This window comes from Citrobacter sp. Cpo221, from assembly GCF_030332345.1.
Lineage (GTDB): Bacteria > Pseudomonadota > Gammaproteobacteria > Enterobacterales > Enterobacteriaceae > Citrobacter > Citrobacter portucalensis.
The window spans coordinates 1-56,012 of the sequence record NZ_JAOWIA010000063.1 but is presented as its reverse complement, the minus strand read 5'-3'; the positions used below and the strand labels follow the sequence as shown (position 1 = coordinate 56,012).

The following is a 56,012-nucleotide window of genomic DNA, read 5'->3' as shown; positions in this document are numbered from 1 at the left end:
CAGTGACTGCTGCTCCATAGCGAGCGGCGTTTTGGAACGCGCGGCAATCGCGGCGAAAGACGTGACGCCAGGAACGATTTCCAGCCAGTCAGGACAACCAATACGCTGAAGTAAAAAGACCCAGGTGCTGAACAGCATCGCATCGCCGAGAGTGATAAACCCCACCTGCTTACCGGCCTCGACTTCCTGAACCAGCGCGGCAGCAACTTCATCCCAGACGGCCTCTTTTTCAACGCTATCGGCACTCATAGGAAAATGACAGCAGCGGACTTCGGTCTGTTCACCGATATACTCACGTACAATCGACAATGCCAGACTGTCACCGCCTTTACGCCCGGCAGGCGCATAGAGAATATCCAGCGCGCCCAGCGTGCGTGCGGCACGCACGGTAATCAAGTCGGAAGCACCTGGCCCGGTGCTCAGTGCATACAGTTTTCCGCTCATGCTGCTTCCTCCAGCGCCACATTAAGCGCCTGCTGTAAATGTGCCACGAACATTGCGCGAACCGCCGGGTTCTCACCCAGACCACTAAGCCACGGCGTAGCCGGTATCCCTGCTGCATTGAACAACGTTTTCCAGGAATCATCTTCGTCGGAGGCCATATCGTTGATGGCATGGTCGCCAGCGACTAACATCAGCGGCATCAGATGCACCGCCGTCACCCCTTCCTGAGATAAACTTTCAATCAACACATCCACTTCCGGATAGCTTTCCACCGCCCCAACCCGCGCGGGAAAGCGCTGCGCCGTCATCATGTGGTCAAGACAGGCATAGGCGGCAAAAGCATGGTGGCTGGCGCCGTGTCCCATAAACACCACTTTTTCACTTTCGCCAAGCGCCGGCATCTGCTGTTGCAGCGCCAGCATCAACTGGGTGTAATCTTCATGGCTGCTGAGCAGCGGTACACCCAGCGTCAGGCGTGAAAACAGCGGACGCATACTTTGCACTTCGCGGACAATTTTTTCGTATTCGTCGCCATTGATAATGTGCAGTGACTGAATAGCCACATCCTGATACCCCTGCTCCGCCAGTTTTTGCAGCGCCTGCAGCGGCGTGTCGATTTCAATGCCGTCGCGCTGCTTGAGCTTGCGGATAATCATCCCGGAGGTAAACGCCCGGAACAGGTCGCGGTCGGGGCAACTGGCTGCGAGATCGCGCTCACAGGCCACAATATTTTTCTCGCAGGTGTCGTGATAGCTGGTGCCAAAGCTGACCACCAGAAGCGCCTTTTTCATCTCTAACTCCTTAAGCAGCGGCCAGCCAGCGCGTTAAACGCGCCCCAAAGGCGGCCTGACTTTCCAGTAACTCTTCTCCCGTCACCAACGGTGCCGGACGTGTAATCACGATGCAGGGGATACCGGCATCCAGACAGGGTTGAACCTTTTCCTGATAACCACCTTCAGCGCCTGAAGCCTTAGTGATCACCACATCAGCCTGACACTGGCGATAAAACGCGGCGTTGAACTCGGCGCTGAACGGTCCGCACAGTGCGAAGATTTCACCGACACCAAATCCCAGATCCGCGCATTGCTGAATGACCTCAGGAACAGGCAGAACGCGCGCCAGCAGCGTTTTTTCAGGCAACCCTTCGCGCCAGATGGCCAGATCTTTACTGCCGGTCGTCAGCAGCACGCGATCGCCAAAGCGTCGCGCCACCTCACAGGCTTGCGGAATACTTTGTACGGTATACAGGTGCGGGTGAGTTAATCCGCTCAACTGCTCAGGGCGCTGGTAGCGGCTCAGCAGTACGCCCGCCGCTTCGCAGGCGCTCATGATGTTGCGGCTCACTACCTCGGCGTACGGATGCGAGGCATCGATCACCCAGCGCGTCCGGTTTTCCTGTAGCCAGGCAATCATTTGTTCACGTTCCAGACGCCCGCATCGCACCTGGCCTTTGATGTCTCCCGCCAGCTGTTTCCCCGTTGGGGTGGCAACTGACAGGGTGTAGGCCACGTTTGCCGCATCCAGTTGCTGGCACAGCATGCGCGCATCGCTGGTGCCGCCCATGACCAGCACATCACCGTAATTCACAGCACATAACCTCGTGGCGTGATCATCAGGCCGTCCTGAACATAGGTTGTTTTGTTACCCACGATCACAAGGCTGGTCATATCAACTGGTTCGAAATCCATTTCACCGAGCGTGGTTAACCATTTTTCCTGCTTTTTACGTCCGGCAGACTTCACAATACCAACCGGCGTTTGTGCGCTTTTACTGGCGGAAAGCAATTCAAATGCGCGCGCCAGATGGCCTTCGCGACCCCGGCTGCGCGGGTTGTAGAAACAGATAACAAAGTCTGCCTCACCGGCGGCAACGATACGTTTTTCGATAACCGGCCACGGCGTTAACAGATCGCTTAAGCTGATGTGGCAGAAGTCGTGCATCAGCGGCGCGCCCAGCAAAGAGGCCGCGGCAATACTGGCGGTCATGCCAGGTATTAGCCTGACCTCAACATCCAGCTTTTGCTTGCTGACCAGTTCGAGCACCAGCCCGGCCATACCGTAAATCCCCGCGTCACCGCTACTGATCAGCGCCACGTTATGACCCGCCTGTGCCAGTTCGATCGCCGCCTGGCAGCGTTCAATCTCTTTGCACATTCCGGTTTTGATCACCTGCTTGTCACCCGTGAACGCTTTTACCAGATGGGTGTAGGTTTTATAGCCAACGATGATTTCCGCTGCCTGCAGTGCTTCAACGGCTTCCATGGTCATCATTGCCTGCGAGCCAGGGCCAATTCCAATTACGCTTAACATCAGTGTGAAACTCCCAAAGTGATGGTGACGCCCTGTTCTCGCAGGGTCTCGCCTAACAGTTTTCCGTGGCTCAACAGCCAGGCTGCAGGACCGGAAACGCTTCCTGTACCTACCGTTTTGCGAACAAACGATGAGGCCGGAAAACGGTGCTCATGCTCACGCAGCGCGTCAGCGGTAAAGGTTTCGAAAGGAACGCGACAGCACGAAGCCAGTTGGATAAGTCCCTGTTCATCTTTTTTCAGCGTGATGCTGCCAATCGCTTTTAGCGCCAACGGATCGAGCTGTTGAGCTTCAAGTTGCCGGGCAAGCAGCGCAGCCAGCAGAGGGAACGGCGTATCACGGCGACAGCCAATTCCGGCCACAACCCGCTGCGGCACCAGTTTCCAGTGCGGAACAGGCAGGTCAGGTAAATTGGTGCGTAAGGTGATGCACACCAACGCATCCAGTTCGGGGAGCTGGTTAAGATCGGTAACCGTAATAAATCCGCGCCGGTCGCAATGGCTGACATCCTGCGTCAGTTCGTCATCCCACCACAGACCAACCCGTTTATTGCTGACCAGCATCTGATTCACGATCTTCACCGCCGAACGGAAATCACTCATCCGGGCATTCAGTTGAAATGCCAGCGTATCCAGTGCCGCCATATCGTTCACATCCGTCGCGGTAGTGATAACCGGGTCAGCGCCCAACATGCCCGCCAGATAACGCGCCAACGCATTGGCACCGCCCGCGTGGCCGGAGAGCAGGCTGATGACATGCTGGGCACGTTCATCAATGACCACCACTGCCGGATCGCAGAATTTGTCATTGACCAGCGGGGCCAGTACGCGCACCGCAATGCCGGTCGCACCGATAAAAATCAGCGCCGAGTAATTCGTAAACGCTTCGCGGGCGGTATTCGCAAAACCGTTTTCAAAGGGAATAAACCCCTCCTCCAGCAGCTTTTCACTGGTAAAACAGGTAACCGGCAGCATGGCTGCCAGACGTTTCGCCAGCACAACGCCACCAGGAGTCAGGCAAAAAAGCGCAATTGACTCAGGCTTTACGGTATTCATGGCTAAAGTCCGCCGCGTAGAGTTTGGAGTAGTGATACTCCGAGCCCAGGAAATTACCGACCAGAATAAGGGCCGTTTTACGGATGCCCGCATCGCGAACCTTGTCGCCAATATCCGCCAGGGTCCCGCGCACAGTCTGGCTTTCCGGCCAGGTCGCTTTATAGATCACCGCCACGGGCGTGGTCGCCGGATAGCCGCCTTCAATCAGACGCTCAGCCACCCGATGAATGCGCTGGACGGAAAGATAAATCGCCATAGATGTCTGGTGACTGGCAAAAGACTCCAACTGTTCACGTTCCGGTACCGGGGTGCGGCCTTCCAGGCGCGTAATGATCAGACTCTGTGAAACTTCAGGTACGGTGTACTCCACACCCAGCTCCGCCGCCGCGCCGAGGAACGCGCTGACGCCAGGCACCACCTGCCAGTCAATCCCGCGTTTGGTCAGCTCCTCACCCTGCTCGCGTACGGAACCGTACAACGAGACATCGCCGGTTTGCAGGCGCACAACGGTCTTGCCCGCTTTCACTCCAGCTTCCATCAGATCAAGGATCTGCTCCAGATGCAGTTCAGCGCTGTCGTGACATTCAGCACCGGCAGGGCAATACTCCAGCAGTTCAGTGTTAATCAGCGATCCGGCGTAGATAACAACCTGCGCCTGCTGCAGCAACCGGTAACCTTTGAGGGTAATCAGCTCGCGATCGCCAGGACCTGCGCCAACAAACCACACGCTACGGGGATCAAAAATCTCAGACATGGTTTCCTTCCTTCTGACAGGCGATAACAAATACGGGGTTATTCGGTTTGAAATAGTGACCACTGCCAAGCGTGGCAAGCGAGGAAACCTGTAACTGCAGGCAATCCACTCCCTGTACGCCAAGATGGTCCAGATGTGCCAGCGCGGTGTTGAGGTTTTCCTGGAGGATAAACGTCATCACCAAACGCCCTGCGGGATGCAATTGGCGCATCGACCAGTCAATCAGTTCGGTCAAATGGCCGCCGCTGCCGCCCATGAAGATGGCATCGGCTTTTTCCGTGATGGTCATGGGTGCAACACCGGGAAAAATATCGATATTTGCGCAGGCAAAATGCTGGCGGTTTTCATCCAGCAACCTAAGCGCCGCCGGGTTACGTTCGATGGCCGTTACACGTAATCCGGGATATTGCAACGCGGCTTCTATCGACACGCTGCCGGTTCCGGCGCCAATATCAATCAGGTGACTGGCGCGGTGTAATTCAAGTTTTGAGAGGGCAAGTGCGCGTACCGCTTCTTTAGTCATCGGCACTTTCTCTCCACGCAGAAACAGCTCATCTTTCATCAAGGATCACCACTGCATTCATGTCATAGTCAGCGTTAACTTCACGCACAGGCAGGAAATGGATCTGTTCGTTTTCCATCGCCAGGTTTTCGCCAATCACCATCCAGCGATGCCCCTTGCCTCGGGCAATGAGCTGCTGTGCGATTTCACGCGGGCCACACAGCGCATCAGTCACCATCGCCACCTTGTTATGCCGCGCCAGCTCGTCGAAACAGACGCTGCGGCCATGGCTACTGGTCAGCCACATATCGTTCATATCAATACCGGACTGCGCGCACAGGTACTGCACCGCGCTAATACCGGGAATTATCCGCACATTCTCAATGCCAAAATGCGCCACCATGCGCGTCCCGATGCCGTAAAACAGCGGGTCGCCAGACGCCAGTACCACAACATGCTTCTCCTGGTGCGCACTAATCCAGCTCAGGAGTTCCGGGATATTGGCGCCAAGAGCAAACTGTTCACCGGCAAAATCCGGGAATTGCTGCAAATGCCGCTTTCCACCGACCAGAACATCCGCCGTCGCGACCGCTTCACGCGCCGCAGGCGTCATCAAATGCAAACCGGCTGGCCCCATCCCTACAACGGTTAACATTGCATCTCCTCAGCAATCTCTGCGACCGGGCGATTACTGCCAAGCACCTGATTATCAAAAGAAAACATGATAGCGTCGCAGGTCGGGGGATTTTTGGTAAAGCGCAGCGTTTGCAGGACACGCATACAGATGCGCTTAGCCAGGTGGTTATAAATGTGCTGAAAACCGTATGCGTCGATGTGTTCCATCGCCGCCTCGGTGGTATCGCAGTCGCTGACCAGCGTCAGCAGTTCCAGCGGTGCGCCAAGTAGCGCGAGGTGGGCCACCAGCGTTTCCATGCGGGCATCGGCAATATGGCTATGAGTGTGGAAGATCCCCGCCGCGATTTTGACGAGCTTACCGGGGTGCCCCACCAGCACGATTTGCCGGAACCCCAGACGTACGGCTTCTTCAATCATGTAACCGACAAAGTTGCTCATGGTGACCACAACCTGGGTGTCGATACCCATCTGCTCGCGAACAAAACGCTCGCCGTGGTTTCCAGGCACCAGTACGACACGCTCCAGCCCCGCCGCCCGCTTAATTTCCAGCTCCAGCGACAGTGAACGCTTCCAGCTCTCTTCCGACATCGGCGTGACAATACCCGTGGTGCCAATAATCGAAATGCCGCCCAAAATGCCAAGGCGCGAGTTGTAGGTTTTTTGCGCCCGTTCTTCGCCTTCTGGCGCGAAGATTTCAATCTGCGCCCCACGATTTGGGCCAATCGCTTCGCGGACGGCAGATTCAATGGTCTGGCGAGGTGTACGGTTAATCGCCGAACTGCCCACCGGCAGGCCAATCCCTTTGCGGGTTACCGTACCGACCCCTTCACCGCCCTGTAAGGCAATCACGCCACTATCGTCTAACGTCACGCGGGCAAAAATCAGCATGCCGTGGGTGGCGTCCACATCATCTCCACCGTCTTTGCGGATGGCCGCTATTGCCTGCTGCCCTTCGATATGCGGTGACTCCACGCTCAGGCACAGCGTCACCCCGGAAGGCGTCACGATGGAAACCTGATGGATGAGGTGTTGACGCAATACCATCAACGCGGCAACTTTTGCCGCAGCCGTGGCGCACGATCCCGTGGTATATCCTTTACGCAGCGCTTTACCGTTGTGCCACACCGGCGTATCGAAGGCCTCGCTCATCGCGCCCCCTGCATGTGATAAAGCATGGCGTTGACGATAGCGGCGGCGACATTGCTTCCCCCTTTGCGGCCTAACGCTGCAATGGCGGGCAAATTGCTTTGGGTCAGGGCATCTTTCGACTCTTCAGCACCAACAAACCCGACCGGTACACCCACCACACCGCTGACGGCAACATCATGCTCAAGCAGGCGGAACAGCGCAGTCGGCGCGTTGCCAAAGACAAACAGCTTTTCCCCCTCTTCCTTCACCGCAATGTCAACGGCCGCCATGGACCGGGTAATACCCTGCTCTTTTGCCGTACGCACAACCCGCGGGTCGCTGATGTAGCAGCGGCATTCACCGCCGAATTTTGCCAGCAGCGTTTTATTGATCCCGGAAAGCGCCATCGTGGTGTCGGTATAAATCACGCTCGAACGGCTAAGCGCAGCACAAAACTGCTCCAGCACATCACGGGAAAACCACAGAATGTCCAGCCAGTCAAAATCTGCCGTCGTGTGAATAACACGCTTGATAATGGCTTCATGTAACGGACTGGCAAACTGATAGTCCGGACGCGTTTCACGGATGATCTCGCCAATAATGTCGAAACTTTTGGCTTCAATCGCCTGGGGTTGCTGGATATATTGCATTATGTTGTCCTCAGGCTACACCGACCCACAGCCACCGCAGCGCAATAAACAGCGCCAGTGCCAGCGTCGATGCCACCCACATCAGTCGAATCGTATGGGAAATGTCGTCTACCGAAATGTCGCGTTGTGCATCACCGATCCACGGCTTCTCAACACGCTCGCCAAAGTAGTCATTAGGACCACCCAGACGAATGCCTAATGCCCCGGCTACGGATGCCTCTGACCACGCACAGTTTGGGCTGCTGTGGTTGTAGCGATCGCGCCAGCCAATCTGTAAAGCTCGCGAGCCGTCTTTACGGCATAAAAATGCCGCCACGCCCAGCAGCAGCCAGCTCAGTCTTGCAGGAATAAAGTTCGCGACATCGTCCAGACGCGCGCTGACCATACCAATAGCGCGGTATTTTTCATGTTTGTAGCCCACCATGGAGTCAAGGGTGTTTACCGCTTTGTAGGCCATCGCGAGGGGCGCACCGCCGAGGAGGAGAAAGAACAACGGCGCGATAATGCCGTCTACGGTGTTTTCAGCCACGGTTTCCACCACCGCGCGATTGATCTGCTGCGGTTGCAGTTGTGAGGTATCACGCCCCACAATCCATGACAATTTTTCCCGACTCTGAGCAAGGTCACCGGCCCGCAGCGGACGTTCGACATCCTGCGCGGCCTTTGCCAGGCAGCGCCCGGCCAGCACGGTAAAGATCATCCATACCTCTACCACCCAACCCAACCAGGGATGAACAGATTCTGCCAGTGCCAGCACGCCCCAGGACACAGCCCAGGTCAGACCAACCACCACAATCCACATCACCGCACCGCCAATGCGCAGCGCACGGTCGCTATGACAGTAACGCCGAACAATTCGCTGCACGGCAGAAATCAGATTGCCAATCCAGCGCACCGGATGCGGCCAGTTCTGCGGATCGCCGATGATAAAATCAAGCAGCCAGGCAACACACCACGCAAGGATCGTCATAGCGCACTCCTCGCGGCTGCCAGCCAATGGTTAAGCATCTGCGGACGTTGAGCAAAATGAACGTGTAGATAGCTGGCGAAGGTGTTTCCGACCTGCCAGCCGCCGGACCAGGCTTGCAGCGTTTTACCATCGCGCACTTTGCGACAGTTCATCACCGCTGGCGTTTCAGGAGTAAAATCGGAGTAGTGGAATTCATGTCCGCGCAGCACTTCACCTTCTGCAGCTAACAATGTTTGCTGCGCGGCCTGCGCTTCGCAGTAGCCAAATCGGGTCAGACGTTTCCCCATTTTGCTGTGGCCGGGAATGATATCCGCCATCAGCCAGGTATCGCCGTTGCTGTCCTCAAGCGAACTGCCGAGATACATCAGCCCCCCGCACTCTGCATAAATCGCGACGCCACGTTGATGTGCCTCTCGCAGTTGATTCAGCATCGAGACATTGCGAGCCAGCGCCGCAGCGTGTAGCTCAGGATATCCGCCACCTAACCAGATCATCTGACAGTCCGGCAAACAGGTGTCGTGCAACGGGCTAAAACGAACAATATTTAGCCCCGTACGTTCCAGCAGCGTAATGTTATCCGGGTAGTAGAAGTTGAAGGCTTCGTCATCGGCAATTGCAACCGTTAGCCCTGCTCCGGCGTCTGCGGCGGGCAGCGTTGGCCATTCGCCAGCAGGAAGATTGGTTGACTGGCTTAATGTCAGCAGCGCGTCAATATCAAGGGTTTGCTCCAGTGTCGCGGCAAAAGCCTGCCACGGTTGCTGATTGATAACCGACTCACGTGCGGTTACTAAACCCAGATGACGTTCGGGAAGGGCAACGCCCTCCATACGGGGTACGTAGCCCAAGACGGGTACATCGCAGTAACGTTCGATTGCGACTTTCAGTAACTGGTAATGCGTTTCGCTGTTAACCCGATTAACAATAACCCCGGCGATGTTCAGGGTGGGATCAAAATGCTGAAACCCCATTACCGTTGCGGCGATTGAAGTGGAAACGGCTTTACCATCAACCAGTAAGATGACCGGACAGCCTAACTGTTTAGCCATCGCGGCGGTGCTGCAGTAGTTTGGGTCGGTACCATAGCCGTCATACAGCCCCATCACACCTTCAATAACGGCAATATCCGCATGTTGCATCTGCTCGTTGAATAGAGCGTTCAGCGTGGGGACGGGAAGCATGAAGCTATCAAGATTACGGGAAGCGGTACCGCATACCGCTGTATGCCAGCCGGTATCAAGGTAATCAGGACCCACTTTGCATGGCTGGACGCGCAAACCGCGTTTTTTCAACAAGCTCAACAAGCCCAGCGTCACCGTGGTTTTACCACAGCCGCTTCCGGTACCTGCAAGAACAAATGCGTGAAAATTGGCCGCCATACCCTGATCCTGTTCAGGGTGGTAGGGGTGTAGAGATACCCAGTCTCTCGACTGTATGCATCTGAACCACCCACTTCCCACCGAAGTTGTTGGTAGTCACTGACAGGCAGGTCTTCTGGCTTAGCGTCATCCTCACCCGTCCTTCCCAATCTTGCGATCAGTGGTCCATACGGGGTCGTCAGCATCACAGCAGCGGGGGCTGCGGGGGATTCTCACCCCTTTCCCTACCACAAATGTGGCAAACCTGTCAGTTCAAGAGCCTGGTTAATTAAGCTCTCTGTTATGAGGTAATTTCACAACCTCATGACAATAATTCAATTTAATATCTTTCCGAGTTCATTCAGCCAATTTTCTGGCCTTAACCCACTTATTCATACGTTCACTTTTTGAATGAAAGTATCAGCTAAGAATAAAGAAAGTCATTCGCGCAGACACTGTATCTCATCACAAAAATAAAAACTGGTGCAGTTTATCCCTCTAATACCATTATTTTGTTGCGCTATGACAATTTATTGACTGCTGTTGTCACATTTCATTTTATAATGACTGACATAGCACCCGATATCAAAAATCGGCAATAGCAAAATATTGCTATTTAAGCGGATTCACCGCGTGAAATGACATTTATTTGCTGGCGAAATGCCTGCGGCGTAACCTGATAGGTCTGGCGGAAAACTTTGCAAAAATAACTTGTTTGCGAAAAGCCTAAATTACGCGCAATGCTGGCTATGCTCCAGTCACTGTGACAAAGCAGCTCTTTGGCACTGGCCATTCTTTGCTGGTTTACCCATGCGTTAAAACCAATACCCTGATATTTTTTGAACAATTTGCTGAAATAGTACGGGCTAAGGAAAACATGAGAGGCAACATCTTCCAGACGCAGATCGTCTGATAAATGTGCATCAATATAGCGCAGGGCTTTTTTCATTTTACTGTCATGAGGGTTGGTACTACGGTTAGCGCGTACCGGCTCTGACTGCTGCGGGTTATCTTTGATAACAACAAAATTAAGTTGTTTCTTAAGGCAATTTTCGACGATGAGCTTGAGTAAATCCGCTGAAGCAATGACTCGAGAATAGTCCATTTCAGGTACATTACGGAACTCGTTTACCAGTTCGGGATCGGCTTGCCAGCGGTCATCGACGTTCAGAATATCAACGAGGCCTACATCGTTACTTAAGCGTACTTGTCCACAAAGCACGAACCCTACCAGGTGTCCCGCGATGACCAGCGGAATTGAGAAATCGGTAAGCCCGGCATGGCAGCGATAAATGCAGGGTTGATCGGATTTAGAGGCTTCCAACCCTCCACAGCGGTCGCTCATACGACAACGCGTACTATGCTGAGGATGCTGGCGCATCAACTGGCAAAAAGGAGTGAAATTAAAAAGCTCAGAAATTTCATCACCGTGAATATTGACAACCACAACAGCCAGACTGGTGGCCTGTGCAAAATCCTGTGCGATTTTATTAATGAGTTCTGAGTTCAGGGCACTCGCAGAAATCATGATAAAACCTCTCAGTTAATTTATTGTTATAAATAAAACATATTATTCACACATTCATTTTCATCTCGCGATCCGGCGCGCTGATGAAAGTCAGCATTGAACATAACAAAAGTCTCCCATTGTTGGGAGACTTTTTAAGCCGTTCAGGAAACCGGATCACGAAAACAGTTTTTACCTTTCAATAATAAACATCTTTCGTGAAGCTAGCTCTCGTTTTCCTCCAACTTACACGAATTACACGGTAAATTTTTGCCAATAAAATAACGATAAATTGCTGCGCCCGCACAGGCGCCGATGATGGGTGCCACAATCGGCACGATGAAATAAGGGATATCGCGCCCCCCGGTCATCGCAACATCACCCCACCCGGCCATCCAGGCAAACAATTTAGGACCAAAGTCACGTGCCGGGTTCATCGCAAAGCCGGTAAGTGGACCGGTTGATGCGCCGATAACAGCAACCAGAATACCAATCAGCAGTGGTGCTAACGGGCCTTTGGGAACACCGTTACCGTCATCCGTTAGCGCCATAATCATCCCCATCAGAATGGAGGTAATCACCACTTCGACCAGTGCGGCCTGCCAGACACTCAGTGCGGCGGCAGGATACGTACTAAAAATGCTGGCAAGTTGCAGGCTTTCCAGACTGCCGCGTACCATTTGGTGGGCTGATTCATACTCAATAAATAAGCTGCCGTACAACAAATAGGCCAGCATAGCGCCACCAAAGGCACCCGCTATCTGAGCGACAGAATAAGGCAGTACTTTACGCCCCGGAAAACAGGCAAACAACCAAAGTGCGATGGTAATCGCGGGGTTGAGATGGGCCCCAGAAATCCCGGCTGTCAGGTAAACTGCAAGCGAGATCCCCAAGCCCCATATGATGCAGATCTCCCACAATCCCAAACTGGCACCCGCGACCTTCAGGGCGCTCAGGCACCCAATACCAAAAAACAAAAATAGTCCGGTACCCAAAAACTCAGCAATACATTGCGCTCTTAGTGAATCGTTCATTGTGACACCTTCTAAGCAGAGTTCGTGTCTTTACCAGCGGACTCCTTGCTGGCAGGAAGATTACTTCAAGGCTTACTATAAAAATCTGTATCGGCAAATTGTTGGCAATCTGCAAGCCACATGCCCTTAAAAATCGTGTTGTGATAGCAAATTCTTGCCATCACCTTTAATAAAGCAGGCGGTAAAACGAGGATTTACCCTATTAAAAGTACATTTTCAAAATAATAAAATATTGCGAACAGCAGAATTCCATTTTCAAACGATCATCACAATTTCATTTTTCTCGCATAGCAAATGATATTTAAACTGTCACTCGAAAAAGTGTAAATATGGAATTAACATAACCAAATAGTCACATTACTTAAACTAAAAATAACCAACAAAAACAAATTGTTATGATGACATATAGCAATTTTATCTCACCATAACCCCACTATTTTTTCACTCTTACTTTCAACTCAGCCATTCTTTTTCCTCGCTTCTTTTTATAGTCATGAAAATCGGGACAACCCAGGCGAGGTCTTTATGCAACAAGAAGCGTTAGGAATGGTAGAAACCAAAGGCTTAACTGCAGCCATAGAGGCCGCAGATGCAATGGTGAAGTCAGCCAATGTAATGCTGGTCGGCTACGAAAAAATTGGTTCGGGGCTAGTAACAGTCATTGTCCGTGGCGATGTCGGCGCAGTCAAAGCAGCAACAGATGCAGGTGCCGCCGCAGCCCGTAATGTGGGAGAAGTGAAAGCCGTACACGTCATCCCACGCCCGCATACCGATGTAGAAAAAATCTTACCGAAGGGAATTAGCTAATGAGCAGCAATGAGCTGGTTGAACAGATCATGGCGCAGGTGATTGCTCGCGTGGCAACGCCGGAACAGCAGGCTATCCCTGAAAATAATCCTCCAACACGAGAAACGGCTATGGCAGAGAAAAGCTGCAGTTTAACGGAGTTTGTCGGTACCGCGATTGGCGACACCGTCGGTCTGGTAATCGCCAACGTAGACAGCGCCCTACTGGACGCGATGAAACTTGAAAAACGGTATCGCTCCATTGGCATCCTTGGCGCCCGTACTGGCGCAGGCCCGCACATCATGGCCGCCGATGAAGCGGTAAAAGCCACCAATACTGAAGTCGTCAGTATTGAGTTACCACGTGATACCAAAGGCGGCGCAGGTCATGGTTCGCTGATTATTCTTGGCGGCAACGATGTTTCCGACGTGAAACGCGGCATTGAAGTCGCACTGAAAGAACTGGATCGCACCTTTGGCGATGTTTATGCCAACGAAGCCGGTCACATCGAAATGCAGTACACCGCACGCGCCAGCTACGCGCTGGAAAAAGCCTTTGGCGCACCGATTGGCCGTGCCTGTGGCGTTATCGTCGGCGCGCCGGCATCTGTTGGTGTCCTGATGGCCGATACGGCCCTGAAATCCGCCAACGTGGAAGTTGTGGCCTACAGCTCCCCTGCCCATGGCACCAGCTTCAGTAACGAAGCCATTCTGGTTATTTCGGGTGACTCTGGCGCTGTTCGTCAGGCCGTTATCTCCGCCCGTGAAATCGGTAAAACCGTACTCGGGACCCTCGGCTCAGAGCCGAAAAACGATCGTCCGTCCTACATCTGATATCAGTGAGGCTGATTCATGAGATCGAAAAGATTTGAAGCACTGGCGAAGCGCCCTGTGAATCAGGATGGTTTCGTTAAGGAGTGGATCGAAGAAGGCTTCATTGCGATGGAAAGCCCGAACGACCCCAAACCGTCGATTAAAATCGTCAACGGTACAGTCACTGAACTGGACGGTAAATCCGCCAGTGAATTTGACTTAATCGACCATTTCATTGCCCGCTATGGCATTAACCTAGCGCGCGCTGAAGAGGTCATGGCGATGGACTCTGTCAAACTGGCCAATATGCTTTGCGACCCTAACGTGAAGCGCAAAGACATAGTGCCGCTGACCACCGCAATGACGCCGGCAAAAATTGTCGAAGTGGTGTCCCATATGAACGTCGTTGAGATGATGATGGCGATGCAGAAAATGCGTGCTCGTCGTACACCCTCTCAACAAGCGCACGTCACTAACGTCAAAGATAACCCGGTGCAGATTGCCGCTGATGCCGCTGAAGGCGCATGGCGCGGGTTTGACGAACAGGAAACAACCGTTGCCGTTGCACGTTATGCGCCATTTAACGCCATTGCGCTGTTAGTCGGCTCGCAGGTTGGACGCCCTGGCGTATTAACCCAGTGCTCGCTGGAAGAAGCTACCGAACTTAAACTCGGCATGCTAGGCCACACCTGCTACGCGGAAACCATCTCCGTCTATGGTACTGAACCCGTCTTTACCGACGGCGATGACACTCCATGGTCGAAAGGCTTCCTCGCCTCGTCCTATGCTTCCCGTGGTCTGAAAATGCGCTTTACCTCCGGCTCTGGCTCAGAAGTTCAGATGGGTTACGCCGAAGGCAAATCAATGCTTTATCTGGAAGCCCGCTGCATTTACATCACCAAAGCTGCGGGCGTACAGGGCCTGCAAAACGGTTCAGTAAGCTGCATCGGTGTCCCTTCCGCCGTGCCGTCAGGCATTCGTGCAGTGTTGGCTGAAAACCTGATTTGTTCTTCTCTGGATCTGGAATGCGCCTCCAGCAACGACCAAACCTTTACCCACTCTGATATGCGTCGTACTGCGCGTCTGCTGATGCAGTTCCTGCCGGGTACTGACTTCATTTCTTCTGGTTATTCCGCGGTGCCGAACTACGACAACATGTTTGCGGGTTCGAACGAGGATGCTGAAGATTTTGACGACTACAACGTTCTTCAGCGCGACCTGAAAGTAGACGGTGGTCTGCGTCCGGTTCGTGAGGAAGATGTTATCGCCATTCGTAACAAAGCGGCACGTGCGCTGCAGGCCGTCTTTGCCGGGATGGGATTACCACCAATCACTGATGAAGAAGTGGAAGCTGCGACCTACGCCCACGGTTCGAAAGATATGCCGGAACGTAACATCGTTGAAGACATCAAGTTTGCACAAGAGATCATCAATAAGAACCGTAACGGTCTGGAAGTGGTGAAAGCCCTTGCTCAGGGCGGATTTACCGATGTCGCTCAGGACATGCTCAATATCCAGAAAGCCAAGTTAACCGGGGATTACCTGCATACCTCCGCCATTATCGTTGGCGACGGACAGGTGCTATCCGCTGTCAATGATGTTAACGACTATGCCGGTCCGGCAACAGGTTATCGCCTGCAGGGCGAACGCTGGGAAGAGATCAAAAACATCCCTGGCGCACTTGATCCCAACGAGCTTGGCTAAGGGGTGAAAAATGGAAATTAATGAAAAACTGCTGCGCCAGATAATTGAAGATGTGTTGTCTGAAATGCAGACCAGCGACAAACCCGTCTCTTTCCGCGCATCTACAGCGGCAAGCGCACCTCAGGCTGCGGCGACACAGGGAGATAGCTTTCTGACCGAGATTGGTGAAGCCAAACAAGGCCAGCAACAGGACGAAGTGATTATTGCCGTAGGGCCGGCGTTCGGGCTCTCGCAAACCGTCAATATCGTAGGTATCCCGCATAAGAATATCTTGCGCGAAGTGATTGCCGGTATTGAAGAAGAAGGCATTAAAGCGCGCGTTATCCGCTGCTTTAAATCCTCCGATGTGGCGTTTGTCGCCGTTGAGGGGAACCGTCTGAGCGGTTCCGGGATCTCTATCGGCATCCAGTCAAAAGGTACCACGGTTATCCACCAGCAGGGGTTACCGCCGCTTTCAAACCTGGAGCTGTTCCCTCAGGCACCGCTTCTGACGCTGGAAACCTATCGTCAGATCGGTAAAAACGCCGCGCGTTATGCCAAGCGTGAATCTCCGCAACCGGTCCCTACTTTGAATGACCAGATGGCTCGTCCTAAGTACCAGGCGAAATCAGCCATTCTGCACATTAAAGAGACCAAATACGTTGTGACAGGCAAAAACCCGCAGGAACTGCGCGTGGCGCTTTGATAAAGGATACCTCCATGAATACCGACGCAATTGAATCGATGGTTCGGGATGTGTTGAGCCGGATGAACAGCCTGCAAGGCGAGTCCGCGACTCCGCCCGCGGTGAGTTCATCAGCACATACCGCGAAAGTCACGGATTACCCTCTCGCGAATAAACATCCTGAGTGGGTAAAAACTGCGACCAACAAAACGCTGGACGACTTCACGCTTGAAAATGTTCTGAGCAACAAAGTGACCGCGCAGGACATGCGCATCACCCCTGAAACGCTGCGCCTGCAGGCGGAAATCGCCAAAGATGCCGGACGTGACAGGCTGGCGATGAACTTCGAGCGCGCAGCCGAGCTAACCGCTGTTCCTGACGATCGCATTCTTGAGATCTACAACGCGCTGCGCCCGTACCGCTCAACAAAAGATGAGCTGATGGCTATCGCCGACGATCTCGAAAATCGTTATCAGGCAAAAATCTGTGCAGCTTTCGTTCGTGAAGCGGCAGCGCTGTACGTTGAGCGTAAAAAACTCAAAGGCGACGACTAACTCAGGGACAGGATCATGCGATATATAGCTGGCATTGACATAGGCAACTCATCAACGGAAGTCGCTCTGGCTACTCTGGATGAGTCTGGCGTGCTGAGCATCACCGGCAGCGCGCTGGCAGAAACCACCGGAATTAAGGGCACATTACGTAATGTGTTTGGCATTCAGGAAGCCCTGACGCTGGCGGCAAAAAACGCCGGTATCAATGTCAGCGATATTTCGCTCATCCGTATTAACGAAGCCACCCCGGTCATTGGCGACGTGGCGATGGAAACAATAACCGAAACCATCATCACTGAATCCACCATGATCGGCCATAACCCTAAAACACCGGGCGGTGTCGGGTTAGGCGTGGGCGTCACTATTACGCCGGAAGACCTTCTCAGTCGCCCGGCGGATACGCCCTATATTCTGGTGGTGTCATCGGCATTTGATTTCGCCGATGTCGCTACGATGATTAATGCCTCCGTCCGTGCCGGATACCAGTTGACTGGCGTTATTCTGCAGCAGGACGATGGTGTGTTGGTCAGTAATCGTCTGACTCATCCCCTGCCCATCGTTGATGAAGTCCTTCATATCGACCGTATCCCGTTGGGGATGCTGGCTGCCATTGAGGTCGCTATACCAGGAAAGGTCATTGAAACCCTTTCTAACCCCTACGGCATTGCAACTGTCTTTGGCCTCAATGCCGATGAGACTAAAAACATTGTTCCGATGGCTCGGGCGCTGATCGGCAACCGTTCAGCCGTGGTGGTGAAAACGCCGTCAGGTGATGTGAAAGCACGAGCGATTCCTGCCGGAAATCTGGAGCTACAGTCTCAAGGTCGTACCGTACGGGTCGACGTTGCCGCGGGCGCCGAAGTGATTATGAAAGCGGTTGGTGAATGCCCGAAACTGGATAACGTTACCGGAGAAGCTGGCACCAATATTGGCGGCATGCTGGAGCATGTGCGCCAGACGATGGCTGAATTAACCAACAAACCCAGTCATGAAATTTTTATTCAGGATCTACTGGCGGTCGATACCTCGGTTCCCGTCAGCGTGACGGGTGGGCTTGCCGGTGAATTCTCGCTGGAACAGGCTGTCGGCATAGCCTCCATGGTGAAATCAGACCGCCTGCAAATGGCGATGATTGCCCAGGAGATCACGCAAAAGCTCAACATTGACGTCCAGGTTGGCGGCGCCGAAGCCGAAGCTGCCATTCTGGGGGCCTTAACTACTCCGGGCACAACGCGACCACTGGCAATTCTGGACCTCGGCGCGGGTTCAACCGACGCTTCTATCATCAATCCTAAGGGCGAAATTATTGCCACGCACCTGGCGGGCGCAGGCGATATGGTCACGATGATCATTGCCCGTGAACTGGGTCTGGATGACCGTTATCTCGCGGAAGAGATTAAAAAGTATCCGTTGGCGAAAGTTGAGAGCTTGTTCCACCTTCGCCACGAAGACGGCAGCGTTCAGTTCTTCCCTACGCCTCTCCCACCAACGGTTTTTGCCCGCGTCTGCGTAGTGAAACCCGATGAACTGGTGCCACTGCCGGGTGAACTGGCGCTGGAGAAAGTACGGGCCATTCGTCGAAGTGCTAAGGAGCGCGTTTTCGTTACTAACGCACTCAGAGCGTTACGTCAGGTGAGTCCTACCGGGAACATTCGGGATATCCCCTTTGTGGTGCTGGTTGGCGGCTCATCCCTTGATTTCGAAGTTCCGCAGCTGGTCACCGATGCTCTGGCGCATTATCGACTGGTTGCCGGGCGCGGCAACATTCGTGGTACCGAAGGTCCGCGCAATGCGGTTGCGACAGGACTGATTCTCTCCTGGCATAAGGCATTCGCTCATGGAAAGTAATCTCACCACGCCAGCCATCGTTATCTTCACCAATGCTGACTGCGCTGACGTCTGGAATGACGTACTGCTGGGTATTGAAGAAGAAGGGATCCCCTTTGTGATTCAGGAGAGTGGCTCAGCTGACGTTATCCACAACGCATGGTTGGCCGCCTGCCAGTCTCCATTGCTGGTCGGTATTGGCTGTAGCCGCGAAAAACTGGTCGTGCACTACAAAAACTTACCCACGTCAGCACCACTTTTTACGCTGACGTATCAACAAAATAGCCACGATCGCCGCAGCATTGGTAACAACGCTGCGCGGCTGGTTAAAGGCATTCCGTTCCGGGAATGCCACTCATAACCCACAGGAGAAAAGCAGTATGAATAACGCACTGGGACTGGTTGAAACAAAAGGGCTTGTCGGCGCTATTGAAGCCGCTGATGCCATGGTGAAATCCGCAAACGTGCAGTTGGTTGGTTACGAAAAAATCGGCTCTGGCCTTATCACCGTTATGGTTCGCGGTGATGTCGGCGCGGTGAAAGCAGCCGTAGATGCTGGAAGCGCAGCCGCAAGCGCCGTTGGTGAGGTGAAATCCTGCCACGTTATCCCGCGTCCGCACAGCGACGTTGAAGCCATTTTACCTAAATCCGCATAAGTCGTTGCAACCAAGGAGCACAGCGTGAAGCAATCACTGGGATTACTTGAAGTTAGTGGTCTGGCATTAGCCATCAGTTGCGCGGACGTCATGGCGAAAGCCGCCTCCATCACGCTGGTGGGCCTCGAAAAAACCAACGGCTCAGGCTGGACGGTGATCAAGATAATCGGGGATGTGGCCTCCGTCCAGGCGGCCATTTCCACCGGTGTCAGTTTCGCTGACCAGCGAGATGGACTGGTGGCTCACAAAGTCATTTCCAGACCCGGGGACGGGATCCTGTCGCATAGCGTTGCCCTGGAGCCTGAGCCAACGCCAGAACCCATACCAGCCGTACCGCATGAAGAGATATTTGTAGACCATGATGTACCCGAAGCCCCGCAAGATGCAGAGTTGATTAGCTGCAATTTGTGTCTTGATCCTGCCTGCCCTCGCCAAAAAGGCGAGCCGCGCACGCTTTGTCTTCACTCTGGCAAACGAGGTGAAGCGTAATGGATAAACAGCAACTGGAGACCACTGTCGCTAAGGTTCTGGATGAAATGCGCGAGCGCCCGATTCCGCTGGGGATCTCTAATCGTCATATTCATCTGTGCGCTGAAGATTACGGTCGCTTGTTTCCCAATCACCCCATTAGTGAGAAAAAAGGGCTATTGCAGCCAGGACAATATGCAGCAGAGCAGACTGTCACGCTGGTGGGGCCAAAAGGTCAGTTAAAAAATGTGCGTTTACTCGGCCCGCTGCGCAGTACCAGCCAGGTCGAAATTTCTCGTACCGACGCCCGCACGTTGGGAATTGCTGCTCCGCTGCGGATGTCGGGCAATATTCAGGGCACACCCGGTGTTCGTCTCGTCAGCCCATTTGCTGAACTGGACTTAGCATCCGGGGTGATCGTCGCCCAACGGCATATCCATATGTCGCCGCTCGATGCTCTGATTCTGCGGGTTTCCCATGGTGATAGAGTCTCGGTCGCCATTAATGGCGATGAACGTCGACTGATTTTCGATAACGTCACCGTACGCGTTTCGCCGGATATGCGCCTCGAAATGCATATCGATACAGACGAAGCCAATGCTGCAGGCGCTGATAATCCCCAAGCATTCGCCACACTGGTGACCTCACGATGAACAACGAACTGCTGCAACGCATTATCGAGGAGGTTGTTTCCCGATTAAAAAAACGCGCGGAAAGCACGCTCACTCTTAGCGTCGCGCAGTTACGGGAAATCGATTCACGGACAGTATGCTGCCAGTACTCGTCGCTCCATCTCCAGCAAGTGGATCTGCCATTACTGGAGCGAATTGCCGAAGGCTGCCCAGCCAACATGTCGGTGGGAAAGATTCACGACGCGTTGGCATGCGGAGTCCGCGTGAAAATTTCACTACAACACCGATTATTACCCGCAATCCCCGTGAAAAAACTCGCACGTCTACCGCTGGAGTTCAATGACGAACGGGGACGAATCATCTTTTTGCATCCTGAGAAGCTTCTCAGCTATGCCGACGTCGCCCAATTAAGGGATGGCGTACTGGTGTTGCGCCGTCGGTGTGTCGTGACGGCTCTGGCTCAGGAAGCAGTCAGTCTGCGAAATGTCCAACTAATTAAGCAGGAGTGAGCTATGCATCTGGCACGGGTTACAGGCGTTGTGGTTTCCACGCAAAAATCCCCATCACTGGTGGGAAAAAAACTGTTGCTGGTACGTCGGGTAAGTGCTGACGGAGAGCTTCCTGCGTCCCCTGTGAGTGGAGATGAAGTCGCTGTTGATTCTGTCGGCGCGGGAACTGGCGAACTGGTATTACTCAGCAGCGGCTCCAGCGCCAGACACGTTTTTTCTGGCCCTAATGAGGCCATCGATCTGGCTATCGTCGGCATTGTCGACACGCTTTCTCGTTAGGAGGAACTATGGCGATTTATACCCGCACTGGTGATGCCGGAACAACAGCCCTCTTTACCGGACAGCGCGTGAGCAAAACGCATCCGCGCGTGGAAGCCTACGGTACGCTGGACGAACTGAATGCGGCGCTTAGCCTGTGTGTTTGCGCGGCGAAAAACCCGCAGCACCGGCAGTTACTTGAAAATATCCAGCTGCAGCTTTTTTGGTTCAGCGCCGAACTGGCAAGCGAAAGCGAAGAACCAACGCCAGAGCAGCGCTACATCAGCTCGGAAGAAATTGCGGCACTGGAAGCTGCTATCGATACCGCAATGGGAAGAGTACCGCCGCTGCGCAGCTTTATTTTACCTGGCCGCAGCGAAGCCGCCAGCCGACTGCACTTTGCCCGTACGCTGGCACGCCGCGCAGAGAGACGACTGGTCGAGCTCTCCACCGGGATCTCCGTCAGACACGTGCTGATGCGTTATATCAACCGCCTGTCCGACTGCTTATATGCGCTTGCACGAGCAGAAGATCATGACGCCCATCAAAACGACATCATTCAGAAAGTGGCTGAGCGCTATCTCGCTGCCGTTCAAGCACCAGCCACAAAGGAGCCGACTATGTCTCTGTCTTTTCAGGAGCTCCACCAACTCACTCGCGCTGCGGTGACGAGAGCAGAAGAACTTCAGGTTCCGGTCGTCATTAGCATTGTTGATGCGTACGGGACCCAAACGGTGGCATGGCGCATGCCTGACGCATTACTCGTGAGTAGCGAACTGGCACCGAAAAAAGCCTGGACTGCCGTGGCGATGAAAACCGCCACGCATGAGCTGACATCGGCAGTACAACCAGGCGCCGCGCTTTACGGTCTGGAAAGCCATATGCAGGGAAAAGTCGTCACCTTTGGTGGCGGGTACGCATTATGGCGTGAGGGTTTACTCCTCGGGGGTCTTGGCATCAGCGGAGGAAGCGTTGAACAGGATATGGACATTGCAGAAACGGCCATTGCGGCGATTAACGTGAGAACACATCAATGAATACTTCAGAACTTGAAACCCTTATTCGTAACATTTTGAGTGAACAACTCGCCCCGGCAAAAGCAGAAGTTCAGGGTAACGGTATTTTTCCGTCCGTTGACGAAGCTATCGATGCAGCGCATCAGGCTTTTCTGCGTTACCAGCAATGTCCATTGAAAACCCGCAGCGCCATCATAAACGCCCTACGCGAAGAACTGACGCCTCATCTTGCTTCACTGGCCGCTGAGAGCGCTGCCGAAACGGGGATGGGCAACAAAGAGGATAAGTTCCTTAAAAATAAAGCCGCGCTGGACAACACTCCAGGTATCGAAGATCTCACCACCACGGCGTTAACCGGCGACGGCGGCATGGTGTTATTCGAGTATTCACCGTTTGGCGTGATTGGCTCTGTCGCCCCCAGTACTAACCCGACAGAGACCATTATTAACAACAGCATCAGCATGCTGGCGGCAGGGAATAGCGTTTATTTCAGTCCGCATCCGGGTGCTAAAAAGGTTTCACTCAAGCTGATTGCCATGATTGAAGATATTGCTTTCCGTTGCTGCGGAATTCGTAATCTTGTCGTCACGGTCACAGAACCCACTTTTGAAGCTACCCAGCAGATGATGGCGCACCCTAAAATCGCAGTTCTGGCGATTACCGGTGGCCCAGGCATTGTTGCTATGGGCATGAAAAGCGGGAAAAAAGTCATCGGCGCAGGCGCAGGAAATCCACCCTGCATTGTTGATGAAACGGCCGACCTGGTTAAGGCGGCGGAAGATATCATCAATGGCGCATCCTTTGATTACAACCTCCCCTGCATTGCTGAGAAGAGCCTGATTGTTGTTGATGCCGTTGCCGAACGACTGGTTCAACAGATGCAGTCTTTTGGTGCGATGCTTCTCAATAGCGAAGAGGTAGACAAACTGCGCGCTGTCTGTCTACCAGAAGGCATAGCCAATAAAAAACTGGTGGGTAAAAGCCCGGCAACCTTACTGGAAGCAGCAGGAATACCGGTTCCGGTAAAAGCACCTCGATTACTGATAGGCATCGTCAAGGCTGATGACCCGTGGGTTACCAGCGAGCAATTAATGCCAATGCTCCCCGTCGTAACGGTGAGCGATTTTGACAGTGCATTAACGTTGGCCCTGGAGGTTGAAGAGGGATTGCATCACACCGCCATTATGCATTCGCAAAATGTGTCACGTTTGAACCTTGCCGCGCGCACGCTTCAGACCTCCATCTTTGTGAAAAATGGCCCCTCTTACGCCGGGATTGGCGTTGGTGGTGAAGGCTTTACCACCTTCACTATTGCGACGCCAACCGGTGAAGGAACAACATCTGCGCGCACTTTCGCACGCTCTCGTCGTTGCGTGCTGACAAACGGTTTTTCTATTCGCTAATGGGGCCGTTATGAATAGCTTTTCACTGCAAACTCGATTGTACAGCGGCCAGGGAAGTCTGGATGTGCTCAAGCGTTTCACGAATAAGCATATCTGGATTATTTGCGATGCTTTTCTCGCGCGTTCTCTCCTGATTGAAAAGCTGCGCAACGCTCTGCCAGCGGATAACCGCATCAGCATTTTCAGCGATATCACCCCCGATCCCACCATCGGTACGGTAGTTCAAGGGATTGCACAAATGCAGTCCCTGCGACCGGACGTCGTGATGGGTTTTGGTGGCGGCTCAGCACTGGACGCCGCAAAAGCCATCGTCTGGTTCAGCCGACAGTTCGGTATTGAAATTGAAACCTGTGTCGCAATTCCCACCACCAGCGGCACAGGCTCTGAAGTAACCAGCGCCTGCGTGATTAGCGATCCGGATAAAGGCATTAAATACCCATTGTTCAATAATGCGCTTTACCCGGACATGGCCATCCTTGATCCAACGTTGGTCGTCAGCGTACCACCTGCCATCACCGCGAATACCGGCATGGACGTGTTAACGCATGCACTGGAGGTTTACGTATCCACGAAGGCCAGTGACTTCACCGATGCACTGGCTGAAAAAGCGGCTCAAATCGTCTTCCAGTACCTGCCTGTCGCCGTCAGCAAAGGCGACTGTCTGGCAACCAGGGGGAAAATGCACAATGCGTCAACGCTCGCGGGAATGGCATTTAGTCAGGCTGGACTGGGGATCAATCATGCGATTGCCCATCAGTTGGGTGGTCAGTTTCATCTGCCGCATGGACTTGCCAATGCGCTGCTGCTGACCCATGTCATTCATTTTAATGCCCGCGATCCGCGGGCTGCGAAGCGCTATGCCCGTTTTGCTAAAGCCTGCCATTTATGCCCGGATAACGCGAACGATACAGCGGCATTGAATGCGCTCATCCATCACATCGAGCTACTCAAAAAACAGTGTGCGTTGCCTTCTTTTGTTGACGCGCTTAAAGACGGAAAGCAAGTCTGGTCACAACGTATCCCGTCGATGGTTCAGGCCGCGCTGGCTGACGTCACGCTGCAAACCAATCCTCGTGTTGCCGACGCCAGTGCCATGCAGGAACTGCTTGAGGAATTATTATGAAGACAGCCATGACGGCAGAGTCCACGCTCTATGATGCGCAGACCATTCGTGAACGCGTTCGCGCAGCGGGTGTTGTCGGAGCCGGAGGCGCAGGCTTTCCTGCTCACGTAAAATTACAGGCGCAGGTCGATACCTTTCTGGTCAATGCGGCTGAATGTGAGCCAATGCTGAAAGTTGACCAGCAGTTGATGGCCGTCCAGGCTGAGCGACTTATCCGCGGCGTTCAATATGCCATGACGGCTACCGGAGCCAGTGCCGGAATTATTGCACTCAAAGAGAAATACCAGAAGGCTATCAATGCATTAACGCCCCTTCTGCCTACCGGGATCCGCTTACATATTTTGCCTGATGTCTACCCGGCTGGTGACGAGGTTCTGACCATCTGGATGGCAACAGGTCGGAGAGTTCCGCCTGCCGCGCTGCCGGTCAGCGTCGGCGTGGTGGTCAATAACGTCCAGACCGTGCTCAACATCGCCAGAGCAGTTGAGCAGCAGTACCCCGTTACGCGTCGTACCCTGACCGTTAACGGCGCAGTCGCCAGTCCTATCACACTCACAGTCCCTATCGGAATGTCTTTACGTGACGTTCTGGCGCTGGCCGGGGGTGCAACCGTTGACGATCCCGGCTTTATTAACGGTGGTCCGATGATGGGCGGCCTGATTACTTCACTGGATACCCCTGTCAGCAAGACCACCGGGGGCCTGCTGGTTTTGCCTAAGTCTCATGCGTTGATTCAGCGGCGGATGCAGGATGAACGCACCGTGCTTTCTGTAGCAAAAACCGTTTGCGAGCAGTGCCGTTTGTGTACGGATTTGTGCCCGAGGCATTTGATCGGTCATGAATTATCCCCGCATCTGCTGGTTCGTGCGGTTAATTATCAGCAGGCGGCCACACCGCAACTGCTGCTCACGGCCCTGACCTGCTCAGAATGCAATGTGTGTGAAAGCGTAGCCTGTCCGGTTGGGATTTCACCGATGCGCATCAACCGTATGCTTAAACGTGAATTGCGGGCGCTCAACCATCGTTATGAAGGGCCGCTAAATCCTGAGGATGAAATGGCGAAGTACCGGCTGATCCCAGTTAAACGCCTTATTACTAAACTGGGTCTTAGCGACTGGTATCACGATGCGCCACTGGCTGAAACTGATTATTCCACAGATAAAACGACGCTGTTGTTACGCCAGCATATAGGTGCCAGCGCCATCCCATGTGTAGAACAAGGCGAACGCGTTGTTCGCGGTCAATGTGTTGCCGATGTGCCCTCCGGTGCATTAGGCGCGCCTGTTCACGCCAGTATTGACGGTATTGTCAGCGAAATCACTGAGCAATCCATCACGGTAATTAGAGGTTAATCATGTCTCAGGCTATAGGGATTTTAGAACTCACCAGCATTGCCAAAGGAATGGAAGCTGGCGATGCCATGTTAAAAAGCGCGAATGTGAATTTACTGGTCAGCAAGACCATCTGCCCGGGAAAATTTCTACTCATGCTCGGTGGTGACGTAGGTGCCGTACAACAGGCGATTGCCACTGGAACATCTCTTGCAGGCGATATGCTCGTTGACAGTCTGGTACTCCCCAACATTCATGCCAGCGTACTCCCCGCAATCAGCGGACTAAACAGCGTGGATAAGCGTCAGGCTGTTGGTATTGTCGAAACATGGAGCGTTGCTGCCTGCATCTGCGCCGCCGACCGGGCGGTTAAAGCCTCCAACGTCACGCTGGTACGCGTCCATATGGCATTTGGTATTGGCGGCAAGTGCTACATGGTCGTTGCTGGCGATGTATCCGATGTGAATAACGCGGTGACGGTTGCCAGTGAAAGTGCGGGTGAAAAAGGCCTGCTGGTTTACCGCTCGGTCATACCCCGCCCGCATGAAAGCATGTGGCGACAAATGGTGGAGGGATAATGGAAAGACAACCCACCACGGATCGAATGATTCAGGAATATGTACCTGGCAAACAGGTCACGCTGGCGCATCTTATTGCTAATCCAGGTAAAGATTTGTTCAAGAAACTGGGATTACCCGATTCGCTTTCCGCAATCGGTATTCTGACCATTACCCCCAGCGAAGCCTCAATCATCGCCTGTGATATCGCCACGAAATCCGGGGCGGTAGAGATTGGTTTTCTCGACCGGTTTACCGGCGCGGTGGTACTGACGGGTGATGTTTCTGCCGTTGAGTACGCACTGAAACAGGTAACCCGAACGCTGGGCGAAATGATGCGTTTTACCGCGTGTCCCATCACCCGGACGTAATCTCATGAAACGTATCATGCTAATTGGCCCCAGCCAGTGCGGTAAAACGTCGCTCACGCAGTGCATGCGGGGAGAGGCACTTCACTATCAGAAGACCCAGGCCATAGTCTGGTCTCCTACGACAATAGACACGCCGGGTGAATATCTTGAGAACCGCTGCCTGTACAGTGCGCTGCTGGCCAGCGCCTGTGAAGCAGACATTATTGCGCTGGTACTCAATGCTGACGCGCCGTGGTCACCATTTTCTCCCGGTTTTACCGGACCAATGAACCGACCCGTTATTGGCCTCGTTACCAAAGCCGATTTAGCCAACCCGCAGCGTATTTCTCTTGCGGAGAGTTGGTTAGTTCAGGCTGGTGCGCAAAAAGTATTTGTCACCAGCGCGCTGGAGAATACCGGGGTCGATGAGATGTTCATTTTTCTGAATGCAAAGGAACCTTCATGTCTCACAAAATAATGGCCATTAATGCAGGTAGTTCCTCGCTTAAATTTCAACTACTGGCGATGCCGCAGGGTGAAATGATCTGTCAGGGGTTGATTGAACGTATCGGTTTGTCTGATGCACAGGTCACCCTAAAAACGCCAGCGCAGAAATGGCAGGAGACTTTGCCCGTAGCCGATCACCGTGAAGCCGTAACGTTGCTCCTGGAAAAACTGCTCAACCACCACATTATCAGCAGTCTGGATGAGATCGACGGCGTGGGCCATCGCGTCGCGCACGGCGGGGAATCCTTTAAAGACTCAGCGCTGGTAACTGATGAAACGCTGGCAGAAATCGAGCGCCTCGCGGAACTGGCTCCTCTGCATAACCCGGTCAATGCGCTGGGGATCGCGGTATTCCGCCAGCTATTGCCCAAAACGCCAGCCGTTGCGGTGTTCGACACCGCCTTTCATCAAACGCTTGATGAGCCTTCTTTCATCTATCCCCTGCCCTGGCGTTACTATGCAGAGTTGGGTATTCGTCGCTATGGTTTTCATGGTACCAGCCACAAATACGTTAGCTCACAGCTTGCTGAAAAACTGGGTGTACCACTCAGCGCCCTGCGCGTTGTTTGTTGTCATCTGGGCAACGGCAGCAGCATCTGCGCCATCAAAGGCGGACAATCGGTGAATACGTCAATGGGCTTTACGCCGCAGTCTGGCGTGATGATGGGCACGCGAAGTGGCGATATCGATCCGTCCATTTTACCGTGGATTGCCCTGCGAGAAGGCAAAACACCGCAGCAGCTCAACCAATTGCTCAACAATGAGTCCGGATTGCTCGGTGTTTCTGGTATCTCACCTGACTATCGCGACGTTGAACATGCCGCAGATACGGGCAATCACCAGGCTGCGCTGGCGTTGACGCTTTTTGCTGAGCGCATTCGTGCCACCATTGGTAGCTATATTATGCAGATGGGCGGTCTGGATGCCCTGGTGTTTACCGGTGGTATTGGCGAAAACTCCGCACGGGCGCGCGCTGCGATCTGTCGTAATCTGAATTTCCTGGGTCTGGCCGTTGATGAGGAAAAAAATCAGCGTAATGCCACCTTCATTCAGACTGAAAATGCGATGGTCAAAGTGGCGGTGATTAATACCAATGAAGAGCTGATGATTGCGCAAGACGTTATGCGTTTAGCGATATCTGAAACTGTGACATTGGGCATTCCTGCATAATACTGCCGCACCGCAAATTGCGGCAAATCATGGTAATAGCGCGATCGCCATGACACTATGCGCCGAGGATTGCTGATCACATAGGTGAAGACGTGGCTGTTGCGCAATGTCCCGCATCGTGCGGAGAACTTATCCAGGGCTGGATTCTGGGCAGTGAGAAATTGGTCTCCTGCCCGGTTGAATGGTATAGCACCGTTGAGGTCACTTCAGGTTCACCGCTGACAGATGAACGCCCACTTTCGCGGGCGATGGTTGAGAGGTTATTGCTGCACTGGCAATACCCGGCACACATGAGTCAGGATATCCGAATTGATGTCCAGTCAACCATTCCTGTCGCTAAAGGGATGGCCAGCAGCACAGCGGATATCGCCGCCACGGCAATCGCCACGGCGCAGTATCTGGGGCATCAGCTAGACGAATCCACTCTGGCGCAGCTTTGCGTTTCGCTGGAACCTACCGACAGCACCGTTTTCCGCCAGCTTACGCTGTTCGATCATAACGACGCCTCCGCGCAAATTGCCTGTGAAGCCCAGCCTCAACTCGATCTGCTGGTTCTCGAAAGTCCGGAAACCTTGCTTACTGCTGATTATCACCGTACTCCACGCCAGTCAGGATTACTGGCAGGCGCTCCAGCGCTGAAACGCGCATGGGAAAAGGTACAGGAAGCCTGTATCAGTCAAAATCCCTATCGGATGGGTGAAGCCGCCACGCTGAGCGCGATCGCCAGCCAGTTGCTGTTACCTAAACCAAATTTTGATTCACTTTTAGCGCTGGTAGAAGAATGTGATTTATACGGTGTCAACGTTGCGCACAGTGGCAGCGTAGTCGGTCTGATGCTCGACAGAAAGCGTCATGATGTGGACTACATTAAATGGATGCTGACGCAGAAAAAATTGACGGAGCACTGGCCGGAACAGCATTTGTTGCGGATGGTAACTGGCGGGGTCGAACTGCAATAAGGGCCGCCGCTAAGCAGCGACCCGAACAAGCATAAAATCGTTACTCGGCTTTCGCTTCGCCGTTTTTCACTTCGCCCATCGCTTTCAGCTTTTTAGAGATGTCGCGGCGCTCTTTAGAGATCTCAGCGTTTTTGATGATGTAATCATCAACACGATCTTCATAATCGCTTTTCATGCTGGCGATAATGCCCTGAATCGCTTCCACGCTCATTCCAGGCTTGATGTAGTCACTCAGGTTGTCCAGCAGCAGAACACGTTTCTGGTTGTCACGGATCTTTTTCTCAACGTCCTGGATTTCACGTTGCAGTTTGTTTTTACGACGGAACAGACGAACAAATTCCAGCACGTCCTGGAAAGAAGGCTTGGTAGTTTCCATTTTTACACCCCTGATAATGTGAGATTCGGATTCGTTAAAACAACGGCTAAAGTGGGTCAACATTACTTTCATGCCCGCCATACTTCAAGTTGCATCTGCATCGACCATGCATGGTTGAAACCTGAATTATCGAGGGTAAAGCCATTGCAGTTACCAATGGTTTTAGCCTTTTTCAGTATCATACCTCTAATCGTTGCTGAATCGAAGCAGCAGTAGAACCAATCCCCTCATCTGCTCTTTATTTGCGCAGCGCGCGACAGATCAAATGAGAGAGCAACTCCAGCTGTCGCGCCATTTCCATATTTAGCCAAACGTAGCCGTGAATGGGCGTTTCAGCGACATTATCGCCCTTATGCTCAGCAATAAGCTGACGTAACTCCACCACGGTGTCATTGAGTTTTTCCGTATTGGCAAGCACCGGTTGTGGATTACCTTCATACAATGCGTGGGTTATCGTCAGTAGCGCCTGTTGTGTCCTGAGCTGTGTTTCACGCAAAGTGTGCGCATTCAACATGACAAAGTGGCTGGTACGGCTGGCCCAAAGCGCATTGATTTGCAGCTCAAGCATGCAGACCAGGTTACGATTAACCGTTTGAATAGCTTCAAAGATTGATTTTTGAATGTGGGTTTCCTTGCTGGCGGGGACGATGAGCCCACGCATTTTGACAACATCGCTTAAAAGCTGTTGTAAATGCTTCTCCAGTCGCGGTTGCTCCAGCAGGTTGGGAGATAGCGCAGCCTGATACACCCGATTGTACCCCGTTACGCAATGCGCCAGCTGAATTCGCCAGTGTATAAATGCCCGCTGCGGCCAGATACCGGTAAACAGCATTGCCAGTAATGAACCCAGAATAACATCGCCACCGCGCCATAACGCTGTGTTCATATCTCCAGCGGGGGCACCCACAACGACCGCAAGCGTTATACCAATCAGCAACGCCTGATACGGCTTTTTACCCAGTGCCAGCCAGCCGCAGAGAAACATCGCCACCGCGCACCATATCAGCATTAGCGGAAGTGAAAAGAGCTCCAGACGAAGAGCCACCAGCCCAAGTACCGAGCCCAGAATTGTCCCGCCAATACGCTCAAACGCTCTGGGGACAACGTTCCCCCAAAAGGAAATAGGCCCCATAATTACCACCAACGTAATCAGAGGCCATGTACCTTCAGGAATGTTCAACAGGCGAACCAACAGAAAAGTAAAAAGAAACGCCAGCGCAATGCGAACACCATGCACCACACGATAATGACGATACAAACGAATTTCAAAAGGACTCAGTGACTTATCTGCACGCACTCATGCACTCCGTCAGGGAATTGCAAAGAACAGAATTGTACCTGTTTTTTGAGTGAAAACATCACCCTGATGACCAGGACATTCATCCTGATTTACACCAAAAACAGTTACTTCGACTGTACCGGCACGTACATTTCAATGTCCCAGTAGCCGTCCTCCATGCCATTGTTCATATAAACTTCAAAGCAAGGTTTAGCGGCTATCGCATACGTCGAATCCTGCAGCAGGCGCTCAAAGAACTGATACCACGGCGTCGCGAAGTCATGATTTTCAACGCGCGCAACGGCGATAGCATAGTCGCCCCCCGCCAGTTCGGTCTGGATCACCCCTTCGCTGTTTTCTGGGATCTCAAAACCTTCAGGCACAGACACCACGGTATCACAACGAAGTTTTTCCGCCGGAACAACGTCAGGATTGTCGTAATAAACAGCTATCCATTCCAGCGGTACGATCTGCTTACCGTCGACCCACATCATTAACTGCTCGAAACCCTGCTTTACCGTTTGTTCCCACGGTCCAACCATATGGAAACCGGCAATTATGCGTTTCTCAACCTGCTTTATCTCGTACTCCATATAACCTCCGTTATTACACTGTATTTATATACAGTGTAATTTTTAGGTATGACGGCCACAAGGAATCAGTGATTATTATGTGAGCATATTCGCACTCTTGCCAGTCAGGCACATCAGGAAAAACTACGCCTTGTGGTGGAAGTAATCGCTCAAACGCGAGAAGACACCGCCTTCGTTGACAGACTCCAGCGTAACCAGAGGCCAGTGCGCCACCAGTTTATCCCGATCGTAGAGTTCAATTTCCCCCACACGTTGATGGGCAGCAATGGGGGCAACCAGTTCTTTCTTATCAAGAACATATTTTGCCTTGATATTAGCGACTTCGGCTTTAGGCATGGCCATCCAGAAATCCTGCTCTGTGCCAAGGCTAATTTTTTCTTTATCGCCATACCAGATCCGTTCAATACCGACCTGCTTACCGCTACGTAAAACCTGCACGGTATCGAAGTTCTGTTGTCCCCATTGCAGCAGTTTTCGCGCCTGGTCTTCACGCCCTTTCGCACTCTCCGCCCCCATCACAACCGCAATCAGGCGGCGCTGCCCATCAACGGCAGAAGCAATCAGGTTGAATCCAGCGCCGGAGGTATGTCCTGTCTTCAGACCATCGACGTTCATGGTTTTATCCCACAACAAACCGTTACGGTTTTGCTGCGTAATTCCGTTCCAGGTAAGGCTTTTTTCACTGTACATATGGTAGAAATCCGGCTCTCCATGGATGATAGCTCTCGACAGCACAGCCAGATCGTAAGCTGAGCTATGCTGACCTGGCGCATCCAGACCATGTACCGTTTCAAAATGCGTGTCCCGCAGGTTCAGCTTTTGCACATAGTTGTTCATCATCGCGACAAACTGCGGCTGCCCTCCGGCGATGTAATCCGCCAGCGCCACACAGGCATCATTACCGGAATCAACAATTAACCCGCGACTCAGATCGCGCACAGAAACGCGATCCCCTTCTTTCAGGAACATTAAGGATGAACCGACGAATACCGGATTATCTTTCGCCCAGGCATCTCGTCCTACAGTGACAATATCTGTCGGACTAATACGCTTGCTGTCGATTGCGCGATCGACAACATAGCCGGTCATCAGCTTGGTCAGGCTGGCAGGGTTGCGCTGCTGGTGTTCATTTCCGGCTGTCAGGATTTGGCCCGTGGTGTAATCCATTAATACCCACGCCCCGGCATTAATTGCTGGAGGCTGTGGAGCGAAACTGGCGACGTCGGTCGCATACGCGGGCGAAAAAATCATCGCAAATAGTGAAGCGGCAATAAACAAACGGCGTTTCAACAGCATGTCCTCAGGAAATGGAGAAATAGCCGTTCTTTTTACGGAAGTTCTGGCGAACAAACATGGATAAATTGCAAGAAAATGTGACATAAGGCACATTTTCTTGCTGTAAGGATAGGATTTCAGATATCAACCACGTCTGGTGTTACCCTTTGCGCGGTGCTGTCTCTGCGTGATGGCTGCGATGACGATGATAGCCATCTATCATGCTGCGGAAAATCTGCCCCGGAGTGTCACCCAGCGTGCACAGGTAAATATGTGCACAGATGAACAGTAAGCCGACAATCGCCAACACCATATGCAGCACCAGCATCACAGGCCCAGCCCCTACCACCTGCGGGTAGAGGCATAACAACCCGGTGATGATTAGCAGCGGAACCAGCGCATACATGATGGCCAGATAAGCCAGCTGTTGTAGCGGGTTAAATTTACTCTCTGCCGTTGCGGCAAACGGGTGCGGCTCACCTTTCATGATGCCATACAGATAAAATCGCGTTTGCAACAAGCAGCGTGATATCAACCCGTTAAACTTCACCCGATAATGACAACCGTTGCCGCTGGTTGCGTTGATTAGCACAAAACCAACCCAGAAGGCCAACAAGGCGAAGCCGCACCAGGTATGTACCTGCACCATCAATGCCACCGGTCCGACAGAGAAGTGCCCAAACAGGCCGCTCAGCAAAAGCAGGATAAAAAGCAGCGCATTACCCCAGTGCCAGCGGCGAACTGCCAGCGAATAGAGGTAATCCCGGTGTTCTTCTCCGGTTGCCGTTTTGGGTGCCAGCATCCGACGTAATAGCGCGTGCATAACCAGGCCCGCAATCATCAGCACAATAACAACGCCTGCATAAATGAGCCACAGCGGCCAGTAGTCCGGCGCATAGTTAAGCTCTGCTCCCCAGATAGAATTCATGCTTTACCCTCCTGATGGATCTCTTTACGCCGATAAACACTCACCGGGCCGCTACGCGTATCCTGCTGGCGATAAACCTCTTTTTGATTTATCCAGTGCTGAATTTCCGGGTCGTCGCGACGACCAAATTTCAGCGCATCCGTCGGACAAACGGAAACACAGGCGGGCGATTGACCGCTCTCGAGTCGGGTATCTGCACAGAAGTTACATTTGTCGGCAATTCCCGTTTGCGGATTGAGATAACGGACATGGAACGGACAAGCGGCAACGCAGTAGTCGCAGCCAATACAGCGAGACTTATCCACTTGTACAATGCCATTTTCGTCGCGAAATGACGCACCGGTCGGACAAACGCTGACACACGGCGCATCTTCACAATGCTGACAGGAAACGCGAACAAACTGGAAGTGGGACAGCACCTCGGGTTCATGTTCGGGTGAACGGATCTGCACCTGTAAGCGGCTAAATCCCTCTGGCACATCATTCAAAACTTTGCAGGCAACCGTACATGCCTGACAGCCGATACAGCGTTTCTCGTCATGCAGCATGACATAAGGGTTTGTAGATTGATTCATGATGTTCTCCTTTCTCATGCCCGACGAAGCGTAACGCCAGCGGTGTGGACCACCGTACCGGAAACCGGACTGGTGACATGCGGAAGCAAATTACCGCAATGGATACCGTGCGTTGTCGCTGCGGTTTTGGCTCCCGCCTTGGCGCCAAATCCCATATAAACAAACAGCGTATCGGGCCGAATTCCGGCGGTGACCAGCGCTTTGCCTTTTTCCTTGCCCGTTGCATTTTCTAGCCAGATGTCATCGCCGCTTTTGATGCCTTTTTCACGGGCCGTTTGCGGATGGATCCACACCGCGTTATCCCACATCAACTCGCTAAGCAGTGGCACGTATTGCGTCGCACCGTTGGTATGAACCGCCACTTTTCCCTGGATAAAATAGAGTTCACTGTCGCCTTTGAGCGCAAAATTGCGTGCGCGCGGAATACCGTAGCCAGGCAGGAGCGTTTCCAGCTCTTCGGAATAGAGTTCGATTTTTCCTGACGGAGATTTAAAGCGCAGTTGCTCGCCATAGGTACCGTCGCTGTCAACCGCCACCGCGCCCGGATAGCGTTCCACAAACTGACGCACCGCTTCAGGTTCACGCAGCAGTAACGGAACACCCCACTCCCGATACCCTTTCTGACGCAACTCAGCCGATAGCGCATGATCGCCATTAAGCTGGTATAACTGACGCGTTTGCATATCCTGCCATGGGTAGAATTGGCCAAGGCCTAACTGCATGGCCAGCTCTTTCCAGATTTGCCAGCTCGGACGCGCATCCCCAATAGGTTCTACTACCTGCTGACGCAGGGCATAGGCGGGATTCAGGCCCGACATGTCTGAAACTTCTTCATCGCGCTCAAGGTAAGTACATTCAGGCAAAAGGTAGTCGGCATACGCCGCGCTTTCGCTTAAATAGACATCACAACTGACCACAAGGTCGAGCTGTTCAACGGTTTTGACCAGATCTGGTCGACAGGTTACGGTTTGGAAAGGGTTGTGTCGGGACATAATCCATCCCTTCACCGGATAAGGCGTCTGGTTTAACACAGCATCAATGATGCTTTGCACCACACCACCGCCCGCCGCGATGTACTTAAACTGCGGGGCTACCAGATCGATACGCTGCGCCGTTGGCTTGGGTAATTTGACATCGGGTTTTGCCAGCACCGGAGCGACCTTCTCTCCAGCCAGCTTATTGTAAGTTGCCGCCGCTTTTTTCTGATACAAACCGCCTTCACGCTCAATATTGCCAAGCAGCACATTGAGGGTAAAAATCATGCGCCGCATATCAATTTCTTCTTGCGAAAACGTCGCTCGATGGCCCGGACTGACGATGGCATGAGGCGCGCAGGCGGCCATTTCGCGGGTGACCCGAACAATGACATCAGCAGGCACATCCGCGAGCTGCTGCGCCCATTCCGGCGTGGTCTCTTGTACCGCTTCTGCCAGTTGCTCAAACCCCGTGGTGTAGCGCGCCACAAAGTCTGCGTCATACAGATTTTCATTGATCATGACGTGACACATGGCCATCAGCACCGGTAAATCGCCGCCCGGTTTGAGCGCATGCCATTCATCCGCCTTGCTGGAGAATACGGACAAACGGGGATCGAAGCTGACCATCTTCGCACCCTTCTCCTGCGCGGTCATCAGCTCATGCGTATCAGCAACCTCGATCCCTTCATAGAGGTTATGGCCAAAAGAGACCATATAACGGGTATTGGCGATATCCATGGCTAAATCACCACCCATCATAACTTTAGCGGCAATGGCTTTACCGGCAGGACACGTTGATGCGTGAGTAAAGGTATTCGGTGACCCGAAAGCCGTCGCGAGGTGGAATAAATGGCCAGACAGCGAGCCGGATTTAGACGAGAAGACGACTCCCTGGGGACCATATTGCGTTTTTATTGCCGTCATTTTTTCGGCGATTTCTTTATACGCCTGTTCCCAACTAATAACCTGCCAGTCACCGCTCCCGCGAGGCCCTGTGCGTTTCATGGGTTTAACAATGCGATGAGGGTCGTTGACCAGGCTAACGCCGCTGCCGCCACGAGCGCAGACACGTGTCCCCTGCTGAGGCGCATTAGGGTTCCCCTGAATAAAAACCGTTTTATTATTAATCACCTGAGCCTGAATTGGGCAGCGGAAAGAACACATCTCGCACAAACTTGGCGTCAGGGATGTTTTCCCTTTGATACTCTCTGGAGAATTTCGTGCCAGTGCCCCGGGCGGGAAACTGCCTATCGCGCAGGCTGAACAGCCTATACCCACGCCTCGCAAAAAATTACGCCGACTAATGCTCATATAACCTCCTGTTATTAGATATATCCAATAATTATATGGCGTTTAGAATATTTATTTTTTACATCAATCACATTTCATTACAATGCATGACAGCGAATTGGCATAAATAAAAACCCATTGTTTATAAAAGACTTTTAAAGTTTCCAGAACACAACAAAGAAGAATAAAATAACAATAATGGTTATCAGTTAGATTGTTTACAAATCCGCAACTTCAAGATATTTTATTTCCGTAATTTATTTTAACAGTGCGAAATTTATTAATTAATTCCATTAATGCCCTGTTTATCTCAATTTTATTGCGTGCACAATCCAGCTTCGATAATGCCATGGCTGATTATCTCGCTATTTTTTGGTATTCTTGAACCAGCGCTAAATTGATCCCGGACATAACTGAACAATGAATGACGGCAAGCAGCAACCTGGTTTTCTCTTCCACGACTACGAGACCTTTGGTACCCATCCGGCGCTGGACAGACCCGCGCAATTTGCGGCTATTCGCACAGATAATGATTTCAACATCATAGGCGAGCCAGAGGTCTTTTATTGCAAACCCGCAGACGACTATCTGCCGCAGCCAGAGGCGGTGTTGATTACGGGTATCACACCGCAGGAAGCACGTGAAAAGGGAGAGAATGAAGCCGCTTTTGCTGCACGCATCCACGCCCTGTTCACCGTGCCGAAAACTTGTATCCTGGGCTATAACAACGTGCGCTTCGATGATGAGGTGACGCGTAACATCCTGTATCGCAATTTCTACGATCCCTATGCCTGGAGCTGGCAGAACGATAATTCGCGCTGGGATCTGCTGGATGTGATGCGCGCCTGCTATGCCCTGCGCCCTGAAGGCATTAACTGGCCGGAAAACGACGACGGCTTACCCAGCTTTCGCCTGGAGCATTTGACCAAAGCCAACGGTATTGAGCATGCCAATGCTCACGATGCGATGGCGGACGTATACGCCACGATCGCAATGGCGCAATTAGTGAAGTCGCGCCAACCGCGTCTGTTTGATTATCTCTACAGCCATCGTAATAAGCACAAGCTGGCCGCGCTAATTGATGTCCCGCAAATGAAGCCGCTGGTCCATGTCTCCGGTATGTTCGGCGCATGGCGCGGCAACACCAGTTGGGTAGCGCCGTTGGCTTGGCATCCGGAGAATCGTAACGCGGTTATTATGGTCGACTTAGCCGGTGATATTTCGCCGCTGCTCGAACTCGACAGCGACGCCCTGCGCGAACGGCTGTACACGTCTAAAGCGGATCTGGGTGATAACCCGGCCGTACCGGTTAAACTGGTGCACATCAACAAATGCCCGGTACTGGCACAGGCGAATACCCTGCGTCCGGAAGATGCCGACCGTCTTGGCATTAACCGCCAGCATTGTCTGGATAATCTCAAAATTCTGCGCGAAAATCCGCACATACGCGACAAAGTGGTCGCGATCTTTGCCGATGCGGAACCCTTTACACCATCAGATAACGTGGATGCCCAACTGTACAACGGCTTTTTCAGCGATGCTGACCGTGCGGCGATGAAAATCGTTCTGGAAACCGAACCGCGCAATTTACCGGCGCTGGATATCTCCTTCGTCGATAAGCGCATTGAAAAGCTGCTGTTTAATTACCGTGCACGTAACTTCCCGGGAACGCTGGACGAAGCAGAACAGCAACGCTGGCTGGACCATCGCCGCCAGGTATTCACACCGGAGTTTTTGCAAAATTACGCCAATGAACTGCAGTTATTGAGCCAGCAGTATGCGGATAACAAAGAAAAGTTGATGCTGCTGAAATCACTCTGGCAATATGCCGAAGAGATTGTATAAATCCCACATATAAAAAAACGGAGAACATGTCTCCGTTTTTTTTAGTTAAATGCCGTTATTACGCGACATCTTCATCGTACTGCGGCACCGGGTTGCGGAAGCTTTTGGTCACACAAGCCAGGTAAATCAGACCAATACCGGCCCAGATCAGACCCAGAACCATTGAGCTCTCTTCCAGGTTAACCCACAGCGCACCAACTGTCAGCGCACCGCACATCGGCAGGAACAGATACTGGAAGTGGTCTTTCAGCGTCTTGTTACGCTTCTCACGGATCCAGAACTGGGAGATCACTGACAGGTTAACGAAGGTAAACGCCACCAGCGCACCAAAGTTAATCAGCGCCGTCGCCATCACCAGGTCGAAGTTGATTGCCAGCAGAGCAATCGCACCAACCAGAATGATGTTCATAGACGGAGTACGCCATTTCGGGTGTACATAACCGAAGAAACTTTTCGGGAACACGCCGTCACGCCCCATCACGTACATTAAACGCGCTACGCCAGCATGCGCCGCCATACCGGACGCCAGTACGGTAATGGTAGAGAAAATCAGCGCGCCAACCTGGAAGAACTTACCGGCGACGTACAGCATGATTTCCGGCTGTGAAGCGTCTGGATCTTTGAAGCGCGAGATATCCGGGAAGTACAGCTGCAACAGATAGGTGGAGACGATAAAGATCAGGCCACCAATCAGCGCAGTCAGGAAAATCGCACGCGGGATCACACGCTCAGCGTCTTTGGTTTCTTCTGACAGGTTGCTGATACCGTCAAAACCGGTGAACGAGAAGCACAGGATGGTCGCGCCCGTGATCATCGGGATCACGTGTGCATCACCTGACCAGAACGGACGGCTGCTCGCCAGCGTACCGGCACCTTCCCCTTCGAACACGCCATAAACGACCATGCCGAGGATCACTGCAATCAGCACCACCTGCAACAACACGATTACGGTGTTGAAATTCGCAACGGATTTAAGGCTGCGCAGGTTAAAGGCGGTCATAAAGGCCACCAGCGCCACCACGAATATCCATGACGGTATCGACGGCACCAGGGCTTCAAAATAAATTTTTGCCAACAGAATGTTGATCATCGGTGCGAACAGGTAGTCCAGCAGTGATGACCAACCCACCATAAAGCCAACGGTCGGGCTAATGGATTTCTGGGCGTAAGTGTAGGCAGAGCCTGCAGACGGATAGCGACGCACCAGTTTACCGTAGCTCAGTGCGGTAAAAAGGATGGCGATCAGTGCAAAGGCGTAAGCTGTCGGGACGTGACCATCGGTCATTCCTGATACGATACCGAATGTATCGAACAGCGTCATCGGCTGCATATAGGCAAGGCCCATCATGACAACCGGAACCAGCGTAAGCGTTTTACGTAATTCCACGCGAGAGGTGTTTGGAGTAGCGTTATGCGACATGGTTATCCCCCATTACGGCGAAAACCGTCGCGTAAGCAAAAAATTGCCCCATTTTTTGTTAATCCTCAGCGACAACAACTGTCGATTTTTAAGTAAGTATCTATCCGGTACGAAGCCCGGCCTCTTTTATGAATGATTGGTTTGATGCAAAAAAATAACCGACGCGTATTAAAACGTCGGTTAATGTCATTTTTTGCAAGCGGCGTATTTTGCACTAAATTGGGGAGAAATAACAAGAGATTGAAGTAGCCACAAAAGAATATTTTTTCTTAACTGATTGATTTATCAGCAGCCGTTTTCACATACACCCCTGCAATAGCACTATTTGCTAAAATTTCATCCCGCCACCAGGCACTGGCCAACCCGGCGGTCTGTTCATTCCAGCCTATCCACACGGGTTCAAAGACAATTTGTGCGACCACTTTTTTCTCAATCAGTGCGCCGCTCTCCAGAAATCGCTGCGCCAGGTAGCGCGGAATATAACCACATCCCAGACCGCTGATTTGCAATTCCAGCTTGGTTTTGAAGTCAAAAACGGTAATAGCTTCCTGATCGTCAAGCACCTGGGAACCTGAGACGTTGGCATGCTGCGCATTGTCGCCCACCACAATGGCGCGAAAACGGCGAATGGTACGACGATTTAACGGTTCCTGTTCCTGCGCCAGCGGGTGATGCGGCGCAACCACAAACACCTGTTCCAAAACTCCCAGCCGTGCAAAACCAAATTCGCTCGCTGCTGGGGGTTCATGCATGGCGCCAACGATAATATCCGCCCGGCCCTGAATGAGGGCATCCCAGGAGCCGCCCAGCACGCCATTGATAAATTTCAGGCGCGTCACGCTGTGGTGTTGATAGAAAGATTCGATGAGTGGGGCCAGCAGTGAAAAGGGAAACGTATCATCTACGCCAATAACCAGTTCATTCTCCCAGCCTTCGTGAAGTTTAATCGCCTGTTTTTCGAGTTCACGGACGGTGTGCAGCACCTCCCGCCCCTTTTCCAGCAGCATCTGTCCGGTGCGGGTGAACTTAGCCCGGTGTCCGCTGCGATCGAGTAGCTGAATATTAAGATCGCTTTCCAGCTTATGGACGGTGTAGCTAAGCGCAGACGGCGTCTTAAACAATTTTGCCGACGCCGCCGCGAAACTGCCCTCTTTTTCTAATGCATCGAGGATGATAAGAACGTCCAGCAGTGGTTTCATACTCGCCCCCTGGCGGTATACAGCGGCACTCTGCTGGATTGTCACTCCATCGGCATCACCAGCGGGTCAGGATACTGGTACTCAAACCCAAGCTCATTACAAATACGGTTGCCATCAATGACTTTACCTTTACCGTTATCCGTACCGCCGCGAAATTCCGGCGGCTCCATCCCCAACTGGCGGGCCATCTGCGGATAGAACACGTTACGCGCCGGATGCATAGGCGCACATATATTATAGATGTGTCCCCCTTTAGGCGCTTGCAGCAGTAACGTGATGGCAGAAACTACATCGTCCAGATGCACCAGATTGACGCCATGATGTCCGTCAGGTGCTGTCTTGCCAGCGAAGAAGCGACCAGGATGTCTTCCCGGACCGACCAACCCGGCCAGACGCAAAATATCCACCGACGTGCCTGGCAAATTGTGCAACCAGTCTTCAAGTTCTTTCAGGACACGACCGCTCGCCGTGACCGGATTACGCGGCGTCCCCTCTTTCACTGTGCCTTGAACGTCACCATAGACTGACGTCGAACTGGTAAAAATAATTCGTGGGATCCGATACGCCAGCGCGCTGTCGACCAGCTCCTGCATTGCCTGCAAGTAAAATGCTTCCCCAGGACCGCTACGACGCGCAGGCAGCGTAATAACCAGCGCATCGGCGTCCATCAGTGCATCGAGATCGTCAGCCTCACAGACCAGTTCAGGTTCCAGGCGCAGCGAATAACTCTCGATACCGCTCATGCGGGCCGCTTCCACCCCATCCAATGTGGTTTTGCTGCCGGTAACCTGCCAGCCTCTCGCCGCCAGCGACATGGCTAACGGCATGCCTAACCAACCTAACCCGACAATTGCGACCTTTTTCATGCCTTCTCTCCTGACTTTTGGCCTATAACGCAAGGCTACGCCAGCCCACGGTGGCTGACAATTCATAGTATCAATATGAAATGAATTAATGATCAAAAAAAGCCCTTGCTTTCCGTAGCTAAAGTGGTTTAGGTTAAAAGACATCAAATGAATAAACATTCATCGAGAAAATTTATGACACGCGCTCAATTCAAACACCATCATCACCATCATCCTGACTAGTCTTTCAGGCGATGTGTGCTGGGAGACATTTAAATCTTCCAGCGGTGCATGAGCGTATGAGAAAGCCCCCGGAAGATTTCTTCCGGGGGCTTTTTTTGTGCGTGACCCAAACTGACTCAGACAGGATAACGAGGAATAAAGAATGTTAGACAACACCCGTTTACGCATAGCTATGCAGAAATCAGGCCGCTTAAGCGATGATTCACGCGAATTACTGGCCCGTTGCGGCATTAAAATTAATCTTCACACCCAGCGCCTGATTGCGATGGCGGAGAACATGCCGATCGATATTCTGCGCGTGCGTGATGACGATATCCCAGGTCTGGTGATGGACGGCGTCGTTGACCTCGGCATCATCGGGGAAAATGTTCTGGAAGAGGAACTGCTCAACCGCCGGGCCCAGGGTGAAGACCCTCGCTATTTTACCCTGCGCCGTCTGGACTTCGGCGGCTGCCGTCTTTCGCTGGCAACCCCGGTTGATGAAGCCTGGGATGGCCCGGCAGCGCTGAACGGTAAACGTATCGCGACCTCTTACCCACACCTGCTCAAACGTTATCTCGATCAGAAAGGAGTTTCGTTTAAATCTTGTCTGTTAAACGGCTCAGTAGAAGTCGCTCCCCGTGCGGGTCTGGCTGATGCGATTTGCGATCTGGTGTCCACCGGCGCAACGCTTGAAGCCAACGGTCTGCGCGAAGTAGAAGTGATCTACCGCTCTAAAGCCTGTCTGATTCAGCGCGACGGCGAAATGGCCGAAGCCAAGCAACAACTGATCGACAAACTGCTGACCCGTATCCAGGGGGTTATTCAGGCCCGCGAATCCAAATATATCATGATGCACGCGCCGAGCGAGCGTCTGGACGAGGTCATCGCCCTGCTGCCCGGCGCTGAGCGCCCTACTATTCTGCCTCTGGCAGGAGACCAGCAGCGCGTTGCCATGCACATGGTCAGCAGCGAAACCCTGTTCTGGGAAACAATGGAAAAACTGAAAGCGCTCGGTGCCAGCTCAATTCTGGTGTTGCCGATTGAGAAGATGATGGAGTGATCTGTTGCCTGATAGCGCTTCGCTTATCAGGCCTACAAGAATTGTCACAATTATTGATATTACGGGTCTTGTAGGCCGGATAAGGCAGCGACGCCATCCGGCAACACCCGATGATGGAGTAACGACCATGAGCTTCAATACCCCGATTGACTGGAATAGCTGTAGCCCTGAGCAGCAGCGCGAACTGCTGATGCGCCCGGCAATTTCCGCCTCTGAAAACATCAGCCGTACGGTGGCCGAGATCCTTGAGAACGTCAAAAATAACGGCGACCGGGCGCTGCGTGAATACAGCGCAAAGTTCGATAAAACCGAGGTTGGCGCGCTGCGCGTGACCGAGGAAGAAATCCAGCAAGCCAGCAGTCGCCTGAGCAACGAGCTAAAACAAGCGATGCAGGCGGCGGTGAGAAATATTGATACTTTCCACACCGCGCAGATCCTGCCGCCGGTGGATATCGAAACCCAGCCAGGCGTGCGTTGCCAGCAGGTTACCCGCCCTATCGCTTCCGTGGGCCTGTATATTCCTGGAGGTTCGGCGCCGCTGTTTTCTACCGTATTAATGCTGGCGACCCCGGCGCGCATCGCTGGCTGCAAAAAAGTGGTGCTGTGCTCACCGCCGCCGATTGCCGATGAAATCCTCTACGCCGCGCAGCTGTGCGGCGTAAAAGAGGTGTTTAATGTGGGCGGTGCGCAAGCCATTGCCGCGCTGGCGCTGGGCACCGAATCTATTCCTAAGGTCGATAAAATCTTCGGGCCGGGCAATGCGTATGTGACCGAAGCCAAACGCCAGGTCAGCCAGCGTCTTGACGGCGCGGCCATCGACATGCCTGCTGGCCCGTCCGAAGTGCTGGTTATCGCCGACAGCGGTGCGACGCCGGACTTTGTTGCCTCTGACCTGCTATCTCAGGCAGAACACGGCCCCGACTCGCAGGTTATCCTTCTGACGCCAGACGCTACGCTTGCCGAAGGCGTTGCCAAAGCCGTTGAACGCCAGCTTGCTGAGCTTTCCCGCGCTGAGACCGCACGTCAGGCACTCTCCTCCAGCCGCTTAATCGTGGCGAAAGATCTGGCGCAGTGCGTTGAAATATCTAACGCCTACGGTCCGGAACACCTGATTATTCAGACCCGCAACGCGCGTGAACTGGTTGATGAGATCACCAGCGCCGGTTCGGTGTTCCTCGGCGACTGGTCGCCGGAATCCGCAGGCGACTATGCTTCTGGCACCAACCACGTTCTTCCGACCTACGGCTATACCGCGACCTGCTCAAGCCTTGGACTGGCTGATTTCCAGAAACGGATGACCGTACAGGAATTAACCCCACAAGGTTTCTCTGCCCTGGCCTCAACCATTGAAACACTGGCCGCTGCTGAACGACTGACTGCCCACAAAAATGCCGTCACCCTGCGCGTTAACGCCCTGAAGGAGCAAGCATGAGCACTGACAACTTTCTCAGCGTCACTGATTTAGCCCGTAAGAATGTTCGCGAATTAACGCCCTATCAGTCTGCCCGTCGTCTCGGCGGTAACGGAGATGTCTGGCTCAACGCGAATGAATACCCCACCGCCGTTGAGTTCCAGCTCACTCAGCAAACGCTGAACCGCTACCCGGAATGTCAGCCGAAAGCGGTGATTGAAAATTACGCGCAGTATGCTGGCGTCAAGCCGGAGCAGGTGCTGGTCAGCCGCGGCGCAGATGAAGGGATCGAACTGCTGGTGCGCGCGTTTTGCGAACCCGGTAAAGATGCGATTCTGTACTGCCCGCCGACTTATGGCATGTACAGCGTCAGCGCCGAAACGATTGGCGTTGAGTGCCGCACCGTTCCAACCCTTGATAGCTGGCAACTTGATTTGCAAGGCATCGCGGACAAGCTTGATGGCGTGAAAGTTGTTTACGTATGCAGCCCGAACAACCCAACCGGCCAACTGATCAAGCCACAGGATCTGCGTTCGCTGCTCGACATGACGCAGGGTAAAGCTATCGTGGTTGCCGATGAAGCGTATATCGAGTTTTGCCCGCAGGCCACGCTGGCAGGCTGGCTGTCTGAGTATCCGCATCTGGTGATATTACGCACGTTGTCCAAAGCGTTTGCGCTCGCCGGTTTACGCTGCGGGTTTACGCTGGCGAATGAAGAGGTTATCAATCTGCTGTTAAAAGTGATTGCCCCTTACCCACTCTCTACGCCGGTGGCAGATATCGCCGCCCAGGCGCTGACGCCGCAAGGGATTTCCGCCATGCGTAAACGCGTAGAGCAAATCCTGGAAGAGCGTCAGTATCTGGTAGATAACCTGAAAACAATTCGCTGTGTAGGGCAGGTATTCGATTCTGAAACCAACTATGTTCTGGCGCGCTTCACCGCATCAAGTAGCGTATTTAAATCTTTGTGGGATCAGGGCATTATCTTACGAGATCAGAATAAACAACCTTCGTTAAGCGGCTGCCTGCGAATTACTGTCGGAACCCGTGAAGAGAGCCAGCGCGTCATTGACGCCTTACGTGCGGAGCAAGTATGAGCCAGAAGTATCTTTTTATTGACCGTGATGGAACCCTGATTTCCGAACCGCCAAGTGACTTTCAGGTCGATCGCTTTGACAAACTCGCCTTCGAGCCGGAAGTTGTTCCCGTTTTGCTGAAACTGCAAAAAGCAGGTTTTAAGCTGGTTATGATTACTAACCAGGATGGACTCGGAACCCAGAGTTTCCCACAGACTGATTTTGACGGTCCGCATAACCTGATGATGCAAATTTTCACCTCTCAGGGCGTGACGTTTGATGAAGTATTGATCTGCCCGCACCTGCCAGCGGACGAGTGTGATTGCCGTAAGCCAAAAGTGAAGCTGGTTGAACAGTATCTGGTTGAACAGGCCATGGATATGGCGAACAGCTACGTCATTGGCGATCGGGTGACCGATATTCAGCTCGCTGAAAACATGGGCATTAGCGGATTGCGTTACCATCGCGACACCCTAAACTGGGCGATGATCGGCGAGCAGTTGACCAAACGTGACCGCTACGCACACGTTGAGCGTAATACAAAAGAAACGCAGATTGACGTCAAAGTCTGGCTGGACCGCGAAGGCCGCAGCAAAATCAATACTGGCGTTGGCTTCTTTGACCACATGTTGGATCAAATCGCCACCCACGGCGGTTTTCGCATGGAGATTGCCGTCAAGGGCGATCTGTATATAGACGATCACCACACCGTTGAAGATACCGGTCTGGCGCTGGGCGAAGCCTTAAAGCTGGCGTTAGGCGATAAACGCGGCATCAACCGTTTTGGTTTTGTACTGCCGATGGACGAATGCCTGGCACGTTGCGCGCTGGATATCTCCGGCCGTCCACACCTGGAGTACCGCGCGGAGTTTACCTACCAGCACGTTGGCGATCTGAGCACGGAGATGATCGAACACTTCTTCCGTTCACTCTCCTACACCATGGGCGTCACCCTGCACCTGAAAACCAAAGGCAAAAATGACCATCACCGTGTGGAGAGCCTGTTTAAAGCCTTTGGCCGTACGCTGCGTCAGGCGATTCGTGTAGAAGGCGACACGCTGCCCTCTTCAAAAGGAGTGCTGTAATGAACGTGGTGATTCTGGACACCGGCTGCGCCAATCTGCACTCGGTAAAATCCGCCGTCGCACGCCACGGATATGATCCCGTTGTCAGCCGTGACCCGGACGTGGTGCTGCGCGCCGATAAACTGTTTCTGCCGGGCGTCGGCACCGCGCAGGCGGCTATGGACCAGTTGCACGAGCGCGAACTGATTGAACTGATTAAAGCCTGTACGCAACCGGTACTGGGGATCTGTTTAGGTATGCAACTGCTGGGCCGTCGCAGCGAAGAGAGTAACGGTGTCTCACTACTGGGCATTATTGAACAGGACGTCCCGAAGATGACCGATTTCGGTCTGCCGCTGCCGCATATGGGCTGGAATCGCGTCTATCCGCAGGCGGGGAACCGTCTGTTCCAGGGCATTGAAGATGGTGCGTATTTCTACTTTGTACACAGCTACGCTATGCCGGTAAACCCGTGGACCATCGCCCAGTGCAATTACGGCGAACCGTTTACCGCGGCAGTACAAAAGGACAATTTCTTTGGCGTACAGTTTCACCCGGAACGTTCGGGCGCGGCTGGGGCACAGTTGCTGAAAAACTTTCTGGAGATGTAATGATTATTCCGGCATTAGATTTAATCGACGGCACGGTGGTGCGTCTTCATCAGGGCGATTACGCTAAGCAACGTGATTACGGCAACGATCCTCTCCCCCGTTTGCAGGATTATGCAGCCCAGGGTGCTGAAGTGCTGCACCTGGTTGATTTAACCGGCGCGAAAGACCCGGCACAGCGCCAGATCCCGCTGATCAAAACGCTGGTCGCTGGCGTCAACGTTCCGGTTCAGGTTGGCGGCGGCGTGCGTACAGAAGCAGACGTGGCGGCGCTTCTTGACGCAGGTGTGGCGCGCGTGGTGGTGGGTTCGACGGCGGTAAAATCCCCCGAGATAGTCAAGAGCTGGTTTGCCCGTTTTGGCGCCGACGCGCTGGTGCTGGCGCTGGACGTTCGCATTGACGAGCGCGGTAATAAACAGGTAGCGGTCAGCGGCTGGCAGGAAGATTCCGGGGTTTCACTGGAAGAACTGGTTGAGACCTATTTGCCCGTCGGTCTGAAGCACGTGCTGTGCACCGATATCTCCCGCGACGGTACTCTGGCAGGCTCAAATGTCGCGCTGTATGAAGAAGTGTGCGCCAAATATCCGCAGGTGGCGTTTCAGTCATCTGGTGGTATTGGTGGAATCGAGGACGTAGCGGCCCTGCGCGGGACCGGTGTTCGTGGTGTTATCGTCGGACGAGCCCTGCTGGAAGGAAAGTTCACCGTTGAGGAGGCTATTCAATGCTGGCAAAACGCATAATTCCTTGTCTGGACGTCCGTGATGGGCAGGTGGTAAAAGGCGTCCAGTTCCGCAATCACGAGATTATTGGCGACATTGTCCCGCTGGCAAAACGCTATGCCGATGAAGGCGCAGATGAACTGGTGTTCTACGATATCACCGCTTCCAGCGATGGACGCGTAGTGGATAAAAGCTGGGTATCACGTGTGGCGGAAGTGATCGATATTCCATTCTGTGTTGCCGGTGGCATTAAATCCATCGACGATGCGGCGCGCATTCTCTCCTTCGGGGCGGACAAAATCTCCATCAACTCCCCGGCCCTGGCCGAACCGGAACTTATCACCCGTCTGGCGGACCGCTTCGGCGTGCAGTGCATCGTGGTGGGCATTGATACCTGGTATGATGCCGAAACCGGCAAATATCATGTAAATCAGTATACCGGAGATGAAAGCCGTACCCGCGTCACGCAGTGGGAAACACTGGACTGGGTGCAGGAGGTCCAAAAACGCGGCGCGGGCGAAATCGTCCTGAACATGATGAACCAGGACGGCGTACGTAACGGTTATGACCTGGAACAACTGAAAAAAGTGCGTGACGTTTGCCACGTCCCGCTGATTGCCTCCGGCGGTGCGGGCACCATGGAACACTTCCTCGAAGCCTTCCGGGATGCCGACGTTGACGGCGCGCTTGCCGCCTCCGTCTTCCACAAACAAATTATCAATATTGGCGAATTAAAAGCGTACCTGGCAACACAGGGCGTGGAGATCAGGATATGTTAACGAAGCAACAATGCCGCGAGCTGGACTGGGAAAAAACCGACGGACTGATGCCAGTCATCGTGCAGCATGCGGTTTCCGGTGAAGTATTGATGCTGGGTTATATGAACCCGGAGGCGCTGGATAAAACGCTCGAAAGCGGCAAAGTAACCTTTTTCTCGCGGACCAAGCAGCGCCTGTGGACCAAAGGAGAGACCTCCGGTCACTTCCTGAATGTGGTGAGCATTGCGCCTGACTGCGACAACGACACCCTGCTGGTGCTGGTTAACCCGATTGGCCCGACCTGCCATAAAGGCACTTCAAGCTGCTTTGGCGACATTAGCCACCAGTGGCTGTTCCTGTATCAGCTGGAGCAACTGCTGGCCGAACGTAAAAATGCTGACCCAGCCAGCTCCTACACCGCGAAACTGTATGCCAGCGGCACCAAACGCATCGCACAGAAAGTGGGTGAAGAAGGCGTAGAAACCGCGCTGGCCGCGACGGTGAACGACCGTTTTGAGCTGACAAATGAAGCTTCTGATCTGATGTATCACCTGCTGGTGCTGCTGCAGGACCAGGACCTCGACCTGACGACGGTGATTGAGAATTTACGTAAGCGTCATCAGTAAGGTGCAGATATGAAAAAACCGGGCGCTGCCCGGTTTTTTGTTGTCAGGTTCAAACTTACTCAGCTTTGGCTTTGTAACCGCGCAGAGCATTTCGCCCCAGCACTACGCCTGCACCAATCATCCCACCGAGCAGAACCGCCAGCACGAGGGTAATCGCTTTTTTCGGGCTGTCACGACGAATCGGTAACGTTGGTTTCATCACATAGCGGTAGGCGTGTAACTCAGCCCCTTCAAGCTTAAGACTTTCGATATCCAACAGCTTTTGTTTGGTCTGGAAGTAGTTATCAGACAATATCAAAGGGCGTGTAGATTCGTGCTCAATCATGGACTTCAGGGCATCACTACCCAACAGGAACATACTGTCCTGCGTCACATCCTGCGTCTGCTGAATTTGCGGCTTAATCACCCCGGCCTGCTCTGCATAACGCAGCGCTTCCTGAATTTGCTTAATTCGCAGATCTTTTTGCTCCTGAGCGACCACTTCCTGAGTTTTCAGAGAGTCTTGCAACGTGGTTGTTTGCAACTTGATATTATCAACCAGGTCAAGCTCCAGCTCTTTAGCAACCTTTTCATCTGTTTGTTGAATGTATTCGGCGAGCTGACGCTGAGCGTCTTCTGGTGAGCTACCCACATAAGAAACCGCCAACGGCAGCGGTTGACCTTTAACAGATTGTTCAATTGACAGTTTCTGTGGTTCTTCCTGATTATCAAGCGTTTCAGCCAATGCAGAGAGAGAAGTACTGAACCGACCAACCACGTTTGTCTGCAGTTCAGTAGCCTTGGGGGCGCTGACACCATACAACACATTGAGGGCGTTGTTATATGTGGCGATCTGACCAACATCCGGTTGAGTAATAATGGCTGTTGAGGTCCATTTCTCCTTAGCAACTGCCAGATAGCCCACAGCAAGCACTATGGCAATAACAATCGCGATAACGATTGTTACTTTCCCACGCCATAACTGTACCAGTAAATCAATCAGATCAATCTGTTCCGGATCGTGACTGCGCCCGGACATGTTGTTATCACTTACAGACATAGAAACCCTAGATAAGGAAAGACTTAAACTGGGATTAGTTTAGCTATAAATTGAGGCAATGCCATAGGATTAATGATAAAAAAATCAAATTGTTTCAGGGATTTTGATTGGTTTTTCAAACACTACTGGAATACGATACGTTTATAAAGTGGACTGATGCAGACACGCAATGGACCGTAGAGACGCGCAAGCCCGCGGCCAGCATGCGCCCTATCCCGTTGACAATATCGGCAATAGTTAACTGGTTGATCTAATGGACTATATCCAGGCTCTGGAAGATGCACTGAGTATTGAAGCGAAGAAAAATATGCTACCGCTACAGCCAGGTGATGTTCTGGAAACCAGCGCGGACACTAAAGCACTGTATGAGGTAATTGGTTTTAAACCTGAAACCACGATAAAAGATAGGGTGAAGAACTTTGTTGGCTGGTACCGTGATTTCTACAAAGTTTTATTACTGGCCTGATTAAAATAAAAAAGGCCTTATATTAAGGCCTTTTTTATGGAGACGAGATTAATCACTACCAAACAAATCGCGGGTATATACTTTTTCTGCAACATCAGCTAATTCTGACACCATGCGGTTAGAAATAATAATGTCTGCTTCATTTTTGAACGTATTAAGATCACGCACTACCCGAGAGTGGAAAAATTCGTCCTCTTCTACGACGGGTTCGTAAATAATCACGGGCACGCCCTTTGCCTTAATGCGCTTCATGATGCCCTGAATGGATGATGCACGGAAATTATCGGAACCGCTTTTCATAATTAAACGGTATACGCCAACTACTTTAGGTTGACGGGCAAGAATAGAGTCTGCAATGAAGTCCTTACGCGTACGGTTAGCATCAACGATTGCGCCAATAATGTTATTCGGCACAGATGCATAATTCGCCAATAGCTGCTTAGTATCTTTCGGTAGACAGTAGCCGCCATAGCCGAATGACGGATTGTTGTAGTGATTACCGATACGGGGATCCAGGCACACGCCTTCAATAATCTGCCGTGAGTTCAGACCTAGGCTTTCGGCATAGCTATCCAGCTCGTTAAAGTAGGCCACACGTAACGCCAGATAGGTGTTAGCAAACAACTTGATGGCTTCGGCTTCAGTCGAGTCAGTAAATAAGGTCGGAATATCTTTCTTCACCGCCCCTTCCAGCAGCAACCCGGCAAAGCGCTCGGCACGTTCAGAACGTTCACCAATAACGATACGGGACGGATGCAGGTTGTCGTATAGAGCTTTACCCTCACGCAGGAATTCAGGGGAGAAGATGATATTATCTGTTCTATATTTTTGACGCATTGATTGAGTAAAACCGACAGGAACTGTCGATTTTATTATCATTATGGCATCTGGATTTATTTCAATAACATCCCGTATGACTGACTCGACACTGCTAGTATCAAAGTAATTAGTTTTAGGATCGTAGTCTGTTGGGGTTGCGATAATGATAAACTCAGCACTCTGATAAGCGTAGTATTTATCTAGTGTAGCTTCGAATTTTATATCTTTTGATTGCAGAAACTGTTCAATTTCTTGATCAACTATCGGAGATATCCTATTATTTAGCATCTCGACACGTGAGGGAACAATGTCCAGAGCAATGACCTTATGATGTTGGGCGATAAGAAGACTATTTGACAGACCAACATACCCAGTACCAGAAATGGTGATTTTCATTTCATGCTCTCAGTATTATCTTAATATTTAATCATGATGCCGTACATCTTGATAAGAGGATAATGTTTTAACTTTTTTTTGAATATCATGTCAACGAAGGTTAAAACAATTAAGATTTTCTTTATCAGATTACGCCAGGAATATTAAGAAAAGATTAAGCAATCAACTTAAATCAATAGAATTTGAGATAAAAAAAGCCCGGTCAAAAAACCGGGCTAGTGTACGTCAGAAGACTTACTCCATCCATTCGGTGTGGAATACACCTTCTTTATCTGTGCGTTTATACGTATGTGCACCAAAGTAGTCACGCTGGGCCTGGATAAGGTTAGCCGGCAGTACCGCAGAACGGTAGCTGTCGTAGTAGGCTACCGCTGCTGAGAAGGTCGGTACCGGAATACCGTTCTGCACAGCATAAGCCACTACATCACGCAGCGCTTGCTGATATTCATCAGCGATATTTTTAAAGTACGGAGCCAGCAGCAGGTTCGCGATGCCTTTGTTTTCAGCATACGCGTCAGTAATTTTCTGCAGGAACTGCGCACGAATAATGCAGCCCGCGCGGAAAATCTTCGCGATTTCGCCGTAGTTCAGATCCCAGTTGTACTCGTCAGACGCGGCACGCAGCTGAGAGAAGCCCTGTGCGTAGGAGACGATCTTGCCCAGGTACAGCGCGCGACGAACTTTTTCAACAAACTCTGCTTTATCACCAGCCAGTTTAGCCTGCGGGCCAGACAGCACTTTAGATGCCGCAACGCGCTGGTCTTTCAAAGAAGAGATGTAGCGCGCGAATACAGACTCGGTGATCAGCGACAGCGGTTCGCCCAGATCCAGAGAACTCTGGCTGGTCCATTTACCGGTACCTTTGTTCGCCGCTTCGTCCAGGATAACATCAACCAGGTATTTACCCTCTTCATCTTTTTTGGTGAAGATGTCTTTGGTGATGTCGATCAGGTAACTGCTCAGCTCGCCTTCATTCCACTCGGTGAAGGTGGTAGCCAGCTCTTCGTTAGACAGGTTCAGGCCGCCTTTCAGCAGGGAATAAGCTTCAGCAATCAGCTGCATGTCGCCGTATTCAATACCGTTATGCACCATCTTCACATAGTGACCTGCACCATCAGCGCCGATGTAGGTTACGCACGGTTCACCATCTTCGGCAACAGCGGCAATCTTGGTCAGGATAGGCGCAACCAGCTCATACGCTTCTTTCTGGCCACCAGGCATGATAGATGGTCCTTTCAGGGCCCCCTCTTCACCGCCGGAAACGCCGGTACCGATGAAGTTAAAACCTTCTGCCGACAGTTCACGGTTACGACGAATAGTGTCCTGGAAGAAGGTGTTACCACCATCAATGATGATGTCGCCTTTATCAAGGTACGGCTTCAGGGAATCGATAGCAGCATCAGTTCCCGCCCCTGCTTTCACCATTAACAGGATACGACGTGGGGTTTCAAGAGACTCGACGAACTCTTTCACCGTGTAATAAGGAACCAGTTTCTTACCCGGGTTCTCGGCAACAACTTCTTCAGTTTTTTCGCGGGAGCGGTTGAAGATGGAGACGGTATAACCACGGCTTTCGATGTTGAGCGCCAGGTTGCGCCCCATCACTGCCATACCGACGACGCCGATCTGTTGCTTGGACATTACATACTCCTGTCATTTTCGATAACTAATGGTCAGATAACACATTGTAAGAAACATCGGTAAATACATTGGATTTTAAAAAAAATACAATAAGAAAATTAACTTTTATAGACCTTACTTACAGAATCGTTACGCGCATTGAGAGTAAAGTGGTTCTGTACGTAGATTCTGGCATTTTCTGCATGCTGCGATAACATATCAGGATATTGATAATACTGTTTTATTAAAAAAGCCAATTGCTCATCATCAGCAACCTCAAATAAAAATCCGTTATATCCATTTTTAACAAGGTCATTATTTCCTGGTATATTTGTTACCAAACATGGTAGCCCACAACTCATGGCTTCGAGTATGGCTAGCGGCATCCCCTCCCAAAGTGAAGGTAAGACAAATATATTATGCTGTGGTAACAATTCAGCAATATTATCCTTCCAGCCAAGGAAATTTATATTCTCGGAATAATTACTAGCAAGATTTTTCAGTTCATGCATAAGTTCACCATCACCAACGTAGGTGACGCTGACACAAACATTTTCATCAAGTAACTTTTTTATCGCACGAAAGAGTGTTTTAGGATCCTTCTGCGGCCACAGTCTGCCAACCATAATGAGTTTGATCTTTTTTGACGACTTAGCAGTCATATTTGGAACAAACTTATCAGTGTCAACTCCATTAGGGAAGGTGCGAACAAGTTCCTGATATGAGATCATCATATTCATCCGGAGCGCATCCCAGAGGGACATCATGAGCCATCAACTCACCTTCGCCGATAGTGAATTCAGCACTAAGCGCCGTCAGACCCGAAAAGAGATTTTCCTCTCCCGCATGGAGCAGATTCTGCCATGGCAGAATATGACCGCTGTCATCGAGCCGTTTTATCCCAAGGCGGGCAATGGCCGACGGCCCTATCCGCTGGAGACCATGCTGCGTATTCACTGCATGCAGCATTGGTACAACCTGAGCGACGGTGCCATGGAAGATGCCCTGTACGAAATCGCCTCCATGCGCCTGTTTGCCCGATTATCCCTGGATAGCGCCCTGCCGGATCGCACCACCATCATGAATTTCCGCCACCTGCTCGAGCAGCATCAACTGGCCCGTCAATTGTTCAAGACCATCAATCGCTGGCTGGCCGAAGCAGGCGTCATGATGACCCAAGGCACTTTGGTGGATGCCACCATCATTGAGGCACCCAGCTCTACCAAGAACAAAGAGCAGCAACGCGATCCGGAGATGCATCAGACCAAGAAAGGCAATCAGTGGCACTTTGGCATGAAGGCCCACATTGGTGTCGATGCCAAGAGTGGCCTGACCCACAGCCTGGTCACCACCGCGGCCAACGAGCATGACCTCAATCAGCTGGGTAATCTGCTTCATGGAGAGGAGCAATTTGTCTCAGCCGATGCCGGCTACCAAGGAGCGCCACAGCGCGAGGAGCTGGCCGAGGTGGATGTGGACTGGCTGATCGCCGAGCGTCCCGGCAGGGTAAAAACCTTGAAGCAGCATCCGCGCAAGAACAAAACGGCCATCAACATCGAATACATGAAAGCCAGCATCCGTGCCAGGGTGGAGCACCCGTTTCGCATCATCAAGCGGCAGTTCGGCTTCGTGAAAGCCAGATACAAGGGGCTGCTGAAAAACGATAACCAACTGGCGATGTTATTCACCCTGGCCAACCTGTTTCGGGTGGACCAAATGATACGTCAGTGGGAGAGATCTCAGTAAAAACCGGAAATAACGCCAGAAATGGTGGAAAAAATAGCCTAAATAGGCTGATTCGATGTGTTTGCGGGAAAAAAATCGGCCCAGATCCGCGAAATTTTAATCAGCGAGTCAGCTTGGGAAGAAATGACCTGCTTATTCGCACCTTCC

60 protein-coding genes, 2 pseudogenes, 1 riboswitch and 1 other annotated feature (1 of these 64 running past the window's edge) are annotated in these 56,012 nt (G+C 52.3%); of the genes and pseudogenes, 33 read left to right on the top strand and 29 right to left on the bottom strand.

What is annotated here, in order from left to right:
• The 14 genes from OGY72_RS23595 to pduF all read right to left on the bottom strand — a co-directional run.
• A protein-coding gene (locus OGY72_RS23595; protein ID WP_063940443.1) for a cobalt-factor II C(20)-methyltransferase crosses the window boundary here: on the bottom strand, positions 1-444 show its 5' portion. Its footprint begins 270 nt before the window's first position; the window shows 444 of its 714 coding nt (coding positions 1-444); it begins with the start codon at positions 442-444; its stop codon lies beyond the left edge, outside the window.
• Positions 441-1,235 (bottom strand): sirohydrochlorin cobaltochelatase, encoded by a 795-nt coding sequence (gene cbiK, locus OGY72_RS23590; protein WP_003834103.1) that lies wholly within the window; start codon positions 1,233-1,235, stop codon positions 441-443. The genes OGY72_RS23595 and cbiK overlap by 4 nt, the downstream gene beginning before the upstream one ends.
• Before the next feature lie 10 nt (positions 1,236-1,245).
• Positions 1,246-2,031, bottom strand: coding sequence for a cobalt-precorrin-6A reductase (locus OGY72_RS23585; RefSeq protein ID WP_123267447.1), 786 nt, complete (start codon positions 2,029-2,031; stop codon positions 1,246-1,248).
• A complete protein-coding gene (locus OGY72_RS23580; RefSeq protein WP_003030278.1) occupies positions 2,028-2,753 on the bottom strand; it encodes a precorrin-3B C(17)-methyltransferase in 726 nt (241 codons plus the stop codon). Before OGY72_RS23580 ends, OGY72_RS23585 begins: the two co-directional genes overlap by 4 nt.
• Entirely contained in the window at positions 2,753-3,808 is a 1,056-nt protein-coding gene (cbiG, locus tag OGY72_RS23575) for a cobalt-precorrin 5A hydrolase (protein ID WP_003834107.1), read from the bottom strand. Before cbiG ends, OGY72_RS23580 begins: the two co-directional genes overlap by 1 nt.
• Entirely contained in the window at positions 3,789-4,562 is a 774-nt protein-coding gene (locus tag OGY72_RS23570; RefSeq protein WP_003030275.1) for a cobalt-precorrin-4 methyltransferase, read from the bottom strand. The genes cbiG and OGY72_RS23570 overlap by 20 nt, the downstream gene beginning before the upstream one ends.
• Complete coding sequence (locus OGY72_RS23565) at positions 4,555-5,124, bottom strand: decarboxylating cobalt-precorrin-6B (C(15))-methyltransferase (protein WP_003834109.1); 570 nt, start codon at positions 5,122-5,124, stop codon at positions 4,555-4,557. Before OGY72_RS23565 ends, OGY72_RS23570 begins: the two co-directional genes overlap by 8 nt.
• Positions 5,114-5,719 (bottom strand): cobalt-precorrin-7 (C(5))-methyltransferase, encoded by a 606-nt coding sequence (locus tag OGY72_RS23560; RefSeq protein WP_003834111.1) that lies wholly within the window; start codon positions 5,717-5,719, stop codon positions 5,114-5,116. The genes OGY72_RS23565 and OGY72_RS23560 overlap by 11 nt, the downstream gene beginning before the upstream one ends.
• Entirely contained in the window at positions 5,713-6,849 is a 1,137-nt protein-coding gene (gene cbiD, locus OGY72_RS23555) for a cobalt-precorrin-5B (C(1))-methyltransferase CbiD (RefSeq protein WP_003834113.1), read from the bottom strand. The genes OGY72_RS23560 and cbiD overlap by 7 nt, the downstream gene beginning before the upstream one ends.
• Positions 6,846-7,478: a cobalt-precorrin-8 methylmutase gene (locus tag OGY72_RS23550; protein WP_003834115.1), complete on the bottom strand. Its 633-nt coding sequence runs from the start codon at positions 7,476-7,478 to the stop codon at positions 6,846-6,848. Before OGY72_RS23550 ends, cbiD begins: the two co-directional genes overlap by 4 nt.
• A gap of 10 nt (positions 7,479-7,488) precedes the next feature.
• The gene (gene cbiB / locus OGY72_RS23545; RefSeq protein ID WP_003834117.1) at positions 7,489-8,448 is read right to left on the bottom strand and encodes an adenosylcobinamide-phosphate synthase CbiB; all 960 of its coding nucleotides are present in this window, start codon (positions 8,446-8,448) and stop codon (positions 7,489-7,491) included.
• Positions 8,445-9,824 (bottom strand): cobyrinic acid a,c-diamide synthase CobB, encoded by a 1,380-nt coding sequence (locus OGY72_RS23540; protein ID WP_164562632.1) that lies wholly within the window; start codon positions 9,822-9,824, stop codon positions 8,445-8,447. The genes cbiB and OGY72_RS23540 overlap by 4 nt, the downstream gene beginning before the upstream one ends.
• An 88-nt stretch (positions 9,825-9,912) precedes the next feature.
• A riboswitch (cobalamin riboswitch) is annotated at positions 9,913-10,087 on the bottom strand.
• Between the two features lie 332 nt (positions 10,088-10,419).
• On the bottom strand, positions 10,420-11,331 hold the full coding sequence (pocR, locus tag OGY72_RS23535; protein ID WP_003834122.1) for a transcriptional regulator PocR: 912 nt from the start codon (positions 11,329-11,331) through the stop codon (positions 10,420-10,422).
• Between the two features lie 203 nt (positions 11,332-11,534).
• Positions 11,535-12,344, bottom strand: coding sequence for a propanediol diffusion facilitator PduF (pduF, locus tag OGY72_RS23530; protein WP_003030258.1), 810 nt, complete (start codon positions 12,342-12,344; stop codon positions 11,535-11,537).
• 525 nt (positions 12,345-12,869) lie between these two features.
• Here pduF and pduA point away from each other — a divergent pair.
• From pduA to OGY72_RS23425, 21 genes are all read left to right on the top strand, one after another.
• Positions 12,870-13,151, top strand: a complete 282-nt coding sequence (pduA, locus tag OGY72_RS23525; RefSeq protein ID WP_003030255.1) for a propanediol utilization microcompartment protein PduA — start codon at positions 12,870-12,872, stop codon at positions 13,149-13,151.
• A complete protein-coding gene (gene pduB / locus OGY72_RS23520) occupies positions 13,151-13,963 on the top strand; it encodes a propanediol utilization microcompartment protein PduB (protein ID WP_003834129.1) in 813 nt (270 codons plus the stop codon). Before pduA ends, pduB begins: the two co-directional genes overlap by 1 nt.
• Positions 13,964-13,981: 18 nt before the next feature.
• The gene (pduC, locus tag OGY72_RS23515; protein WP_003030249.1) at positions 13,982-15,646 is read left to right on the top strand and encodes a propanediol dehydratase large subunit PduC; all 1,665 of its coding nucleotides are present in this window, start codon (positions 13,982-13,984) and stop codon (positions 15,644-15,646) included.
• 10 nt (positions 15,647-15,656) lie between these two features.
• Complete coding sequence (gene pduD, locus OGY72_RS23510) at positions 15,657-16,331, top strand: propanediol dehydratase medium subunit PduD (RefSeq protein ID WP_003834131.1); 675 nt, start codon at positions 15,657-15,659, stop codon at positions 16,329-16,331.
• 14 nt (positions 16,332-16,345) lie between these two features.
• Positions 16,346-16,864: a propanediol dehydratase small subunit PduE gene (gene pduE, locus OGY72_RS23505; protein ID WP_003834133.1), complete on the top strand. Its 519-nt coding sequence runs from the start codon at positions 16,346-16,348 to the stop codon at positions 16,862-16,864.
• Positions 16,865-16,879: 15 nt separating this feature from the next.
• On the top strand, positions 16,880-18,712 hold the full coding sequence (locus tag OGY72_RS23500) for a diol dehydratase reactivase subunit alpha (RefSeq protein WP_286549884.1): 1,833 nt from the start codon (positions 16,880-16,882) through the stop codon (positions 18,710-18,712).
• Positions 18,702-19,052 (top strand): glycerol dehydratase reactivase beta/small subunit family protein, encoded by a 351-nt coding sequence (locus tag OGY72_RS23495; RefSeq protein ID WP_286549882.1) that lies wholly within the window; start codon positions 18,702-18,704, stop codon positions 19,050-19,052. The genes OGY72_RS23500 and OGY72_RS23495 overlap by 11 nt, the downstream gene beginning before the upstream one ends.
• 19 nt (positions 19,053-19,071) lie before the next feature.
• Positions 19,072-19,347 (top strand): propanediol utilization microcompartment protein PduJ, encoded by a 276-nt coding sequence (gene pduJ / locus OGY72_RS23490; protein ID WP_001057752.1) that lies wholly within the window; start codon positions 19,072-19,074, stop codon positions 19,345-19,347.
• A 24-nt stretch (positions 19,348-19,371) separates the two neighbouring features.
• Positions 19,372-19,836, top strand: a complete 465-nt coding sequence (locus tag OGY72_RS23485) for a BMC domain-containing protein (RefSeq protein ID WP_193134170.1) — start codon at positions 19,372-19,374, stop codon at positions 19,834-19,836.
• On the top strand, positions 19,836-20,468 hold the full coding sequence (locus OGY72_RS23480; RefSeq protein WP_286549875.1) for a phosphate propanoyltransferase: 633 nt from the start codon (positions 19,836-19,838) through the stop codon (positions 20,466-20,468). The genes OGY72_RS23485 and OGY72_RS23480 overlap by 1 nt, the downstream gene beginning before the upstream one ends.
• Positions 20,465-20,956: a microcompartment protein PduM gene (pduM, locus tag OGY72_RS23475; RefSeq protein WP_003834149.1), complete on the top strand. Its 492-nt coding sequence runs from the start codon at positions 20,465-20,467 to the stop codon at positions 20,954-20,956. Before OGY72_RS23480 ends, pduM begins: the two co-directional genes overlap by 4 nt.
• A gap of 3 nt (positions 20,957-20,959) precedes the next feature.
• Positions 20,960-21,235: a EutN/CcmL family microcompartment protein gene (locus tag OGY72_RS23470; protein WP_003030211.1), complete on the top strand. Its 276-nt coding sequence runs from the start codon at positions 20,960-20,962 to the stop codon at positions 21,233-21,235.
• Between the two features lie 8 nt (positions 21,236-21,243).
• Entirely contained in the window at positions 21,244-22,251 is a 1,008-nt protein-coding gene (gene pduO / locus OGY72_RS23465; protein WP_286549869.1) for a two-domain cob(I)yrinic acid a,c-diamide adenosyltransferase PduO, read from the top strand.
• A complete protein-coding gene (gene pduP / locus OGY72_RS23460; protein ID WP_126317742.1) occupies positions 22,248-23,633 on the top strand; it encodes a CoA-acylating propionaldehyde dehydrogenase PduP in 1,386 nt (461 codons plus the stop codon). Before pduO ends, pduP begins: the two co-directional genes overlap by 4 nt.
• A gap of 10 nt (positions 23,634-23,643) precedes the next feature.
• A complete protein-coding gene (locus OGY72_RS23455; RefSeq protein ID WP_286549865.1) occupies positions 23,644-24,756 on the top strand; it encodes a 1-propanol dehydrogenase PduQ in 1,113 nt (370 codons plus the stop codon).
• On the top strand, positions 24,753-26,108 hold the full coding sequence (gene pduS, locus OGY72_RS23450) for a cobalamin reductase PduS (protein ID WP_126317740.1): 1,356 nt from the start codon (positions 24,753-24,755) through the stop codon (positions 26,106-26,108). Before OGY72_RS23455 ends, pduS begins: the two co-directional genes overlap by 4 nt.
• Positions 26,109-26,110: 2 nt before the next feature.
• On the top strand, positions 26,111-26,665 hold the full coding sequence (pduT, locus tag OGY72_RS23445; RefSeq protein WP_003030201.1) for a propanediol utilization microcompartment protein PduT: 555 nt from the start codon (positions 26,111-26,113) through the stop codon (positions 26,663-26,665).
• On the top strand, positions 26,665-27,015 hold the full coding sequence (pduU, locus tag OGY72_RS23440) for a propanediol utilization microcompartment protein PduU (RefSeq protein ID WP_003834168.1): 351 nt from the start codon (positions 26,665-26,667) through the stop codon (positions 27,013-27,015). The genes pduT and pduU overlap by 1 nt, the downstream gene beginning before the upstream one ends.
• Positions 27,016-27,019: 4 nt before the next feature.
• The gene (pduV, locus tag OGY72_RS23435) at positions 27,020-27,472 is read left to right on the top strand and encodes a propanediol utilization protein PduV (protein ID WP_126317739.1); all 453 of its coding nucleotides are present in this window, start codon (positions 27,020-27,022) and stop codon (positions 27,470-27,472) included.
• Positions 27,457-28,671: an acetate/propionate family kinase gene (locus tag OGY72_RS23430; RefSeq protein WP_003834172.1), complete on the top strand. Its 1,215-nt coding sequence runs from the start codon at positions 27,457-27,459 to the stop codon at positions 28,669-28,671. Before pduV ends, OGY72_RS23430 begins: the two co-directional genes overlap by 16 nt.
• Positions 28,672-28,763: 92 nt before the next feature.
• Positions 28,764-29,630, top strand: a complete 867-nt coding sequence (locus OGY72_RS23425) for an L-threonine kinase (RefSeq protein ID WP_286549859.1) — start codon at positions 28,764-28,766, stop codon at positions 29,628-29,630.
• A 40-nt stretch (positions 29,631-29,670) separates the two neighbouring features.
• On the opposite strand, the gene OGY72_RS23420 is transcribed toward OGY72_RS23425, so the two are convergent.
• The 7 genes from OGY72_RS23420 to phsA form a co-directional block, all read right to left on the bottom strand.
• Positions 29,671-30,006 carry a DUF496 family protein gene (locus tag OGY72_RS23420; protein WP_003834176.1) on the bottom strand — a complete coding sequence of 112 codons (336 nt, stop codon included), beginning with the start codon at positions 30,004-30,006 and terminating at the stop codon, positions 29,671-29,673.
• Between the two features lie 238 nt (positions 30,007-30,244).
• The gene (locus OGY72_RS23415; RefSeq protein WP_198801593.1) at positions 30,245-31,303 is read right to left on the bottom strand and encodes an FUSC family protein; all 1,059 of its coding nucleotides are present in this window, start codon (positions 31,301-31,303) and stop codon (positions 30,245-30,247) included.
• A 107-nt stretch (positions 31,304-31,410) separates the two neighbouring features.
• Positions 31,411-31,878 (bottom strand): DNA gyrase inhibitor SbmC, encoded by a 468-nt coding sequence (sbmC, locus tag OGY72_RS23410; RefSeq protein WP_008785156.1) that lies wholly within the window; start codon positions 31,876-31,878, stop codon positions 31,411-31,413.
• A 123-nt stretch (positions 31,879-32,001) separates the two neighbouring features.
• The gene (dacD, locus tag OGY72_RS23405) at positions 32,002-33,174 is read right to left on the bottom strand and encodes a serine-type D-Ala-D-Ala carboxypeptidase DacD (RefSeq protein WP_286549854.1); all 1,173 of its coding nucleotides are present in this window, start codon (positions 33,172-33,174) and stop codon (positions 32,002-32,004) included.
• Positions 33,175-33,313: 139 nt separating this feature from the next.
• The gene (gene phsC / locus OGY72_RS23400) at positions 33,314-34,081 is read right to left on the bottom strand and encodes a thiosulfate reductase cytochrome B subunit (RefSeq protein WP_200921409.1); all 768 of its coding nucleotides are present in this window, start codon (positions 34,079-34,081) and stop codon (positions 33,314-33,316) included.
• Positions 34,078-34,656 (bottom strand): thiosulfate reductase electron transport protein PhsB, encoded by a 579-nt coding sequence (gene phsB / locus OGY72_RS23395; RefSeq protein WP_003834185.1) that lies wholly within the window; start codon positions 34,654-34,656, stop codon positions 34,078-34,080. Before phsB ends, phsC begins: the two co-directional genes overlap by 4 nt.
• 14 nt (positions 34,657-34,670) lie before the next feature.
• Positions 34,671-36,944 carry a thiosulfate reductase PhsA gene (gene phsA / locus OGY72_RS23390; protein ID WP_286549851.1) on the bottom strand — a complete coding sequence of 758 codons (2,274 nt, stop codon included), beginning with the start codon at positions 36,942-36,944 and terminating at the stop codon, positions 34,671-34,673.
• Between the two features lie 399 nt (positions 36,945-37,343).
• Here phsA and sbcB point away from each other — a divergent pair, with 399 nt between their 5' ends.
• Positions 37,344-38,768: an exodeoxyribonuclease I gene (sbcB, locus tag OGY72_RS23385; RefSeq protein WP_286549849.1), complete on the top strand. Its 1,425-nt coding sequence runs from the start codon at positions 37,344-37,346 to the stop codon at positions 38,766-38,768.
• A 58-nt stretch (positions 38,769-38,826) separates the two neighbouring features.
• Here sbcB and plaP read toward each other — a convergent pair whose 3' ends face one another.
• From plaP to OGY72_RS23370, 4 genes and pseudogenes are all read right to left on the bottom strand, one after another.
• Entirely contained in the window at positions 38,827-40,188 is a 1,362-nt protein-coding gene (gene plaP / locus OGY72_RS23380) for a putrescine/proton symporter PlaP (protein WP_003834188.1), read from the bottom strand.
• Complete coding sequence (yoeI, locus tag OGY72_RS24850) at positions 40,178-40,240, bottom strand: membrane protein YoeI (protein WP_099045591.1); 63 nt, start codon at positions 40,238-40,240, stop codon at positions 40,178-40,180. Before yoeI ends, plaP begins: the two co-directional genes overlap by 11 nt.
• A 162-nt stretch (positions 40,241-40,402) precedes the next feature.
• Positions 40,403-41,387: pseudogene (locus OGY72_RS23375) on the bottom strand (LysR family transcriptional regulator).
• A 41-nt stretch (positions 41,388-41,428) separates the two neighbouring features.
• Positions 41,429-42,253 carry an SDR family oxidoreductase gene (locus tag OGY72_RS23370; protein ID WP_008785162.1) on the bottom strand — a complete coding sequence of 275 codons (825 nt, stop codon included), beginning with the start codon at positions 42,251-42,253 and terminating at the stop codon, positions 41,429-41,431.
• Positions 42,254-42,427: 174 nt separating this feature from the next.
• Here OGY72_RS23370 and hisL point away from each other — a divergent pair, with 174 nt between their 5' ends.
• From hisL to hisIE, 9 genes are all read left to right on the top strand, one after another.
• A complete protein-coding gene (gene hisL, locus OGY72_RS23365; RefSeq protein WP_100250077.1) occupies positions 42,428-42,475 on the top strand; it encodes a his operon leader peptide in 48 nt (15 codons plus the stop codon).
• Positions 42,451-42,573 (top strand) — a sequence feature (His leader region). Its footprint overlaps the gene before it by 25 nt.
• Positions 42,574-42,617: 44 nt before the next feature.
• The gene (gene hisG / locus OGY72_RS23360; protein WP_003834191.1) at positions 42,618-43,517 is read left to right on the top strand and encodes an ATP phosphoribosyltransferase; all 900 of its coding nucleotides are present in this window, start codon (positions 42,618-42,620) and stop codon (positions 43,515-43,517) included.
• Between the two features lie 127 nt (positions 43,518-43,644).
• Positions 43,645-44,949 (top strand): histidinol dehydrogenase, encoded by a 1,305-nt coding sequence (gene hisD, locus OGY72_RS23355; RefSeq protein ID WP_286549844.1) that lies wholly within the window; start codon positions 43,645-43,647, stop codon positions 44,947-44,949.
• Positions 44,946-46,025: a histidinol-phosphate transaminase gene (gene hisC / locus OGY72_RS23350; RefSeq protein ID WP_286549841.1), complete on the top strand. Its 1,080-nt coding sequence runs from the start codon at positions 44,946-44,948 to the stop codon at positions 46,023-46,025. The genes hisD and hisC overlap by 4 nt, the downstream gene beginning before the upstream one ends.
• On the top strand, positions 46,022-47,089 hold the full coding sequence (gene hisB / locus OGY72_RS23345) for a bifunctional histidinol-phosphatase/imidazoleglycerol-phosphate dehydratase HisB (RefSeq protein ID WP_286549838.1): 1,068 nt from the start codon (positions 46,022-46,024) through the stop codon (positions 47,087-47,089). The genes hisC and hisB overlap by 4 nt, the downstream gene beginning before the upstream one ends.
• A complete protein-coding gene (gene hisH / locus OGY72_RS23340) occupies positions 47,089-47,679 on the top strand; it encodes an imidazole glycerol phosphate synthase subunit HisH (RefSeq protein ID WP_001103544.1) in 591 nt (196 codons plus the stop codon). Before hisB ends, hisH begins: the two co-directional genes overlap by 1 nt.
• A complete protein-coding gene (hisA, locus tag OGY72_RS23335) occupies positions 47,679-48,416 on the top strand; it encodes a 1-(5-phosphoribosyl)-5-[(5-phosphoribosylamino)methylideneamino]imidazole-4-carboxamide isomerase (RefSeq protein WP_148361798.1) in 738 nt (245 codons plus the stop codon). Before hisH ends, hisA begins: the two co-directional genes overlap by 1 nt.
• Positions 48,398-49,174: an imidazole glycerol phosphate synthase subunit HisF gene (hisF, locus tag OGY72_RS23330; RefSeq protein ID WP_019077116.1), complete on the top strand. Its 777-nt coding sequence runs from the start codon at positions 48,398-48,400 to the stop codon at positions 49,172-49,174. Before hisA ends, hisF begins: the two co-directional genes overlap by 19 nt.
• Positions 49,168-49,779, top strand: a complete 612-nt coding sequence (gene hisIE, locus OGY72_RS23325) for a bifunctional phosphoribosyl-AMP cyclohydrolase/phosphoribosyl-ATP diphosphatase HisIE (protein ID WP_148361797.1) — start codon at positions 49,168-49,170, stop codon at positions 49,777-49,779. Before hisF ends, hisIE begins: the two co-directional genes overlap by 7 nt.
• Before the next feature lie 55 nt (positions 49,780-49,834).
• Here hisIE and wzzB read toward each other — a convergent pair whose 3' ends face one another.
• Positions 49,835-50,818 (bottom strand): LPS O-antigen chain length determinant protein WzzB, encoded by a 984-nt coding sequence (wzzB, locus tag OGY72_RS23320; protein ID WP_063940466.1) that lies wholly within the window; start codon positions 50,816-50,818, stop codon positions 49,835-49,837.
• Between the two features lie 158 nt (positions 50,819-50,976).
• Here wzzB and OGY72_RS23315 point away from each other — a divergent pair.
• Positions 50,977-51,284 (top strand): annotated as a pseudogene (locus tag OGY72_RS23315) (protein CapI); the annotation flags it as partial.
• A gap of 48 nt (positions 51,285-51,332) precedes the next feature.
• On the opposite strand, the gene ugd reads toward OGY72_RS23315, so the two are convergent.
• The 3 genes from ugd to OGY72_RS23300 form a co-directional block, all read right to left on the bottom strand.
• Positions 51,333-52,499 (bottom strand): UDP-glucose 6-dehydrogenase, encoded by a 1,167-nt coding sequence (gene ugd / locus OGY72_RS23310; protein WP_191236162.1) that lies wholly within the window; start codon positions 52,497-52,499, stop codon positions 51,333-51,335.
• A gap of 234 nt (positions 52,500-52,733) precedes the next feature.
• Positions 52,734-54,140 carry an NADP-dependent phosphogluconate dehydrogenase gene (gnd, locus tag OGY72_RS23305; RefSeq protein ID WP_063940469.1) on the bottom strand — a complete coding sequence of 469 codons (1,407 nt, stop codon included), beginning with the start codon at positions 54,138-54,140 and terminating at the stop codon, positions 52,734-52,736.
• A 98-nt stretch (positions 54,141-54,238) separates the two neighbouring features.
• Positions 54,239-54,859, bottom strand: coding sequence for a glycosyltransferase (locus OGY72_RS23300; RefSeq protein WP_286549830.1), 621 nt, complete (start codon positions 54,857-54,859; stop codon positions 54,239-54,241).
• Between the two features lie 25 nt (positions 54,860-54,884).
• Between OGY72_RS23300 and OGY72_RS23295 the strand changes: the two genes are divergently transcribed.
• The gene (locus OGY72_RS23295; RefSeq protein WP_000019450.1) at positions 54,885-55,865 is read left to right on the top strand and encodes an IS5-like element ISKpn26 family transposase; all 981 of its coding nucleotides are present in this window, start codon (positions 54,885-54,887) and stop codon (positions 55,863-55,865) included.
• Positions 55,866-56,012 lie beyond the last annotated feature (147 nt).

Excerpts from the sequence above, each read along its gene's own strand:
- cbiK (WP_003834103.1), bottom strand. The coding sequence starts at position 1,235 with ATGAAAAAGGCGCTTCTGGTGGTCAGCTTTGGCACCAGCTATCACGAC.
- OGY72_RS23580 (WP_003030278.1), bottom strand. The coding sequence starts at position 2,753 with ATGTTAAGCGTAATTGGAATTGGCCCTGGCTCGCAGGCAATGATGACC.
- cbiG (WP_003834107.1), bottom strand. The coding sequence starts at position 3,808 with ATGAATACCGTAAAGCCTGAGTCAATTGCGCTTTTTTGCCTGACTCCT.
- OGY72_RS23570 (WP_003030275.1), bottom strand. The coding sequence starts at position 4,562 with ATGTCTGAGATTTTTGATCCCCGTAGCGTGTGGTTTGTTGGCGCAGGT.
- OGY72_RS23565 (WP_003834109.1), bottom strand. The coding sequence starts at position 5,124 with ATGAAAGATGAGCTGTTTCTGCGTGGAGAGAAAGTGCCGATGACTAAA.
- OGY72_RS23560 (WP_003834111.1), bottom strand. The coding sequence starts at position 5,719 with ATGTTAACCGTTGTAGGGATGGGGCCAGCCGGTTTGCATTTGATGACG.
- cbiD (WP_003834113.1), bottom strand. The coding sequence starts at position 6,849 with ATGAGCGAGGCCTTCGATACGCCGGTGTGGCACAACGGTAAAGCGCTG.
- OGY72_RS23550 (WP_003834115.1), bottom strand. The coding sequence starts at position 7,478 with ATGCAATATATCCAGCAACCCCAGGCGATTGAAGCCAAAAGTTTCGAC.
- cbiB (WP_003834117.1), bottom strand. The coding sequence starts at position 8,448 with ATGACGATCCTTGCGTGGTGTGTTGCCTGGCTGCTTGATTTTATCATC.
- OGY72_RS23540 (WP_164562632.1), bottom strand. The coding sequence starts at position 9,824 with ATGGCGGCCAATTTTCACGCATTTGTTCTTGCAGGTACCGGAAGCGGC.
- pocR (WP_003834122.1), bottom strand. The coding sequence starts at position 11,331 with ATGATTTCTGCGAGTGCCCTGAACTCAGAACTCATTAATAAAATCGCA.
- pduF (WP_003030258.1), bottom strand. The coding sequence starts at position 12,344 with ATGAACGATTCACTAAGAGCGCAATGTATTGCTGAGTTTTTGGGTACC.
- pduA (WP_003030255.1), top strand. The coding sequence starts at position 12,870 with ATGCAACAAGAAGCGTTAGGAATGGTAGAAACCAAAGGCTTAACTGCA.
- pduB (WP_003834129.1), top strand. The coding sequence starts at position 13,151 with ATGAGCAGCAATGAGCTGGTTGAACAGATCATGGCGCAGGTGATTGCT.
- pduC (WP_003030249.1), top strand. The coding sequence starts at position 13,982 with ATGAGATCGAAAAGATTTGAAGCACTGGCGAAGCGCCCTGTGAATCAG.
- pduD (WP_003834131.1), top strand. The coding sequence starts at position 15,657 with ATGGAAATTAATGAAAAACTGCTGCGCCAGATAATTGAAGATGTGTTG.
- pduE (WP_003834133.1), top strand. The coding sequence starts at position 16,346 with ATGAATACCGACGCAATTGAATCGATGGTTCGGGATGTGTTGAGCCGG.
- OGY72_RS23500 (WP_286549884.1), top strand. The coding sequence starts at position 16,880 with ATGCGATATATAGCTGGCATTGACATAGGCAACTCATCAACGGAAGTC.
- OGY72_RS23495 (WP_286549882.1), top strand. The coding sequence starts at position 18,702 with ATGGAAAGTAATCTCACCACGCCAGCCATCGTTATCTTCACCAATGCT.
- pduJ (WP_001057752.1), top strand. The coding sequence starts at position 19,072 with ATGAATAACGCACTGGGACTGGTTGAAACAAAAGGGCTTGTCGGCGCT.
- OGY72_RS23480 (WP_286549875.1), top strand. The coding sequence starts at position 19,836 with ATGGATAAACAGCAACTGGAGACCACTGTCGCTAAGGTTCTGGATGAA.
- pduM (WP_003834149.1), top strand. The coding sequence starts at position 20,465 with ATGAACAACGAACTGCTGCAACGCATTATCGAGGAGGTTGTTTCCCGA.
- OGY72_RS23470 (WP_003030211.1), top strand. The coding sequence starts at position 20,960 with ATGCATCTGGCACGGGTTACAGGCGTTGTGGTTTCCACGCAAAAATCC.
- pduO (WP_286549869.1), top strand. The coding sequence starts at position 21,244 with ATGGCGATTTATACCCGCACTGGTGATGCCGGAACAACAGCCCTCTTT.
- pduP (WP_126317742.1), top strand. The coding sequence starts at position 22,248 with ATGAATACTTCAGAACTTGAAACCCTTATTCGTAACATTTTGAGTGAA.
- OGY72_RS23455 (WP_286549865.1), top strand. The coding sequence starts at position 23,644 with ATGAATAGCTTTTCACTGCAAACTCGATTGTACAGCGGCCAGGGAAGT.
- pduS (WP_126317740.1), top strand. The coding sequence starts at position 24,753 with ATGAAGACAGCCATGACGGCAGAGTCCACGCTCTATGATGCGCAGACC.
- pduT (WP_003030201.1), top strand. The coding sequence starts at position 26,111 with ATGTCTCAGGCTATAGGGATTTTAGAACTCACCAGCATTGCCAAAGGA.
- pduU (WP_003834168.1), top strand. The coding sequence starts at position 26,665 with ATGGAAAGACAACCCACCACGGATCGAATGATTCAGGAATATGTACCT.
- pduV (WP_126317739.1), top strand. The coding sequence starts at position 27,020 with ATGAAACGTATCATGCTAATTGGCCCCAGCCAGTGCGGTAAAACGTCG.
- OGY72_RS23430 (WP_003834172.1), top strand. The coding sequence starts at position 27,457 with ATGTCTCACAAAATAATGGCCATTAATGCAGGTAGTTCCTCGCTTAAA.
- OGY72_RS23420 (WP_003834176.1), bottom strand. The coding sequence starts at position 30,006 with ATGGAAACTACCAAGCCTTCTTTCCAGGACGTGCTGGAATTTGTTCGT.
- sbmC (WP_008785156.1), bottom strand. The coding sequence starts at position 31,878 with ATGGAGTACGAGATAAAGCAGGTTGAGAAACGCATAATTGCCGGTTTC.
- dacD (WP_286549854.1), bottom strand. The coding sequence starts at position 33,174 with ATGCTGTTGAAACGCCGTTTGTTTATTGCCGCTTCACTATTTGCGATG.
- phsC (WP_200921409.1), bottom strand. The coding sequence starts at position 34,081 with ATGAATTCTATCTGGGGAGCAGAGCTTAACTATGCGCCGGACTACTGG.
- phsB (WP_003834185.1), bottom strand. The coding sequence starts at position 34,656 with ATGAATCAATCTACAAACCCTTATGTCATGCTGCATGACGAGAAACGC.
- phsA (WP_286549851.1), bottom strand. The coding sequence starts at position 36,944 with ATGAGCATTAGTCGGCGTAATTTTTTGCGAGGCGTGGGTATAGGCTGT.
- sbcB (WP_286549849.1), top strand. The coding sequence starts at position 37,344 with ATGAATGACGGCAAGCAGCAACCTGGTTTTCTCTTCCACGACTACGAG.
- plaP (WP_003834188.1), bottom strand. The coding sequence starts at position 40,188 with ATGTCGCATAACGCTACTCCAAACACCTCTCGCGTGGAATTACGTAAA.
- OGY72_RS23370 (WP_008785162.1), bottom strand. The coding sequence starts at position 42,253 with ATGAAAAAGGTCGCAATTGTCGGGTTAGGTTGGTTAGGCATGCCGTTA.
- hisG (WP_003834191.1), top strand. The coding sequence starts at position 42,618 with ATGTTAGACAACACCCGTTTACGCATAGCTATGCAGAAATCAGGCCGC.
- hisD (WP_286549844.1), top strand. The coding sequence starts at position 43,645 with ATGAGCTTCAATACCCCGATTGACTGGAATAGCTGTAGCCCTGAGCAG.
- hisC (WP_286549841.1), top strand. The coding sequence starts at position 44,946 with ATGAGCACTGACAACTTTCTCAGCGTCACTGATTTAGCCCGTAAGAAT.
- hisB (WP_286549838.1), top strand. The coding sequence starts at position 46,022 with ATGAGCCAGAAGTATCTTTTTATTGACCGTGATGGAACCCTGATTTCC.
- hisH (WP_001103544.1), top strand. The coding sequence starts at position 47,089 with ATGAACGTGGTGATTCTGGACACCGGCTGCGCCAATCTGCACTCGGTA.
- hisA (WP_148361798.1), top strand. The coding sequence starts at position 47,679 with ATGATTATTCCGGCATTAGATTTAATCGACGGCACGGTGGTGCGTCTT.
- hisF (WP_019077116.1), top strand. The coding sequence starts at position 48,398 with ATGCTGGCAAAACGCATAATTCCTTGTCTGGACGTCCGTGATGGGCAG.
- hisIE (WP_148361797.1), top strand. The coding sequence starts at position 49,168 with ATGTTAACGAAGCAACAATGCCGCGAGCTGGACTGGGAAAAAACCGAC.
- wzzB (WP_063940466.1), bottom strand. The coding sequence starts at position 50,818 with ATGTCTGTAAGTGATAACAACATGTCCGGGCGCAGTCACGATCCGGAA.
- ugd (WP_191236162.1), bottom strand. The coding sequence starts at position 52,499 with ATGAAAATCACCATTTCTGGTACTGGGTATGTTGGTCTGTCAAATAGT.
- gnd (WP_063940469.1), bottom strand. The coding sequence starts at position 54,140 with ATGTCCAAGCAACAGATCGGCGTCGTCGGTATGGCAGTGATGGGGCGC.
- OGY72_RS23300 (WP_286549830.1), bottom strand. The coding sequence starts at position 54,859 with ATGAATATGATGATCTCATATCAGGAACTTGTTCGCACCTTCCCTAAT.
- OGY72_RS23295 (WP_000019450.1), top strand. The coding sequence starts at position 54,885 with ATGAGCCATCAACTCACCTTCGCCGATAGTGAATTCAGCACTAAGCGC.